The following is a 56497-nucleotide window of genomic DNA, read 5'->3' as shown; positions in this document are numbered from 1 at the left end:
ATGGGCCTGGAGGGGCTGCGGATCGGCTGTGGGCTGCTGCGGGCCAGGGACGTGGCCCCCATCGCCATCGGGGGGCTGACCCTGGGGGATGCCAGGGACTGCTTCGAGGCCGGAGCCGAGAGCCTGGCCATGGTGGGGGAGATCTGGAGTGCACCGGATCCTGCCGAGCTGCTTTGGGAGGCCCAGTGCCTCCGCTGGCGTCAGCGGCCCGCAGTCCATGCGGGTCGGGGGGTGCTCATCGTGGGGGGCAGCGGCGGTGGCAAGAGCACCCTGGCCAAGGCCCTGGCTCCCAGCCTGGGGCTTCCCCTGGTGGATCTGGACGACCTCATCGAGGAGCGCACCGGCACCAGCATCCCCGATATCTTCGCCTATGCCGGCGAAACGGGCTTCCGGGATCTGGAGACCCGCCACATGGCGGAAGCCCTGCGGACCCCTTGCGTCCTCTGCCTGGGGGCCGGGGCCTGGCAGCGGGAGGAGAACCGCGTCCAGGCGCTGGCTTCCGGGTTCGCCTGCCTCTGGCTGGCGGAGAGCCCCCACAAGGCCTGGGATCGGGTGGCCGGGGATCCCCACCGTCCCCTGGCTCAGGAGCGGGCCACCTTCATGGCCCGCTGGCGCAGCCGCATCGCGGCCTGGAGCCGCCTGCCCATGGTGCTCCCCCTGGGCAGGGGCCCGGAGGAGCTGGTGGAGGCGATGCTGGGACACACGGGCCCCCTGAACGGGGGCCTGGTGTCCATGAATCGATAGGGTCGGATCAGCCTTCCTGTAGAGGTTTGAATCCAGGCTCCTTTGCCAGGAGCGCGGAGGGTGCCTTGAGGAAGCTTGAGAAGATCAGCCCGGCGACGCACACGATGCCGATGGTCATAAGGGAAGCCTGATAGAGGCCCGTGTGGTGCAGGAGGGCCGCGCCCACGACCACGCCTACGGTGCCGCCCACCATGCCCAGGCCCATCCAGATGCCCACCACCTTGCCCACGATATGCCCCGGGAAGTTCATGGAGACGAAGGCGATGCAGTTGGGGATGATCCAGCCCTCGAAGAAGCCGATGGCGAAGAGGCAGAGGGGGAGCACCTTGAGGTTTCCGGCGATGGCAGGCGATTTCAGGCAGAGGACGCCCAGGGCCATGACCACGAAGGCCAGGGTGCAGGCGATCCGCACCTTGCCCTTGAAGAGCTTGGCCAGGAGGAAGCCGCTGAGGGTGGAACCCACCATCATGGAGATCTGAACCATGCCCATGAACTTCCCGGCGTTCAGGATGCCGTGGCCAGCTCCCAGGGGGGGCTGGGCGGAGAGGTAGACCGGCGTGAGATCGTTGACGGCGTTGAAGGCCCAGCTCATGCAGAAGATGGCCAGGATGCCGAAGTAGAAGACAGGCAGCCTGGCCACCTTGGCGAAGTCATGGGAGGCCGCCGCTGAGGCGCTGTGATGGGCGTCCATGGGGACCGGGGGCTTGGGGCCGAAGGGCACCATGACGAGGAGGACGAGACCCACCAGCGGGAAGATGGAAAGCCATGCGCCGATGGCTCCGATGCTATGGGTGCTCATGAAGGCCATGGGGGCGAATGCGAAACCGAGGGCGATGCCCAGGGCCACGCACATCCCCTGGATGCCGGTGATTGGGCCCCGCTGCTGGAAGGGGAACCAGACTGCCGCGATGGAGCCCACGGAGATCGTCACCGGGCCCGCCCCCAGTCCAGCGATGCACCGGGTCAGCAGCATGCCGTTGAGGGTCTGTCCCAGGACCGGCGTGAGGAGCATGCCCCCGGCCACCAGGATGGAGCTGACGATGAGAGTGGGAGTGACGCCGAACCTGTCGCAGCAGATGCCGCCGACGATGGCGCCGATGGACACGAAGATGGAGAAGGAGACCATGACGGCCCCTGTCGTGACCCCCAGGGGCGCATGGAGGCTTCTGGCGACCTGCTCCATCAGGGGGGCTGGCCAGATGAGGCTGACCCCCTGGCCGATGGTGGCCACAATGAGGGCGAAGAACACGAACCATCTGAATTTCGGGTAGACGATCTCTGACATCCATTCCTCCTGGAAGGGTGTGGGGTGAAGTTGAAAAGAGTCAACGCAGAGGGCGCGGAGGGTTAAAAAGAAAGGGCGCAGAGAAAAACAGGAAGACTTCAGACCTGTATCTGTTTTGTAGCCGTTCAGGTATTTCGCACTTGATATGAATGGCTAGGTTGTACTTTTCGTTCAGGGCTGCAAGGCTTGAGAGATGGACGAACTGCAGCGGCAAGTTGACGAGCTGAAGGCCCTGTTGGCGGCCTCTCTGCAACGCATCCAGGAGCTGGAATCCAAGCTCACCCAGAACTCCGGCAACAGCTCGAAGCCTCCCAGTTCGGACATGGGTAGGAAGCGCAAGCCACCGGTAGATCCGAGTGGACGGAAGCGGGGCGGTCAGCCGGGTCACGCCGGAAAGACCCGGGAGCAGGTTCCGCCCGAGGAGGTGGATGAGGTGAAGGACGCCGATCCCGAGTCCTGCGAGAGATGCGGGGAATCCCTGGAGCAGGCTCCCCGCCGGGATGCCATCATCCGGCAGTTCTGCGAGTCGCCGGCGTTCCGGGCCTTCATCACGGAGCTGAGGCAGTGGTCCAAAGCCTGCCCCCGGTGCGGGCATGTCACCCGGGCGGCTGCGCCGGTGGGAACCCCGAAGGGTGCTTTCGGCCCCCGCCTCCAGGCGCTCACCGGGATGCTCTCGGGGCGATTCCGATTGACCAAGCGGGAGATCATGGTGATGCACCGATCCGTCTTTGGCGTGCGGATGTCGCTGGGCTCCGTGGCGGCCTGCTGCAAGTCGGTGAGCGAGGCTGTGGCCCCGACTGCCAGAGCGATCCACGAAGAGGTGAAGGCCTCCCCAGTGGTGCACGCCGATGAAACGGGGTTCGGTCGCTGCGGAGAGGATCGGATGTGGCTCTGGGTCGCCGCAACGGCGGAGGCCGAAGCCTTCCGACTTCTGCCAGGACGGGGCCAAGCGCAGGCCAAGGACATCCTCGGCGAGGACTACCCGGGCATCATCCAGCGCGACCGATGGAAGCCCTACGAGAAGTTCCTCAAGGCCAAGCACCAGCTCTGCCACAGCCACATTCGACGTGACGTGCAGGGGATGTTGGAGAGCAAGGGTGAGACGGGAACCCAGGGCTGCATGCTGAAGCTGGCCAGCGACAAGGCTTTCCATCTGTGGCACCAGTGTGAGCAAGAGGAAATCAGTCGGGAGGAACTGGCCAAGGGGACACAGTCGATCCAGGCGGAGATGCGGGAGCGGTTCGAGATCCTGGCGAAGCACCCCGATACCACCAAGAAAGCACGGGGGACAGCCAACGATCTGCTCCGGCAATGGGATCGACTCTGGACCTACCTGACCCATGAAGGGGTGGTGCCGACCAACAATGAAGCCGAGAGGGCGATCCGCAAGGCGGTGCTGTGGCGGAAGGTGAGCCTGGGGGTGGAGAGCGAGCATGGCGCCCGCTTTGTGGAGCGCATGCTGACCCTGGCAGGCACGGCCCGGAAGCGCGGCGTGGACCTGCTGGAGTGGCTGACTCAGGCCATGAAGGCCAGCCTCGTCGGAATCGCCGCACCGGATTTCACAGCCTGATGCGGTCCCCGTGGAATCAGAAACCCCCTCCATGCGGAGGGGGCTGAACGGCTACTCTGTTTTGAGCTAGTTGATGAATTTGTTAATTATTAAACGTGAAGTCCTTGGAGATTGGGACAGGGCAACCCTCTGCCAGCAGGCTCTCCGCGCCCTCTCTCTTTTTCTCTGCGCCCTCTGCGTTGAATCATTTTTTTTAGGGCCGCTACTTCCCGGTGGCCGCGGCCACCATGGCCTTGACGTTCTCGACCTTGGCGTTGGGGGGCACCTGGCAACCCGCGCCGAGGATGAAGCCGTTGCCCATGTCCTGGATCAGCTTGGTGCTGTATGCGTGGACTTCATCGGGTGTGCCCAGGGCCAGCAGGGAGGCCGGGACATCACCGAAGAGGCACATGTGGTCGCCCAGCACCTCCTTGAGCTTGCGCATGTCGGTGGAGTGGTCGCTGGCGAAGATGCACTGGCCCTTGGGGAGTTCCTTGAAGAATTCCAGATCCCGGTCCCAGCAGGAGTCGAAGTGGAGGAAGACCTTGGCACCGGCCTCCACGATGGTTTCCACGGTGCTGCGGACGTAGGGCCAGACGAAGCGCTGCCAGGCCTTGGGGGAGAGGAACTCACTGGCACCCCGGGCCACGGCGAAGTAGACCGCGAAGGGCTTCACGGCGGCGATCTGGGCCTTGAGGCTCTGGAGGTTCTCGGCATGGGCCACCTCCATGGCCGCATGGACCTTGTCGGGGGTGCGGAACATGTCCTTGGAGAAGTTGGCCAGACCCCGCCCCGAGCAGAAGGTCTCGTAGGGGATGAAGGAGGGGATGGGGCAGAGGGGCAGGATGCCCCGGCCCACGAAGTTCATGGCGGCCTTGTGAAAGTCCGTGGCCAGGTAGACCTGGGCGTCGGCGCCGGTCTGGGGCAGACGGCGGCCCAGGTAGTCGCCCAGGAAGGGGCCCATGCCCTGCTCGACGATGAGGTCATAGTCCTCGGCGCTCATGAGGCTGACTTCTTCGACCTGCCAAGGCTCGTCGGGACCCAGTTCCCGGCCCGGCAGCTTGTTCTTGGAGAGCCAGGCGGCCCCCAGGATCTGGGCCGTGGGCACCAGGGACTCGGCGGCGTCCACCTCCCCCAGGGAGGCGAAGCACTCGGCCATGATTTCGCTGCCCCGGTTGGGATCGGCGATGAAGTCCGAGAGTTGTACGCCCATGGCCTTCCCGCAGAAGGCTTCGGCACAGATCATGACCGGGGTGCGGTCGGGTTTCCCCAGGGCGATGGCTGTCGAGAGCCTAGCGACACTTTTCCCCAGCTTTTCTTGCGGATTGAACACGAACGACCTCCGGTTATTGAGCTTTTGACCGATGGTAGGTGTCCATTATGGGTGAGGGAAACGAAACGTTTTTTGTTCTGCTATAAGTCAGATTTATGTCCAGAATCCATCGTGGGTCTGTATATCCTGGCTTCTGATTCCCGGGTGTGTTCAATGGATCTGGAGCGGCTGAAATACTTTCTGGCTGTGGCGGAGTGTCTGAGCTTCACCAAGGCCGGGGTCCGCCTGCACCTGACCCAGGCGGCGGTGAGCTACCAGGTATCCGCCCTGGAGCAGAACCTCGGGTTCAAGCTCTTCAAGCGGGATACGCACCGGGTGAGCCTGACCCGGGCCGGGAGCTTTCTCCTCAAGGAGATGCAGGAGGTCATGGCCAAGTGCGAATTCGCCATCCAGCAGGCCCGGAAGCTGGAATCCGGGCTTATCGGGGAGATCACCCTGGGCTACCTGGGGGGCATCGAAAAGAAGTTCATCCCCACCTTCTTCAAGCGTTTCACCCACGATCATCCCGAGGTGACCGTTCATTTCCAGGGCTATAACATTCCCAGCCTCATGCAGGCCATGGAGACGGGAACCGTGGACGTGGCCTTCACGGTGACGGTGGGAATCGATGACCTCAAGGGCTTTGAGTCCATCAAGCTCTTCTCCGATATCCCGGCGGTGCTCATGTTGCCGGATCACCCCCTGGCGGGCAGGAGTGCGCTGAGGGTGGAGGACCTGGCAGGCCTGCCCCTCGTGGCCATGGCCCCTGAAGTCAGCTCCGCCACCTCGGACTGGCTGGGGGATCTCTTCGCGCGTCACAAGCTTCGACCGAACGTGGTCCGGACTGCCAGGGATCCCGGAACCCTCATGATGCTGGTGGAATCAGGCCTGGGGCTCACCATCCTCACGCGCCACGTGGCGAAGCTCTACCCCAATCCCCACCTCCACTTCGTGGATCTGGTCAGCGAGGATGCCAGGGTTGACTCCCTGGTGCTCTGGAAGCGGGACAACGACAACCCCTGTGTGCCCACCTTCCTGAAGAGCCTGGGGATCAGGCCCTGAAAAGATCCACCTCCAAGCAGCCCCGCGCGGCGGGGCTGCTTGGAGGTGGATCTTTTCCCTTACACCCGCTCGAAGATCGCCGCGATCCCCTGTCCACCGCCGATGCACATGGTGGCGAGGGCGTAGCGGCCCTGGATGCGCTCCAGCTCGTAGAGGGCCTTGGTGGCGATGAAGGCGCCGCTGCAGCCGATGGGGTGGCCCAGGGCGATGGCGCCACCGTTGGGATTGGTCTTCATGGGGTCCAGGCCCAGGGCGCGGGAGACAGCGATGGCCTGTGCGGCGAAGGCCTCGTTGGACTCGATGACATCCATCTGGTCCAGGCTGAGCCCGGCCCGCTGGAGAGCGAGCTTCGTGGCGGGGATGGGGCCCTCGCCCATGATTTCGTGGGAGACCCCGGCCACAGCGGAGGAAACGAGGCGGGCTACGGGCTTGAGGCCTTCCCTCTGGGCGGTGGCGGCGTCCGCCAGAACGAAGAATGCGGCGCCATCATTGAGGCCCGAGGCGTTGCCGGCCGTGACGGTGCCATCCTTCTTGAAGGCGGGCTTCATCTTGGCCAGGGCCTCAAGGCTGGTGGCCTTGGGGTGCTCGTCGGTGTCGAAGAGGATCTCGCCCTTGCGGGTCTGGAAGGTGAGGGGCAGGATCTGGGACTTGAATCGCCCCTCGGCGATGGCCCTGGCGGCCCGGTTCTGGGATTCCAGGGCCACGGCGTCCTGTTCCTCACGGGTGATGCCCCATTTGGCAGCCACGTTTTCTGCGGTCATGCCCATGTGACCGGCTCCGAAGGGGTCGGTCAGGGTCGCCACCATCATGTCGGCTATGGCGACATTCCCCATGCGGGCGCCCCAGCGGCAATCTGAACTGAGGTAGCCACCTCGGGACATGACCTCCACGCCGCCGCCCACGCCGAAATCCACCTCGCCGCAACGGATGGCCATGGCCGTGGAGACGATGGCCTGGAGGCCCGAGGCGCAGAGCCGGTTCACGCTCATGGCCGTGGAGTCCATGGACATTCCGCCCTTGATGGTGGCGGTCCGGGCCACGTAGGGAAAGCGGGCGTCGGTGGGGATCACGTTGCCGACGATGGCGTAGGGGACTGCCGCGGGATCCACCCCGGCCCGTTTGATGGCCTCCCGGATCACCAGGCCTCCCAACTCTCCGGGTTCCATGTCTTTGAGGGCGCCACCGAAGGTGCCTATGGCAGAGCGGACGGCGCTCAGGATAACGATTTCGCGGTTCATGGGTCTCCTCGGGAAGCAGTAAGCCAATGGTCAGCGGTGCTCCAGGAGCGCCGCTGAGGATTTATTCGATTCTGCCAGAGCCTGGGGCGATTGCAGACTTGGTGGTGGGACCAGGGCCCATCTGCCAGAATCGAGTTTCCACCAAACAGGACGGAGTCCCCATGTGTGAATCAAACATTGCCCAGGTTCAATGGCTGATGGACCGGGCCCAGATCAGCGATCTGCTCTACAGCTTCGCCTCCTGCATCGATGCCAAGGACTACCTAGGCTACGCGGACAATTTTGTGGATGGCGGATACGTGGAACTTCCCGAGCCCACCTCCAAGACCGGCGAGACCTTCAGGATGTTCAAGGAAAAGATGCCGGAGCTGATGCCCCACGGGCTTGGCAAGTACAAGGGCACCCACCACATCAGCACCAACCACCAGATTACGATCCAGGGGGATACCGCGACTTCCCGGTCCTACCTCCAGGCTGTGCACATCGGCGAGACCCCCTTCGACCACTGGGATGGGGGGGGGTGGTATGACAGCACTTACCGTCGGACGCCCCAGGGATGGAAGTTTGTCAGCGTGAAGCTGAACGTCGTCTGGCTGAGTGGCAGCCCCGTCCAGATGAAGGCGGATATCTGATGTCGGCTTCCAGATTTGAATGGTCGCAGCTGGGGGACATCCAGGGTGGTCGCCCCAATCTGGGGGGCGATACGAGGGTCGCTGTGTACCGTTTGATGCAGTTCACCCTCCGCTCGGTCCTCGAGAAGGAATTCGGCGAGGACCGGATGCGGAGCCTGCTCATCCAGGCTGGCTACCTGGCTGGCTCGGAGTTCTGCCGAAATGTTCTGGACACCGGCCTCGCCTTGGGCCCCTTCATCGCCCAGCTTCACGCCAAGCTCCTGGAGCTGTCGATCGGGGTCCTGAAGGTGGAGAAGGCGGATGCCGAGAGAATGAGCTTCGTGGTGACGGTATCCGAGGATCTGGATTGCTCCGGGCTTCCCCTTGCTGGAACTACGGTGTGCGACTATGACGAAGGCTTCCTCCAGGGCATCTTCGAAGCCTATACGGGCCAGGCCTTCATGGTGAAGGAAGTGGACTGCTGGTCCACCGGCGAACGAACCTGTCGCTTCGCCATCCACCCGTTGCCATGAGCTCCCAGGAGGAGGCTCTCCTGGGGCGTCTTCGGACGATTGTCCAGGCGATGAACCTGGGGGCCATCCCCGTTCTGGAGCCTCTTCCCGAGGTCGAGGATCCTTCCCTCGGGGCGCTGGCGGCGGATATCTTCCAGATGGGGAAGCAGTACGCTGACAGCTATACCTTCCTTCTGGATCTGGCCAAAGGGAATCTGGATGCCGAAGCGCCTTCTCGCAGCTACTGGGCTGCTCCTTATAAACAGCTCCAGGCGGAACTCCGGCATCTGACCTGGCAGATCCAGGAGATCTCCAGGGGGAGTCTGGATCACCAGGTCTCCTTCTCCGGGGACTTCGCCCAGGCCATCAATGCCATGATTGAGGCCCTGCGGGAGAAGGAGCAGCTCGACGAGCAGAACCGGGCCAACGCCCAGCTCTTCAAGACGATCTTCGAAACCTCGGCCGATGGCATGCTGATCGCGAATCTCCAGGGGTGGGTGCTGTACCCCTCCAGGTCTGGAACGGAGATGCTCCTCCTGGACGAGAGCGACTATGCGCAGGGGGTCAACCTCTTCGATTACATCCACCCCGGGGATCGGGAGAAGGCCCGCCATTCCATCATGAGGCTTCTGCGGGGGGAAACGACCGGATTCTCGGAATACCGGGTGCTTCGCAAGGACGGCACTCAGTTATGGAACGAAAGCCACGCTGCTGTGCTGACGAACGCACAGGGAGAGCCGGACCGGCTTTTCGTCGTCTTCCGGGATATCACCCAGCGGAAGGCCGATGAGGAGAAGCTGCGGGCCTACTCGGAGGAACTGGAGAGGCTCAATGCCAAGCTGTCGGAATTGGCCACCACCGACGCTCTGACGGGTGTTTTCAATCGCCGCAGTTTCGATTCCCGCCTCCAGCAGGAGGTTCAGCGTGCCATCCGCTTCAGCGGGTGCTTCTGTCTGGTGATGTTTGATATCGACCACTTCAAGCGCTTCAACGACCACTATGGGCACGGGGCTGGGGATCTGGTGCTGGTCTCGGTCTGCGGGGCGGTGGGGCTGCACATCCGGCAGGTTGATGGCCTGTATCGTTACGGAGGCGAAGAGTTCATGGTAGTCCTCAGCGAGACCAGCCTGGAACAGGGACTCCTGGTGGCGGAGAACCTGAGGGCTCTGGTGGGGGGACTGGAACTTTCGCACAACGACACCCCCTTGCCATCGGTCACCGCATCCTTCGGGGTCTGCTGCTCCTCAGAGATGGAGGGACTGGAGGCTGCGCGCCTGGTAGAGGCCGTGGACGCTGCCCTCTACCAGGCCAAGGCCTCCGGGAGGAACTGTGTGCGGATGGCAAGGGCGAAATAAACATGATTTTATTCATGTTATATGAATATTTATTTGATTAAATATAATGCGCATCTCAAACTATGGTATTTGGCTTATCAAAGCCTATAATCTGGAATCTTTTCATCCTGGCCATCCTGTATATCCTGTTTAAAGAAGAACAAGAACAGGATATACAGGATGGCCAGGATGAAAGCAGAATTTAGCTATCCTTTGTCGTGTTGAATGCGATGATGCGCTCCGAAAATATACGTTTTAACTTGTGTGAATTGGTGCCCCTTGAGTCTTTGCGTTGGGATTGATTTTCTTGGCTTACTTTCCAGATGATGGGGTTGTTTTCTCCCGAAACACCGCATCCAGCTCCACGCACCACCGCATCTTGTCCGCCTCGGGGGCGAAGCTGCCCTGGAGGCTGTTCTGGGCCAGCAGCCATGCTTCGCGGGCTCCCAGCTCGGGCAGGGCGTCAAAGGTCTCCTGGAAGTTCTGGAGCAGGTAGCCTCCGAAGTAGGCGGGGTCGTCCGAATTGATGGTCGCCGCCAGGCCAGCCTTCAGGAGGGTGGGTAGGTTGTGGCTGGGGAGCCCTGGAAAGACCCTCAGCTTGACGTTGGAGAAGGGACAGACCGTGAGGGGGATGCACTCCCGGGCCAAGCGTGCCACCAGAGCCGGGTCCTCGAGGCAGCGAACGCCGTGATCGATGCGCTCGACCTTGAGGATGTCCAGGGCCGAGTGAATGTAGGCCGCAGGGCCCTCTTCTCCGGCGTGGGCCACGACGTGCAGCTCCAGTTCCCGGCAGCGGGCGAAGACCCGGGCGAACTTCTCCGGGGGATGGCCCAGTTCGCTGCTGTCCAGCCCGACACCGATGACGTGTTCCCTGAAGGGCAGGGCCTCTTCCAGGGTGGCGAAGGCATCCTCTTCGCTGAGGTGGCGGAGGAAGCAGAGGATCAGATCGGCGCTGAGGCCAAGCTCCCGTCGGCCCTTGGCCAGGGCTTCTGAAAGGCCCCGGATGACGGTACCCATGGCTACGCCCCGAGCTGTGTGGGTCTGGGGATCAAAGAAGATCTCGGCGCGCACCACGCCGTCCCCGGCCGCCCGCTGCAGGTAGGCCCAGGCCATGTCGAAGAAGTCCTGTTCCAGGATCAGGACGCTGGCCCCGGCGTAGTAGATGTCCAGGAAGCTCTGGAGGTCCTGAAAGGCGTATGCGGCTCGCAGGGCCTCTATGCTGGGATAGGGCAGGGACACCCCGTTGCGGCGGGCCAACTCGAAGATCAGCTCCGGCTCGAGGGAGCCCTCGATGTGGATGTGGAGTTCCGCCTTGGGCATGCGCCGGAGGAGCTGCGGGAGGGCCGAGGGAGGGATGGCGTCGAAGTCGATGGGAGGCACGGGCTGACTCATGGCCATAGCTTACAGCACATGGAGTTCCAGGCCCGAGTGTCCCGGTGAACTGTGGCATCTTCTTCTATCCCCTGAATCCCCTTCATCCTGGCTAATTTTGTTTTTAAAAGATCTTAAGCCAGGATGAAGGGGATGAATAGGATGGCAAACCGGAGGCGTTTGTCAGCCCATGAGCAGCTGGGGGGGCCGCACCTCCCAATTTCATTTGATGGAAGGTTCCTGGTCAATGACATGAAAACGGCGGCGCAAATGGGTCAGCCCATCTGCGCCGCTGTTCAGTGCTTGAGCCCGGTTCTACTTTCCGCCGGGAACCTTGGCGTCCACGCCCTTGACGAAGAACTTGATGCCGCCGAGCCATTCGTCGTCAGCCACCTTGCCCTTGGCCAGGACTTCCTTGCCGGTGTTGTCCTGGATGGGGCCCTGCCAGATGACATGGCTGCCATCCTTCAGGCCGGCCTTGACCTTCTCGACCTTGGCCTTGAGGTCCGCGGGGACCTTGTCGGAGATTGAGACGAGATCGATGGCGCCTTCCTTCACGCCCCACCAGGCCTTGCCGGTGGTCCACTTGCCTTCCATGGCGTCCTTGGTGGCCTTGATGTAGTAGGGCGCCCAGTTGGCGACAGCGGAAGCCAGGTGGGCCTTGGGGCCATAGGCGTGCATGTCGGAATCCCAGCCGATGCCATACTTCCCGGCCTTCTCGGCGGCCTGGAGCACGGCGCTGGAATCGGTGTTCTGCATCAGCACATCCACGCCCTGGTTGAGCAGGGACTGGGCGGCTTCGGTTTCCTTCGGGGGATCGAACCAGGCGTTGACCCAGACCACCTTGGTCTTGATCCTGGGATTCACGCTCTGGGCGCCCAGGGTGAAGGAGTTGATGTTGCGGATCACCTCGGGGATGGGGATGGAGCCCACCACGCCCAGGGTATTGGTCTTGGTCATGCCGCCAGCCAGGACACCGGCCATGTAGGCGCCTTCATAGGTGCGGCTGTCGTAGGTGCGGAGGTTCTCGGCGGTCTTGTAGCCCGTGGCGTGCTCGAACTTGACGTTCTTGAGGTCGGCGGCGGCCTTGAGCATGGGCTCCATGTAGCCGAAGGTGGTGCCGAAGATCAGGGTGTTGCCCTGGCTGGCCAGATCGCGGAAGACACGCTCGGCATCGGCGCCCTCGGGGACCTTCTCCACGAAGGTCGTCTGGATCTTGTCGCCCAACTCCTTCTCCAGCGCCTTGCGGGCGTTGTCATGGGCGAAGGTCCAGCCGCCGTCGCCTACGGGGCCGACGTAGGCGAAGGCGACCTTGAAGGCCTGGGGCTTGGCAGGTTCGGCGGGGGCTTCCTTCTTCTTGTCGCAGCCGATGAAGGCAGTGGCTGCCACGGCAGTGCAAGCGACCAGCTTGCAAAGCAGGCTCGTTCGGGATGGGCGCATGGTTGGGCTCCGGGATGGGTTGAGTTGTGAGGATCAACCCAGGATTATGAACCCGGGCGGCTCCAGTGTCACGCCTTCACCTCGACCCGATCAGCCCTCCGGGAAGAAGGCCTTGCCCAGGGAGGCGGGCATGTTGGCACGGATCCAGGCCGGGTTCCTGGAGATGAGCACCAGCACCGCGATGGTGGCCAGGTAGGGCAGCATGGTCAGGAACTGGCTGGGGATCTGGACCCCCTGCCCCTGGAGGTGGAACTGGAGCATGGTGACGCCCCCGAAGAGGTAGGCGCCCAGCAGGATCCGACCGGGCCGCCAGGTGGCGAAGGTCGTGAGGGCCAGGGCGATCCAGCCCTTGCCGGAGACCATGCCCTCGACCCAGAGGGGGGTGTAGATCACCGAGAGGTAGGCCCCGGCCAGGCCGCAGAGGGCACCGCCCGTGACGACAGCAGCCAGGCGGATCCTGCGCACAGGATAGCCCAGGGCGTGGGCCGATTCCGGGTTTTCCCCGATGGCGCGAAGCACCAGCCCCGAACGGGACCGATAGAGGAACCAGGCGATGACCACGGCCAGGGCGATGGCCAGGTAGACCATGGGGTGCTGCTTGAAGAGTGCTGTCCCCAGGAAGGGAATCTTGGACAGACCGGGGATCTCGAAGTGGGGCCGGGGACCAAGCTTCTCCTGGGTGTACTTGATGCCTGCGAAAGCCGAGAAGCCGGAACCGAACAGGGAAAGGGCCAAGCCCGTGGCGTACTGGTTGGCATTGAGCCAGATCACCAGGTAGCCGAGGGTCGCGGCGAGCACGGCGCCCATGGCACCCCCCGCCAGGAAGCCCATGAGATCGCTGCCGGTGTGGACCCCCGTGGCGAAGCCCGCGAAGGCCGCCATGAGCATGATGCCCTCGGCGCCGAGGTTGACGATGCCCGCCCGCTCATTGATGAGGAGACCCAGCCCGGCCAGGGCCAGGACCGTCCCGGCGTTCAGGGTGGCGGCGGCCTGAAGAGCCCAGGATTCCATCACGCCTCCTCGCTATGCTTGGGCTTGCCGACCCCGATCCAGCGCAGACGGTTGAGGATCAGGGTATCGCAGCCCAGTAGGGTGAACAGGAGCAGGCCCTGGAAGACGCTGGTCATGGCCTTGGGAAGCCCGAGACGGGACTGGGCCAGCTCCCCCCCGATATAGAACAGGCTCATCAGGAGGCTTGAGAAGACGATGCCCACGGGATGCAGGCGTCCGACGAAGGCCACGATGATGGCGGCGAATCCGTAGCCCACGGAGAGGTAGGGGGTGAGCTGGCCCATGGGACCGGCCACCTCAAGGGCGCCCGCCAGACCGGCCATGCCCCCGGAGATCAGGAGTCCGATCCAGAGGGCCGAACGGGAAGAAAAGCCTGCGTAGCGGGCGGCGGCGGGAGCCATGCCCCCCACCTGGAGTTGGAAACCCCGGTAGGTTCGGAAGAGGAAGACCCAAAGGGCGGCCACTGCCACGATGGCGATGATGACGCCGATGTTGGCCCGGTAGCCCACCATCAGGCGGGGGATCTTGGTCACGGACAGGAAGGTGATGGTCTGGGGGAAGTTGTAGCCGTCGGGATCCTTCCAGGGGCCGTAGACCAGGAAATCCAGGAGCTGCTGGCCCACATAGACCAGCATGAGGCTCACCAGGATCTCGTTGGCGTTGAAGCGGTCCTTGAGGAAGGCTACGATGCCGGACCAGATGGCGCCTCCGATGACGCCGGCCAGCAGGATCGCCACAACGATCCAGCGTCCCGTGCCTGGACCTGCCTGCATGGCCACCCAGCTTGCTGCGACGGCACCCAGGAGATACTGTCCCTCGGCCCCGATGTTCCAGACATTGGCGCGGACGCAGACCGCGAGGCCCAGGGCGATGAGCAGCAGGGGCACGGCTTTCACTGCCAGTTCGGAGATGGCCTGGGCATTCTTCAGGGGTTCGACGAAGAAGATCTCAAGGCCCTTGACGGGATCCTTGCCAAGCCAGATGAACAGGCAGACCCCGATGAGCACCGTGATGGCCAGTGCGATCAGCGGCGAGGCGCAGGACATGAGGCGGGAGGGCTGGGGGCGGGCCTCAAGCTTGAACATGGGCTGCCTCTCTGGGCCAGAGGCCGCTCATCCATTCACCGATCTGTTCCACGGTGGTCTCGTGGGCCGGGATGCTGGGTGACATCTGTCCCTGGGCGATCACCACGAGGCGATCGCTGATCTCGAAAAGCTCGTCCAGTTCCTCGCTCACCACCAGGAGGGCGCATCCGGCGTCCCGGAGTTCCAGGAGCTCGGCCCGGATGGTGGCGGCGGCGCCCACATCCACCCCCCAGGTGGGCTGGGAGAGGATGAGGACCCGGGGAGCGGCGTCCACCTCCCGCCCCACGATGAATTTCTGGAGATTGCCTCCGGAAAGGCTCTTGGCGGGGGCGTGGGGGCCGGGGGCCGCCACGTTGAACCGTTGGATCAGGCTTTCTGCGAGCTTGAGAACCTCGCTCTTGTGGATCCAGCCGGTGCGGGAAACGCTCTCGTGGCGGGTCAGCAGGGTGTTCTGGGCCAGGCTGAGCATGGGAACAGCCCCCCGTCCCAGGCGTTCTTCAGGCACGAAGTGCAGGCCCCGTTTGCGCCTCGGGTCAGGGCCATCGTGGGAGATGTCCTGACCGAAGAGCTCGATGCTGCCCTCGGGGGAGCGGCGATCCTCGCCGGAAAGGGCCGCCATCAGCTCGTTCTGGCCGTTGCCGGAGACACCGGCGATGCCCAGGATCTCCCCTGCGCGTACCTCCAGCGATATCCCGGAAAGGCTGGTCCCATAGGGATCCTGCTTGGGAAGCTTCAGTCCCTTCACCGCCAGGGCCACCTCGCCCAGGTGGGCCTCCCGGTGCTTCAGTTCCGGGGGCTCGGCCCCGATCATCAGGCGGGACAGGCTGGCATTGGTTTCCTGGGTGGGATCCACCTCGCCGGTGACCTTCCCGCCCCGCAGGACCGTGCAGTGGTGGCAGAGGGTGCGGATTTCGTTCAGCTTGTGGCTGATGTAGAGAATGGAGCAGCCCTGCTGGGAGAGTTGGTTCAGGGTGATAAACAGCTTTTCGACGGCCTGGGGGGTGAGCACGGAGGTGGGCTCGTCCAGGATCAGGAGCTGAGGCTTGGCCAGGAGGGCCCGCACGATTTCGACGCGCTGACGTTCGCCCACGGACAGGGTGTGCACGGGCCGGAGGGGATCCACATCCAGGCCGAACTCCTCAGCGACCTCACGGATCCGCTGGATGACCCGGGCAAGGGGAATGCTCCGGTCCAGGCCCAGCCAGACGTTCTCCGCCGCCGTGAGGGTGTCGAAAAGGGAGAAGTGCTGGAAGACCATGGAGATCCCCAGGGCCCGAGCCTCGTGGGGGTTCCGGATCTTCACAGGCTTGCCGTTCCAGCGGATCTCGCCCTCGTCCGGGCGCACGGCCCCGTAGATGATCTTCATCAGGGTCGATTTCCCGGCCCCGTTCTCCCCGAGCACGGCGTGGATCTGCCCGGGTGTGACACGAAGATTCACGCCGTCGTTGGCTTTGACGGCAGGGTACTGCTTGCTGATTCCATTCAGCTCAAGGCGCAATTCAGTCATGGTCGTTCGGTGCGTTCCGGGGTTGGGATGACGGGAACAAACCCTTATTCTTAGCGGTACGGCAGGGATTTAGCAATCCAGGCTTTCCATGGGCCGCTCAGGAAGTGGAACCATCTTCGGCGCTTGCCAAGGGTCCGTTGGTCAATCGAAAGTCCATGTTCGCTGACCAGCGCCCGGAGTTCCGCTTCGGGGTCGATGCTCATGGCCTTGTAATACCCTCCATTCGGGGTGACGGGTCTGGTGTGGGTGACGGGCACCGAATCCAGGATGGCGATGCGGCCCCAGCCTTTGTCCAGCACCTGCTGGCACCACCAGTAGTCGAGGCCCCAGCCCGAACGGTTGGTGCCGAAGGTGGGCAGCAGCGCCAGGAGCACGTCGCGGCGGAAGATCGGCACCATCACTTCGACAAAGTTGGTGTACCGCAAGAGATACCGAGGCTTCTGCCGCGTGATCCCATGGCTGATGTGGCTCTCCGGGCTCAACGCGGGCTGCGCCAGGGCCAGGCACTCCCGGTGGAACAGCTGGAACATCCTGGCGATGGTGGCGGCGTCGGTCCGGATATCGTCGTCGGGCAGCCAGATGGCGTCGTACTGGCTGAGCAGATCCACATGCTCAGTAAGCACATGGCGCAGGAGTTCGAACTTGCTGCCCTTGCGGGAGAGGTAGTGCTCGCAGCGATCACGGAAGCGATCCGGGACATTCCCGTAGTAGATCAGCACCAGATCGAATGCCCGGCGAAGGCGGCTGGGTTCAAACCAGCCCTCGTGGAGAGAGTCATCGCCGACACAGACGATGACCAGGTTCTTCCTCGGTTTCATGCTCTGGTCTCCTTGAGGGGGTACGGCGGCGGGCACTCCAGCTCCAGGCCAAGGAGGGGCAGGTTCAGGGTCATGGCGTGCAGGAGGTAGCCCCCGTCCCCTGGGACGGCGCCGGGCAGGAATACGCCACCGGGGCCGTACAGGGGGTCGCCCACCAGGGGGTGCCCGCAGACGGCCATGTGGATGCGGATCTGGTGGGGGCGGCCCGTTTCGATGTGGACTTCCACCAGGCTCGCGTCCTCGCGCCGCTCCAGGACCCGGACATGGCTCACGGCGGGCTTGCCTGCGGGGCTCGGGCCGTGGAGGGTGCCCAGGAGGGGGTGGGGCAGAGGGCCGATGGGGGCGTCCACCGTGAATGCGTCCAGCTCGGGCCAACCCGTCACGAGAGCCCGGTAGACCTTGACCAGCTTGTGTTCCCGCAGGGCCTGGCTGAGGGATTTGCGGGCCCCGGGGCTGCGGGCGAAGACCACGATGCCGGAGGTCGTACGTCCGAGGCGGTGGATCGGATCGGCTCCGGGAAAGCGCAGGCGCACCTGGTGGAGCAGGGTGTGCTCCAGGAAGCCCGCCCCGGGCAGGGTGGGGAGGCCCGAGGGCTTGGCCACGGCCACCAGGTCGGCATCTTCGTAGATCACACCGTAGTCCAGGGGAACCTCAGGCTCCTCCCATGGGGGGCGGGACCAGGTGAGGATCTGGCCCTGCTTCAGGGGGGTTCCCGGATCCATGCTCCGACCATCGATCCGGACCAGTCCCGCCTGGATGCGCTCCCGCCATTCCCCCTCAGGGGTGTGGAGGTAGCGCCCGCTCAGGTAGTCCAGGAGCGCGCAGCCATCGGAGCGGAGGAGGATCTGTTCCGTGTAGGTGCAGCCCTGGTTAGACAATCTCGTAGTCGTTGGCGTCGGACGGATAGTTGTTGCTCTCGGCCTTCAACTCGCCTTTGATCTTGCAGGCCGGGCACTTGCCAAGCTGATCGATGTCGGTGTCATCCAGGGCCTGCCTGAACTTCTTCCCGCAGGTGGTGCACTGATAGAACATCCAGTAGGGTCCCCAGGTCATGGGCTTCTCCTTCGTCGGTTTCCATGGAAAAACAAGCGACAGCTCCGCACCTTGGCGGTGTCTGGGCGGTCACCCCTCTTTCACAAGCCTAGCAGCGCCCTCGCCTCGGCTTCCATGCGGTCGAGCATGGCGGTGTCCGTGCAGCTCTGGAGGTAGACCTTGAGCTTGGGCTCGGTGCCGCTGGGGCGGAAGGCGGCAAAGGCGCCGGATGCCAGGCGGAACTTGAGGACGTTGCTCTTCTCCATCTCCAGGGCCACGTCCGGGCGCTCTGGGCGGTCCTGGATGGGGGCCACGCTGCCATCGGCCCTGTGCCACTCGCAGGTCTGGAAGTCCTCCCAGCTCACGACCTTCTCCCCGGCGAAGACGGTGAGCCCGGCCTCGCGGATGCGGGCCATGGCCGCGGCAAAGCGCTGGGCGCCGCCGGGCTTGGGGTCCTCCAGGTTCACGAGGCGGTTGCAGAAGGTTCCAATCTTGGCCTGAAGGGCCGCCACGGCCTGAACCAGGTTCTGGCCCTGGGCCTTGTAGTGGCCGATGAGTTCCGCCACGAGAAGGGCGGCGGAAACGCCGTCTTTGTCCCGCAGGTCGGAGGACAGGCACATGCCGATGCTCTCCTCGGCGCCGAAGGCGTAGGTCTCGCCCACTTCCTCCAGCCGGTTCATGCAGACGGCGATGTTCTTGAATCCCGTTAGGGTCCAGACCGTGGGGATGCCGTGGAGGGCTCCCACCTTGGCCAGGAAGTCGGAGGTCACGACGGTGGTGACCACGGCGCCCTTCACGCCCTTTTCCCGGGCCAGGTAGTCGAGGGTCAGACCCGCCATATCGTTGCCGGTCATCTGGATCCACTGGCCTTCGTGCTTGAGGACCACCCCGAGGCGGTCGGCGTCGGGGTCGTTGGCCAGGATGGCGTCCACGCCCAGCTTTTCCGCCTCCTCGATGGTCACCTTGAAGGCCGCCATCTCTTCGGGGTTGGGCCGGGGGGCGGTGGGGAAGCTGCCGTCCTGGACGGCCTGGGGCCCGCAGATCTCCAGGGGCAGTCCGGCCCGTTTGAAGATCTCCGGCACGAAGGCGATGCCGGTGCCGTGGAAGGGGGTGAACAGGACCCTGGCAGGCGTGAAGACCTTGGGGTGGGCCAGGGAGTCCACCGCCATCTGGATGAAGGCCTCCTCGACTTCCCTGGGGAAGGGCAGGATGCGGGCATCGCCCTCGGGACTGGGGGGTGGGGGCACCAGGGGCAGGGCGGACATGGCAGCCTCCACCTCCGTATCCCAGGGGGTCACCACCTGGCCGCCCTTGTCGTCATAGGCCTTGTAGCCGTTGTAGATCTTGGGGTTGTGGGAGGCCGTGACGATGACGCCGCAGGCGCTCTTCAGCTGGCGCATGGCGAAGCAGAGGAAGGGGGTGGGCAGGGGGCGGTCCCCCAGGTAGACGGTATAGCCCGCCTCCGCCAGCACCCGGGCGGCTTCCCGGCCGTAGACATCGGACTGGAGCCGGGTGTCGAAGCCCACGATGGCGATCTTTCCCTCGGGGGCGCGGCGTTTGGTGACTTCCGCCAGGGCCAGGGTGGCCCGGCGCACGTTGGGCTGGTTCATGCGCCGCAGGCCGGCGCCCATGATGCCCCGCAGGCCTCCGGTGCCAAAGGCCAGGGGTTCGAAGAAACGGTCCACCAGTTCCGCCGAGGCGGCCGCATCGCCCCCCTCCGCCGACTTCACCAGGGTTTCCAGCTCTGTACGGAGTTCCGGTTCCAGGTGGGGGAAGGACAGATAATCGCGGGCAGCGGCGATGGACATGAACACCTCTTCTATCCACAGGCAGTGGGCTGAACTTCCAAGGATAGCGTCCGGGAGCCGTTCCGACACCTGGAACTGAGCACCCTAGCCCCAGGTTGCGGCCTTGCCTGGGAAGACCCAGCCATCGAGGGGGTTCCGGGAATGGTCCTGCAAGCGTCGGAGCAGACTCTGACGGCAATCCTTCAGGGCTTCGCAGACCTGCGCCTCGACATCCTTGTAGCGGCGGGTGGGGATGGGGACGCTAAGCGCTGCCAGGACCGCTCCCTGCATGGGAAGCGAGGCCGCGATGGAGCAGATTCCAAGGGTGTGCTCCTGGTGGTCGAAGGCCAATCCCCGCTCCCTCACGGTTTCCAACTCTGGCAGGAGTATGGGCCATTCAACAATGGTCCTGTGGGTCAAGGGTGCCAGGGCGAGCCTGGTCTGGTAGGGCTCCAGATCCTGGGGAGGCATGGCTGCCAGGAGGGCCTTGCCGCAGGCTGAGCCGTGGAGCGGAAGCGAGCTGCCAACGCTGGCGGTCGCCATCAGCGGGTGCTTGCCCCGAGCCTGGTCCACCACGATGGCCTTGCCATGGGAGAGGATGGCGAGACTGGCGGTCTCACCTGTGCTGCTGGCCAACTGCAGGAGGGTGGGGTGGACCATGTTCACAATATCGAAGGGCCGCACGGAGCGGGCCAGACGGGTCAGGGTCGGGCCCAGGCGGTACCCCTTGGGAGAGCCCAGCACCAGATTGGCCTCTTCTAGGCTCCTGAGGATCCGCTGGGTCGTGGAAGGGGCCAGTTTCGCGAGGCTGGCCAGCCTGCGGATGGGAAGGCCGTTGGGGTGATCGTGAAGCAGATGCAGGACGTCCACGGCCCGGTTCAGGGCCTGAATGCTGGTGGAGGGCTTCTCTTCTGGATCGGTCATGGCCTGTTTCTGCAGTGGGGGCCGCCAAGTTGGGTGGCGAAATATATTTTGCTATATAACGACCCCCTTGGGAAGCACGCATAGAACACAGCGCGCCTCCCAAGGGGAGACGCGCTGTGTCTGCACTCCCCTGCTAAACCTGGAACTGGGCCACTGAAAGGTTGAGACCCTCGGAAATCCTCGCCAGTTCGGCGGAAGTCCGCGAAATCTCATGGACGGTGGCAGAGAGCTGGCGAGTCGCTACGGCGTTCTGGCGGACCTCGGAAGCGGCCCCTTCCACCTGTCGGGCCACCTGGTTGGCGGTGCTGGTCTGCTCCCCGGTGGCGGTGCCGATCTCCTTCACCATGGAGGCCATGGTCTCGATGGAGGACTGGAGGTGCTCCATCTGTTCCAGGCTGGTCCTGACCGAAGTGTGTCCTTCGGTGACAGCGGCGTGGGTTTCGCTCAGGAGCGTCTCGATTTCCTGGGCGGAGGCCCGGCTGCGTTCCGCCAGCTTGCGGACTTCCTCGGCCACCACGGCGAAACCCTTGCCCTGGGCTCCTGCCTTGGCGGCTTCGATGGCCGCATTGAGGGAAAGGAGATTGGTCTGGCGGGCGATCTCCTGGATCACCGAGATGGCCCTGGCGATGCGGGCGGTGACTCCCTGGATGCGGGCCATGTCTTCGGCGGCGGCTTGGCTGCCCTGGGTGCCCTCTTCCACGGCCTGGACGGCCTGGTGGGAGTGATCCACGGAAGTCTGGACGTTGCCGGCCACCTGCTCGACGTTGGCGGAGAGTTCGAGCATGGCGGAGGCGACGCTTTCCGTGACTTGGTGCAGGCTGTTGCCACCTTCCGCGATGACCTGGGTGGCCTGGGCCATTTCTTCGGCGGTGGCGCTGAGCTGGGTGGCACCACTGGATACGGAGGCGGCGGCTTGGGCGACTTCCCCGATGGTGCTTCGGAGTCTGGCCAGGGTGGCATTCATGGAGGCAGCCAGGACGCCGATCTCATCCCGGCTGTCCACCTCAGCCTCGATCCTCAGATCCCCGCTCTCGACGGTCTTGAGGACATCCACGAAGCGCTTGACCGGCTGCACAATGCTTCGGGTGATGACGATGGAGGCACTGATGCCCAGTACCAGGGCCACCAGGGCGATGCCCATGATCAGGAACATGCCAGTCCTCTGGACCCCCTGGCTCTCCGCAAAGGCTTTGGTGCTCTGATCAGCCATGAACCTGGAGAGCTTCTGGAGGTGATTGCTTCCCACCTGGTTGGTGGCTGCCGCCTTGCCCAGCAGGGTCCGGGTGGCCTCCTTCTTCCTTCCGGCCCGGATATGGTCCATGACCTCGGTATTCGCGGCTCTGGCAGCCTGGGAACTCTCTTCGAAAGCCTGGAAGAGGGCCTTGGCCTCGGGATTTGAAAGGAGGGGTTGCAGCTGCTTGGTCGCTTCCAGGTACAGCGTCCGATCCTGGGCGATGGCTGCCAGTTCCTGCTCCACGGTCTGGGGGGAGTCCGCAAGGATCACACTCCTCAATCCCCGGTGAATCCGAGTGATGCTTACGTCCATGACGGCTACCTGGCGTTCTGCTTCACTGTACACCTTGACGATGCGCTCCATATGCTGACCCAGCTGCGCCATCCGGTTCAAAGATCGTTCGGCGACGGCGGCCAGCAGGATCAATACCAGGGCGAAGGCGGCGCCCAGTCGTTTGCCGATACTCAGGGATTTCAGCATGAGGTCCTCGGGGTTGGGGGGTCTCTGTTGTTGATGGATATGTGACATTGCTTCATTTCTGAATGTGCCAACAATAGCAATTCTGGCCCTGTTTTCGAGCAAAAAATCACTATACGATGTTTATTGATTGGATAATTATTGGTTTAATATGCATAATGGCGTCAGTTGTTCTAAAACAATGCCATATTGGTCATATCCATCTTGTTTCAGAATGTATCATTATTATTTATATACAATTATAATTTTATAATTAATTCAATGTATCGATCTGGGTGCACGGGAGATCCCCCTCGCCGTCGGGAATGGGTGCTCGTGCGTCTTCTTGCAGCCTCTGAACCCCCCTGGATATGCGAGACTGGGCTTTTCTCGGGGTATTGCATGACGCTTCTTCACGCCATCCTGTTGGGCCTGGTCCAGGGGCTCACGGAGTTCCTGCCGGTCTCTTCAACGGCGCACCTGACCCTGGTGGAGAACCTCCTGCTCAAGCAGAGCATGCCTCTGGCCTATGATGTCCTGCTCCATGTGGGGACCCTGGCGGCCCTGGCGGTCTACTTTCGGAAGGATCTGGCAAAGATGGTCCGGGGGATCTTCGGGGGGGATCCAGAGGGCCAGCGGATGGTCCTCCTGCTGATCATCGCCATGGTGCCCACCGGGGTCTTCGCCCTGTTGACCCGGCACTGGAAGGAGCTCGCCAAGGGCCATCTGTGGCTTTACGGCGTCTTCCTCCTGGTCACGGCGGGGATGCTTTTCGTGGCCAATACCACTGCCAAGCGCCGCAATGGGCGTGATCTCAGTCAGATCAATGGGTGGGATGCCCTGGCGGTGGGGGCCATCCAGGGGCTGGGGGGCGGGTTCGGGCTTTCCCGAAGCGGCTCCACCATCTGTGTGGGCGTATTCCGGGGCTTGCAGCTCCCGGCCTCCGCCCGCTTCAGTTTCCTGCTGGGCATGCCCACCATCGCCCTGGCTGCGCTATACGAAGGCAAGAAGGTGGTGATGCCCCTCCTGCGTCACCAGCCCCTGCCTCCCGAGTTGGCCTTTCCTGCCGGTTCCATCTCTCCGACCCTGGCATGTGCCGTCGGTGTGGTCGTGGCGGGGCTTTCAGGATACGCCGCCATCGGGCTCCTGGATCGCTTCACCCGCCAGCCCAGACTCCATGGCTTCGCTGCCTATTGTGTTCTTGCGGGGCTTGCCGTCCTTGTCTTGGGGCTGCGGGGATGATCGAACTGGTGGATGTCCACAAGGGCTTCACGGTCCGGGACCGCAAGACCCGCCGGAAAAAGCGCATCGAGGCCGTTCGCGGCGTCACCTTTTCGGTGTGTCCGGGCGAAATCTATGGGCTGCTCGGACCCAACGGGGCAGGGAAATCCACCACCCTGCGCCTCATCGCGGGGCTCATGCAGGCTGAAAGGGGCCGACTCCGGGTCTGCGGATTCGATGCGGAACGGGAACCCGAACAGGCCCGGGCCTGCATCGGGTATCTCTCAGGGGATCTCAATGTATATGGGCGATTCACGCCCCGGGAGTTCCTGAAGCTCTTCGGCCAGTTCCAGGACATGGAGGCCCACGTCGCCGAGGGCCGGGCTCAGGCCCTCATGGAGCGTCTGGGGCTGCTGGATTTCATGGATGTGCGCATGGAGGGCTTCTCCACGGGCCAGAAGCAGAAGGTCAGTGTGGCCCGGGCTCTGCTCCACGACCCCGGGGTGGTGGTTTTCGACGAGCCCACCACGGGCCTGGATGTCCTCACCGCGAAAACCGTCCTGGACCTCCTGCGGGAGCTTCGCGCCGAAGGCCGGACTGTCATCGTCTCCACTCATGTCATGCCCATGGTGGAGGACATCTGTGACCGGGTGGGGATCCTTTTCGATGGGATTCTGCACGGGGATGCCCCCCTGGAGCAGCTCCTCTCGGACCGGGGGGCCCGGAACCTGGACGAGGTGTTCTTCCAGTTGGCCGCGGGGGAGGCCTGACATGCGGGGCGCTCTGCTGGTTTGCAAGAAGGAGTTCCTGGAGCTCTCCAAGGACAGGAGGACGGTCTTCTTCACCTTCCTCCTGCCGATCATCCTCTACCCGCTTCTCATCGCCATGGTGGCCGGCCTGAGCCGCACGGACGAGGTAAAGCGCCAGGGACGGGCCAGCCGGGTGCTGCTGGTGGACCCTGGGGGGCTGTTGGAGCCGCTCCTGCGGGCCGAGCCCGAGTCCTTCGAGCTGGTATCGCCTCCTGCGGGGGATCTGCGCCGGGCCATCCGGGATCAGCGTTTGGAAATGCGCATCCAGGTGGAGCCTGAGGCGCCCTTGAAGCTCAAGCGCCAACAGACCTTCACCATCACGGCTGCCTGCGATCCCAGCGAGGATGCCTCAGGTCTGGCCTTGTCGCGATTGAAACGGGTTCTGGAAAAGCAGAATCACCGTTGGGTCCAGGAAAGGCTCCGGCAGGCCGGGGCTTCCCTGGAACTGGACGCGCCCTCGCGCCTGGAGACTCTCGAAATGGGGGATCTGGGCCTGAAGGTGGGGCGCACTCTGGGCGCCTTCCTTCCCTACCTCCTGATGCTCATGATGTTCGCGGGCTCCATGCAGCACGGTATCTACGCCACAGCGGGCGAGAAGGAGCGGGGCACGCTCCTGAGTCTGCTCTCCACCCGCCTCCCCCGGCACCAGATCATCTGGGGCAAGCTCCTCTACGTTTTCTCCGTGGGGCTCATGAGCGCCATCATCAACCTGCTCAGCATGGGGCTATCCATCGGCGGCGCGTTCAAGGGTGGGGTGGCGGTTTCCGGGGGAAGCCTGGCGGACTTGGCCAGCCCGGCCGTCCTGGGGCTCACCTTCCTCCTGATGGTCCCCCTCGGCCTGCTCTTCGCCAACTTCATCGTGATGATGGGGATCCGGGCCAGGAATTCCATGGAGGCCGGCACGTCCATCATGCCTGGGATGGTGGTGGTCATGGTGATGGCCGTCTTTTCCATGGCTCCAGGCATTGAGAAGATGCCCTTCCTGCCCTATGTGCCGATCCTCAATGTGAGTCTGGCTGTCCGCAAGCTCTTCAGTCAGCAGGGGAACGCTTTCGAATACGGAATCGCCCTGGCCATGACCTTGGGGCTGGCAGCGGCCTTGACTTGGCTTTCTACCCGGCTGCTCAACCGCGAGACAGCGGTTTTTACGTTATAGTGGGGATTCTTGACATTTCCGAGGGTGAGCATGGCTAACAATTCGAAGATCGCCGGAACCGCTTCCACATCCGAACGGGGGCTGGAAGCTAAGTTGTCGGAGGCCCTCGAGAAACTGTATTCCGGTCAGGGCGCCAAGGCTCAGGAGCTCCTTCAGGCTCTCGGTCGGGAGGCTTCCGAGGCTGGAGATCTCGTGGTGGCCCGTCGGGTCCGCACATCCCTGATGGCTCTGGCCCGCAAGGGCACCCAGGCCTCCCTGGTGCTTCCTGCCTCCAGCGAGATGACCATCCAGGTCCACCTCAACCGCGGGGAGGGCAAGGAAGCCCTGGCCATGGCTGAGGAGGCCCTCAAGGCCGCTCAGGACCGGGGCGGTCTCCACTACCTCAAGGCCCTGGCCCTGGCCCAGTTGGGCGAGGGTGAGCGCTCCGCCGAGGCCCTGCAGCAGGCTCTGACCCTGGAGCCCGGCCTCCACCATCAGTTCCTTCTTGAAAAGGATTTCGATAGCGTCCGGGCCACCGCCGCCTTCGGGGAATTCGAGCGCTTCTAGTGCATCCCGATCAGCCCCTCAAGGTGGTCGCCATTGGCGGCGGCACGGGGCTGGCGGCCCTTCTCCGGGCGCTCAAGATCGAGGCTGGAAGGCCCAGGGATCCCTGGAAGCTCACCGGTATCGTTACGGTTTCCGACAATGGGGGATCTTCCGGTCGGCTGCGGACGGAGCTGGGGGGCATCCCGCCCGGGGATCTCCGCAACTGCCTGACCGCGCTGATCCGGGAGGATTCCTCTCTTTCGGACCTGATGAACTACCGCTTCCAAGGCAGCGGGTCCCTGGCGGGACACGCCCTCGGCAACCTGATGCTCCTCGCCCTGGCGGAGATCACAGGCAGTTGGGTGAAGGCCCTGCGGGATCTCTCTGGCAGCCTCGTGACCCTGGGGCGGCTCTTTCCGTCCACCCTGGTTCCTGTGACCCTGGTGGCGGAGGACATGGCCGGGCAACGCTACGATGGCGAGACGGCGGTCAACGATTCCAAGCCCCCCCTGGCTCGCCTCTGGCTGGAGCCCCAGGCCCCTGATCCCCTCCCTGAATCCATGCTGGCGGTGCTCCAGGCGGATCTGATCCTGCTCGCCCCGGGGAGTCTCTACACCTCCACCATCCCCAACCTGCTCATCGATGAACTCAGGGATGCCATCGTGCGTTCTGAGGCCCCGGTCGTATACATCGCCAACCTCATGACTGAGCCTGGGGAAACGGCAGGCCTGACCCTGGAAGATCATCTCGCGGCCATCCAGGCCTTCGGTGGGCTGGGGGTCCGGGCGGTCATCGCCAACGAGGCGCCCCTCCCCGCATCGGTGCTGGACCGCTATCGTCAGGAGGGGGGGGCACCCATTCTGATCAGTGCTTCAAAGATTTGTGGCGTGCCTGTTTATTCCAGGGATCTGGTAGATCCTTCTATGGATACCGTGCGTCACCACCCTGAACGGCTGATCCGGGCGATCCGGGACTGCCTCGAAACCTTATAGCCTTTCTTCGGGTGGTCGATGAAAATGAGCTAGGACTGCAGGTTGTGCTGATGGAGCTAATTGATGGGACTCAAGGGGGATCTGGTTACCATGGGCCTGGAAGACATCTTCCAGTGGCTGGCCGTGGGCAAGAAGACCGGCATCCTTGAACTCAAGGGCCTCCTTCATACCAAGCGAGTGGCCTTTCATGAAGGGCGGGTCACCAGTGTCTGGTCCTCCGACCCACGGGAGTACCTGGGGCAGTACCTGCTGGCCTACAATCGCATCTCCGAAGAGCAGCTTCGGGAGGCCCTGACCGCCCAGGAGGACGAGAACCAGCTCCTGGGCCGCATCCTTGTCAGTCGTCAGCTCATCACCGAGGCCGAGATCCGGCGCATCGTCCAGCTCAAGGTCGAGGAGTCCATCTTTGACACCTTCCTGTGGGAGGTCGGCAATTTCGAGTTCTTCGATGGGCAGGGAGCTCAGCAGCGGTCCATGTTGTTGAGTCTTGATGTCACGGGGATTGTCCTGGAGGGGGCCCGCCGCAAGGACGAGTGGCAGCGGATCCGCAAGGTGGTCAAGGGCGGGGATGCCGTTGTCCAGGCCATTTCTGAGGCCATTGCCGAAATGCTGCCCCTGGCCCCGGAGGACGCGGACCTGCTGTCCCGTCTGGATGGCCAGAAGACCATTGATCAGCTTGTGATCGAGATGCGCGCCCCTGAGTTCAAGGTCAACAAGCTGGTTTTCGACCTTCACGAAAAGGGGATGCTCCGCATCGTCCACCCCGGTGGCAAGCTGGGGGAGCATTCCAGTCTCCACTTGCAGCGGGCCCGCCAGCTGGTGGAAAAGCAGAAGCTTCAGGAGGCGCAGTCGGAGCTCAAGCAGATCCTCACAGAGCAGCCCAAATCCCAGGAAGCCACCCGAATGTTGGAGGTGGTGGAGCACCTGATGGAGGAGTCCACCATCGACGAGACCCTGGTGCCCGAGTTGGCGGTTAGCATTGAGGAGCTCATGCAGGCTCAGCTCGGCCCCAACGAGGCCTTCCTGGCCACCCGAGTCAATTCGGTGTGGAGCATCAAGGACATCATCTCCATCTCGCCCTTTCCCCATGACGAATGCCATGCCATCTTTGCGAAGCTGCTCAAGCGTGGGATTCTCAAGCTACAGCAAATGCCATCAGGGGGGATCCAGCCGGGGAACTACCGCTGAATCCTCCTGTTCCGGAGGTTTCTCATGCGTATTCCCCTTTCCATCGCTCTGATACTTGCCCTGGGCCTTCCCGCCCAGGCGGCTTCCAAGCCCAAGCCCGCTCCGGCTTCCGTCAAGCAACTTCAGAATCAGGTCAAGCAGCTCAGCCAGGAACGGGATGAACTCAAGGATCGTCTGGCCGCTCTTGACAGTCTCCAGCAGGAGGCCGCTGGTGCCCGGAAGAGCCGGGATCTGGCCCGGGAGGAGTCCTCCACCCTCCGCAGGGAATTGGACCAGCTCAAGGCCTCCATGGCTGAGAATCAGCATGGCCTCGACAACATCCTGGGGGATCTCAAAAAGGCTAAGGCGGAAACCGCCACCGTCCAGGATGAGAACGCGGACCTGAGGAAGCGTCTGGCCGAGGCCGAGGTCCGCCTCCAGGGGCGGACGGGGGACGGGGCACCCGTGGTGCTGTCCTCGGGAATCACCCCCGCCAGGGTGATGAACCTTGGCCGCCAGACTCCCAGCGTCCGCAGGGCCCGTGGGGTAGTCGTGGTGAATGTCCTGGTGAGTGAGGCCGGGGACGCCATGGAGGTGCGGCTTCTCCAGGGGCTCTCCGGGGAAGGGGAATGGATCCAGAAGGCCAACGAGGCCTGCCTGGACGCCGCCAAGCGCCTGGTTTTCGATCCCGCCCGGGCTGCGGACGGCAAGACCCCCGTCAAGGTCTGGCAGGGCGTCGGCTTCTACCTGGAGTAGCATGATGTCCCAGCCTGTATCCGATACCTGCACCGTCCTTCTGGATGCCGCCCTGGAATGCTTTTCCCACTACGGATTCGAGGGCACGAGCATCCGGATGATCGCCGACAGGGCTGGGCGTCCCCTGTCCCTCATCTCCCACCACTTTGGGGGCAAGGAGGGGCTTTACGTGGAGGTGTTCCGGCACATGATGACGGAATTCCGGGAGCGATTCCTGGCAAACACCGCCCTTCAGAGGGGGGTGCCCACGACCCGCGAGGCGGCCATTGAATCGCTCCGGGATCTGGTCCGCTTCCTTTATGCCGATCTGGCCATCAAGCAGCAGAACCAGAATCGGGCCCACGAGTGCGGCTCTGTCCTCTGGCTTCGAGAGTTCCGCTCCCCGAGACCGGCGCTGAAAGAGCTTATCCACTCTTCCCTTGGTCCCATCGCAGATCGGCTAAAAGCCTGCACCACGATCCTCTGTCCCGCTCTGGATGCAGCGAAGGTCCGATTCCTGTGCATCTCGGTCCTCGGAATGATCCAGGGGCATTCCATGATGTTCGGATTGAACGAGGTGATCTGGGGAGGGGCGGAGACTGCTGATGATCCCGAGGAGAGCACTGAACGCATCCTGGCCCTCTGCATGCGGGGACTGGAGGGCTTCACCAGCGGTAACCCAGCCCAGCAAGCATGACATCCGTATCCCGGTGGTAGTGCGTGAGGGTCCGATTCCAGCTCAGGCGGCCCACCCCCTGCTCCCAGAGTTGGCAGTGAAGGCTCATGGTCAGTCGCAGGTCGGTTTCGAACTCGACGGTCTTCTCCCCGGATTTCCGGGAGAAGACCCGGCTGAAGTAGGGGCCCGCCCCGAAACCGATGCCCCACCTCTGGCCCAGGTCCGCTGCACCCCACAGTTGAAGAGCCAGACCATCCCGGTCCAGCTGGGCGGTGTCACCCTCGTCGCTGTAAGTGAGGGTGAATTCCAGGGGGGTGGCGAGCTTTCGCCTGTATTCGATGGCATAGGCTGTGGCGGATTGGCTCTCGAAGCTGTTGAGAATGGTGCGACCCACAAAGAAGGTCAGTTCGTTTTCTGATTCGTCCCGTGGCGATGGTGACGAATCCACCGAAGCTGGAGCCTCGGTGCGGTGGCTGAATCCGAGGAGGATGCTCTGGGTCTGGGGATCCCCTTCGCCCACTGTCCGGTTCGCCTGAATGAATCCGTCCCAATTCCCGGCGAGAGGGTACTGGGATTTTATGCTGATTAATTGTTTGTATCCATGTTGATTGCGGTACCCGGAAGCTGCGTTTTCACCGGTGGTATCGAAATCGCGATAGGTGCCGAGGCCCAGTCCCAGGCGGAGCCGATGGTAATCCATGTTGTGGAATCGCCAGAACTGGAGGGCGAGGCCATCCCGATGGTGATCCTCAAGGTGCCCCTCGTTCAGCCAGGTGAGGCTGATGCCCCACTTGGCCGAGATCGGTTGTAGATACTGGATCTGCCATGCATAGGTCTGGGTTACCCCATTCAGCGGACGCAACTGACCCAGGCCGAAGGATATTTCCTGGGCCCCCAGAGGGAGGACGGCCAGAAGCATCGCACTCCAGAGTTGCCTCACAACAGAGGGGAAGCCAGCGCATGGCTGTGACAGGAAGCGCATGGGGGGCAGTATAGCTCGGGCATGCGAACGGGGCTGTAGAATGCTTCCATGCCCCAGCCCGCAACCCTATTCGAACCCATACAGGCCTTCCACCTGGAACAGCAGGCCAGGGGGGTGTCTCCCCACACGGCCCGGGCCCAGAGGGGGGATCTGGAAAAGTTCCTGGCCCACGCCGTTGCCGCCAAGTGGGAGGGCTGGGATGTGAAGCCCAGAACTCTGCGCGGCTTCTCTCTGGAACTGGGGGAGCGGGGGCTGGATCCTGCCAGTCAGGCCCGTATCCTGAGCACGGTGCGGGGCTTCTACCGCTGGCTCTGGGAGACCAGGCGCATCCAGTCCAACCCGGCGGCGGTGCTGCGTAACCCCAAGCAGGCCCAGCGTCTTCCTGCCTTTCTTACGGAGGAGGAGAGCCGGGGGCTCCTGGAATTGCCTCCGGCCCTGGACTTCATCTCGGCGCGGCTCCGATGCCTGCTGGAGCTCCTGTATGCTTCCGGGCTGCGGGTCTCCGAACTGACGGGGCTCGACCTCCACGACCTTCTCCTGGAGCAACGTACCCTGCGGGTCTGGGGCAAGGGCAGCAAGGAACGGCTGGTGCCCTTCCATCAGGAGGCCGAAGAGATCCTGAGGACCTACCTGGGCTTCCGGGGGGCCTTCCTGGCGGAGAAGGGCCTGCCCCCAAGCCAGGCCCTCTTCCTGAACCAGCGGGGGGGGCGCCTGACCCCCACCAGTGTCCGTACCTTCCTGGCCCAGGTCCTGGAGCATGCGGCCCTTCGGGCCAAGATCAGCCCCCATGCCCTGCGGCACAGCTTCGCCACCCATCTCCTCAACCGAGGCATGGATCTCCGGGCCATCCAGGAGCTCCTGGGACACGCCTCTCTCAGCACCACCCAGCGCTACACCCACCTTGATCTGGAGCAGCTGGCGAAGACCTACGAAAAGGCCCATCCCAGGGCGAGGAAATAGCCATGCCTAGAAACACCCGAGGCACTGGGCGATCTTGGAACTCAGGTCCTCCTGGTTGAAGGGCTTGGTGACGTAGTTTGCGGCTCCGGCCTGGATGGCCTGGACGATACGGGTGCGGTCGGATTCGGTGGTCACCATCATGACCGGGATGTTCTTATAGCGGGCATCGGCCTTGATCCGGGTGAGGGTTTCAAATCCGTCCATTTCGGGCATGTTCACGTCCAGGATGATGAGATCCAGGTCCGGGGCGTGTTGGGGGAGCAGATCCAGGGCCTGGAGGCCGTTTTCGGCCTCCAGGAATTCATAGCCCATGACCGCTACAGCGCGGCCAATGATGCGGCGCATGGTGGCGGAATCGTCTACCGAAAGGATCTTGGTCATGGTGCCCCCTTTGGGCGGGAATAGCGGTAATAGGTCCCGTTGGCGTGGGAAAGAGCTTCGAAATCGTCGACGAGGCCCCGGAGCGATTCCACGGCACTGATGATGAGGTGCCCGCTGGGGGACAGGATCCGGGCGATGCCCGAGTAGATCTGGCGCTTGAAGCTCTCCGAGAAATAGATGGCCACGTAGCGGCAGAAGACCACGTCCATCTTGCCCAGGGAGTCCAGGGGATCCTGCAGATTGAAACGCCTGTAGGTGATCATCTGCTTGAGGGAGTCCTTAACGGTCCAGACCGGGCCGGCAGGCTCGAAGTAGGTGTTGCGATGGTAATCCGGCAGGCCCCTTGCTATGGCGGCGGCATCGTAACGCCCGGCCTTGGCGAGGAAGAGGGCGGAAGGGCTGATGTCCGTGGCGAGGATCTCGAAGTGCTCTGGCCGGATGCCGGGGTTCGCCTTGCAGAACTCCTGGATCGTCATGGCGATGGAGTAGGGTTCCTGGCCTGTGGAACTGGCAGCGGACCAGATGCGGATCCGGAATCGGCTTCCGGAGCGGACCTCCTCGGCCAAGGGGGGAAGGAGCTTGGTCTTGAGGATTTCGAAGGGGTGCTGGTCCCGGAACCAGAGGGTTTCGTTGGTTGTCATCGCGTCCACGATCCTGTCCCGGAGGGTGGGGGAGCCGTTGGCAGCGGCCAGCCGGTAGAATGAACCGAAATCCTGGCACCCCGTTTCAACCAGGAGGCTGGCGAGGCGGGTCTCCACGAGATAGGCCTTCTCCTCTCCCAGGGCGATGCCACAGTGCTGCTCGATGTAGTCCCGTAGCAGTTTGAATTCGTTCGGGCTGATGGTCTCCTGGATCACGGAATCCCCCCTTCCCGGACGAGTCTGACGAGGCGCTGGGCCAGTAGGGGCAGGGGGATCTGCTCGTCCGAGAGGCCCGCTTCGTCCACTGCCATGGGCATGCCGTAGACGACGCAGGTTTCAGCGCTTTGGGTAAGGCAGTGGCATCCACGCCGCTTGAGGGTACGCACACCCTCGCAACCGTCATTTCCCATGCCGGTCATGATGACGGCGGCGATGCCCTTGTCGTACTGGGCGGCCATGGAGCGGAAGAGCACATCCACCGATGGGCGGCAGGAGTTTTCCGGCGGGTTTTCGTTGATGCCGATGATGCGTTGGCAGCCATTGCCGCCCCCCATCTCGTGGCGGCGCACTACCATATGCTTGCCGCCGGGGGCGATGTAGACGCTTCCTGTCTGGATCGGCTCCCCCTCCTGGGCTTCGCAGACCCGCAGGTGGCTTCGGCGGTCAAGGTGCTCCGCCAGGGAGGCGGTGAAGGTTGGCGGCATGTGCTGCACCACCAGGATCGGCACCGGGAAGTCTGCGGGAAGGAGGGGGATCAGCTCTGCCAGCGCGTTGGGGCCACCGGTACTGACCCCGATTCCCACGACCTCGATGCGACCGAGTGGGGGCTTGGCGAGGACAGGGGGTGGCGGGGGTGGCAGAGGAGCTGGCCTTGGGGCGGCGGGTGCCCGCATGTTGCGACGGGTGCCAATGTGGCGGATGAGGGGTCGCAGCTTGTCCCGGAGCTCCTGGCGGCTGGCTTCGGGGTCGGCGCCCTCGGGTTTGCGGATGAAATCCAGAGCCCCTTGCTCCAGGGCCTGCACGGTGATCTCGGCGGAACTCATGTTCGTGCCGCTGATCATGACGACATCCGTATCAGGCCAGCGTCTCCGGAGATGCCCCAGGGTTTCGAGCCCATCCATCTCGGGCATCTCCACATCCAGCAGCACCAGGTCAGCGGGGGTCTGCTCCATTCTGGCCAGGGCCAGCCGCCCCTGGCTGGCGGTTCCGATCAACTGGACGCCCTCAAGGGATTCCAGGACTTCGCTAAGGATCTTTCGGTAGACGATGGTGTCATCCACTACCAGGACGTTCAGGTCGGGAGAGGGCATGGATTCCTTGTCGGCAAAGACTGGCGGGCCCTGAGAACCGTTCAGGGCCCGCCCAATACACTAGACCCGGAACCGGGAGACGGACATCTGGAGTTTTTCCGCCAGCCGGGCCAGTTCCTGGGCGGCACCTTTGGTGTCCGTGGCGCCCCGGGTGGTTTCCTTGGCGGCGCCGCTGACCGCCACCACGTTGCGGGCGACATCGTTCATGCCGTGGGCTGCCTCGGCGGCGTTGCGGGCCACATCGTTGGAACCTTGAGCCAGCTGGTTGACGCTCCGGGTGATGTCATTGACCCCCTTGACGGCCTCCTGGACATTGCGGGCCACTTCGTTGGCGCCGGTGGCGGCCTGCTGGACGTTGAGGCTGACCTCGTTGGCGCTACGGGCGGATTCGCCCACGCTGCGGGAGATCTCGTTGGTGGTGGCGGTCTGCTCCTCCACGCTGGCGGCGATGTTTCCGGAGATGAGGTTGATCTCGTTGATGATCTTCACGATCTCATCGATGGCCTTTACTGCGTCCTGGGTGTTGGACTGCATGTCCTCAACCTGGGAGCGGATATCCTCGGTGGCGGAGGCGGTCTGCTTGGCCAGTTCCTTCACCTCGTTGGCCACCACCGCGAAGCCCTTGCCCGCCTCTCCGGCACTGGCGGCCTCGATGGTGGCGTTGAGGGCCAGGAGGTTGGTCTGGGCGGCAATGCCCTTGATCATGTCCACAACCTTGCCGATCTCCTGGGCGCTCTGACCCAGCTTGTCTACGGTCACAGCGGTGCTGTTGGCGGAGCTTGCGGCCTTACCGGCCACCGTGGCCGCCTGTCCCGAGTTCTTGGAAACCTCCAGGAGGCTGACGCTCATCTCCTCAATGGCTGCGGCGACGGTGTTCACGGCCGAGGTCATGCGCTCGGCGTTGTTGGAAATGGTCTTCATGTTGGAGGACATCTGCTCCACGGCTGCACCCACGGTGCCGAGGTTGGCCGAGACTTGTTCTGCGGCGGAAGCCACGGTGGTGGAATTGGAACTGATCTCCTCGATGCCCGCTGCCATGTTCTTCACATTCACAGAGGCCTGCTCGGTTGCGGCGGCTGCCGTGTTGGCCTGGTTGGTCATGTTGTCGGCGCTGCCCGTCATGGTGGTGGCGGTGGCCGAGAGTTCCTCGGAGCTGCTGGCCAGGGTGTTCGAAGCTGCAGAGATCTCGCGAATCGTGGTGGCCAGCTTGGCGACGCTGTTGTTGACCGCATTGCGCAGTTCCTGGAGCTTGCCCTGGTAGCTCTGGGGGATCTGGGCTGTGAGGTCGCCCTGTTCAATGGCGGCCATGACCCGCATGACCTCATTCACAGGGCCGATGACAGCGTCCAGGGTGTCATTCATGCCCTTGAGGATGACGCCCCAGCCGCCCTTGTATTTGCTCACATCCGCGCGTGCGTCGAGGTGCCCTGCCACGCCGGCCTGGGCCAGACTGCTCGTCTCTCCGATGAGTCCGTAGAGGCTGTCCACGCATGCGTTGATGTTCTCCTTGAGGGTGTTGAAATCGCCTTTGTACTCTCGGGTGATCTTCTCCAGATCTGCTCCGATGGCGACCTTGGCGATGAAACCAGAGGCCAGGGCGATGGGAGCCTCAAGCTGATCCACAAGGTCGTTGATGGCGCACACAAAGGTCTTCCACTCGCCCTTGAAGAGATCGGCGTTCCCCCGGTCATCCAGCCTGCCATTCTGGACGTTTGAAGAGATCCGCCCGACCCCTTTGATGATGGTCTGGAGATTGTCGGAGAGTTGCTTGAGGGCCGGGCGGATTTCGTCTCCGGCGTCCTTGGGGGTCAGATCGCTGCTGAGGTCCCCCTCCGCCACCTTTTTGAGGGTCCCCACGAGGTTCTGCTGGAGGTCGTCGGCGAAGTGGTCCATTTCCTGTGCCAGGATTCCGATCTCGTCCTTGCGCTCCATCCGTAGGCGGTTGCCCAGGTGACCCTTGGCCAGTTCCTGCATCATGGCCACGCCCTTGGCGAGAGGTTCGTTGATGCTCTGGGTGAGGAGGAAGCCCACGCCCACGGCAAGGATGATGCCGACGATGCCGAGGATGATGCTGGTCCGGATGGCACTGCTGAAAGTCGCCTGGGCTTCCTTGCTCAGAGCCTCGGCCTCCCGGGTATTGATGTCTGTCAGCTTACCCGCTGCTGTGGCGATGTTCAGGCGGGCCAGGACCACTTTGCTCCCGGCCCCCATGTTCTTGAGGGCCAATTCCGTGTTGTTCCTTCTCATATCTTCGATGAGGGTTCCGACCTCCTGTTTGTAGATGGGCCATGACTCCTCGAATCTCGCGAGTTCTTCCTTCTCCTCTGGCTTCAATGCGAGGGTGCGATATTTGCGGATCTCCTCATCCACAATGCTGGAGCACTTCTGGATGTTCTGGGCCAGCTCATTGCGGCTTTCCGGTGTGAAGACCATCCGGTAGATGTCCCCCCGGATCTCCCAGAGCGCAGAGTTGAGGCGTCCCACCATGGCCGTCGGAATGGTGCGCTCCTTGTACATGGTCTCTGTTCCCCGGTTGAGGGTGTTCATGCCGAAGTAAGTCCCTATGGCCATGACCACCAGGAAGAGGGCCACAAGGATGAAGCCTCCCAGCAGCTTGGTCTTGATCTTGAGGTTGTTCAGGGAATTCATGGGGCCTCCAGGCTCAGGATTCGTTCAGGATGTCTTCGAGTTTCAAGAGGACGATGAGACCGGTCCTGCCGTTGATAACGCCGGCCAGGAATCGGTTTCCTGAATCGGTGACATTGGCGGGCGGGGGCTCGGCAGAGGCGGCATCCTCCTCCACCACATCGGCGATGGAATCCACCAGGAGTCCCAGGATGTCGTTGCTGGTGGCGGTGGTCTTGAGGATGATGATGTTGCTCTGGGAAGTGATCTCCTTGGGTGGAGAGCCGAGACGGACCCCCAGGTCCATGATCGTCACAACCTGTCCCCGCAGATTGATGAGGCCACGGATGTGCTTGGTCGCCCGGGGTACCGGAGTGATCTCGAAGGCCTTGATGATCTCTCGCACGAGCTGGATCTCGATGCCGAAGATCCGGTCGTTCAGGGTGAACGTGGCGTACTGGGTCATCATGAGGCGTCTCCACTGGCGGCCACTAGTTGCAGGGGATCAAGGAAGATGGTCAACCGGTCATGCACCATGGCGGAGCCCAGGAGTCCTGGTCCCTGGATATCCACCGGCCTCAGATCCACATCCACATCCAGGGCGTCGAGGATGTCCGAGATGATGATGCCGGCCTGGGCGCCGCCTTCGGCCGAGGCCTTGGGGATGATCAGGTAGAGCTCGTTGCGACCCTGGGGGATGGGGCTCACTTCCATGAGCCGATCCAGTCTGAGAAGGGGAAGGGGCTCGCCGAGGTACTTCCAGTATTCCCGGTCACCCACCCGTTCGATGGCTCCCGGGTGGATGCGCTCCAGGCGCTTGACGTGCTCCTGCGGCACGGCGAAGCGCTCTTCCTCGGAGACCTTGAAGAGGATGATGGAACGGGTCCGTGAGGCTCGAAGAGCTGCCTCCTGGCGCTCCATCTCCTTGCGGCGCTTCTCCTCCTCCTGGATGTCCGAAAAGTGGAGATTGGCCAGGCTGGCGATGCCGCCTGGATCCAGGATCATGATGGCCCGGCCATCCCCGAGGATGGTGGCGCCGCTGAAACACTTGCAGTCCGAGATGAAGCTGGAAAGGGGCTTCACCACGATCTCCTCGATATCGAAGAGTTCGTCCACGATGACGCCGAACTGGTGGGGCCCCAGGCGAAGCACTACGACGCTGTAGTCGTTGCGCCCATCCAGGCGACGTTCCGAGCGTTCCTCCCGGGTCGGGGAACGTCGGTCAGCGATGGATGCCCTGCGATCCGGTCGCGACTCCTGGGTGTCGGGATCCTCGAATGTGCGGGGGATGTCCAGGGCATCCGCCAGCCTGATCAGGGGCAGGAGCTTGTCCCTGAGTCGCAGGACCTGGGCCCCATGGATTCGCTCGATGCGGGTCATGACTTCTGCGGAGCGGATCCATACGAACTCCACGATGTTCACCTGGGGGATGGCGAAGCGCTGCCGGGACACCCCCACGATCATGGAGGGAATGATGGCCAGGGTGAGGGGCAGGCGCAACAGGACGGTGGTGCCCATGCCCAGCTCGGATTCCACTTCAACTCGGCCCCCCAGTTTCTCTGTATTGGTGCGGACCACATCCATGCCCACACCGCGTCCGGAGATCTCCGAAACGGTCTCGGCGGTGCTGAAGCCCGGGGCGAAGATGAGATTGACGATCTCCCGATCCGTCAGATCCTGAGCCTTGCTTTCGGTGACCAGTCCCTTGGCGATGGCCTTCTGGAGCACCCTCTTCGGGTCGATGCCTCGGCCGTCATCCGAGATGGCGATATTGACCTGGCCCCCCTGGTGATAGGCATGGAGGACGATCTGCCCGGCTGGGGGCTTGCCCTTCTTGAGCCGCTCTTCGGGATCCTCAATGGCGTGGTCTGCGGAATTCCGAATGATATGGGTCAGTGGGTCTGTCAACAACTCCACAATGGACTTGTCCAACTCAACCCCGGCACCCATGATCTGGATTTCGATCTGCTTTCCCAGGGCCCGGGACATGTCCCGGATGATGCGCGGAAAGCGGTTGAAGACCGTTCCGATGGGTTGCATCCGGGTCTGCATGATCCGTTCCTGCAGCTCGGAGGTGACTTGATTTATGTTCTGGAGGATGGCCGAAAGGCCTGGGATATCCCGGGTGTGTCCGGACAGGGCTCGGAGGAGCTGGTTCCGGCCTAGAACCAGTTCTCCCACCTGGTTCATGAGTCCTGTGAGGAGATCGACCCGGACCCGCAAGGTCTCCTGGCCGGTGCTCTCCTTGGGGGCGTTCTTCCCACTCTCCTGTGGAGGGATCTCCTCCACCGGCTGAGGAGGGGGGGGCGGTGGCGCTTCCGGCGCGGGCACAACGGCAGGCGCAGCTTTGACAAGCCCCAGCTTCTCTTTCATGGCGCCCATGTCCAGGGGCACCACCTGTTCTTCTGGGAGCTTGAGAGCGATGACCGCAAGGTCCCGCTCCAGGACGGTGGCGAAGAGAAGGGCCACTGCGAGGTCCTGCTCAAGGCAGTGGTCCAGTTCCGCCACCGCTGCGATATCGATGAAGGCGTCCAGGCAGTTGCCCACACCCATGGCATTGTTCAGGAAACCAAGGGGGCTCATGCCCTTGTCCTTGATATCCCGGTGGAGATAGGCTGTGGCGTGATAGAGGTGCATGCCCCGGGTAACGGCGGATTTCAGAGCCTCTTCATCCATATCGAAACAGCGGCTCAGGGGATCCTCGGGTCGGGTCTGGACCGAAACCTTGCCCCCTACGGCGTGGCCCCGCTCTTCAAGAACCACTCTCAACTGCTCCATTTCCTTTTCGCAGGGCACTTGGTCGCTGTCGTGGATATCGTCCAGCATGGCCCTAAGGCGATCGAGGCTAGCCAGAAGGGCGTCCATGACTCCGGGATCGGCTTCCAGCTTGCCGTCCCGGATCAGCATCAGGACATTCTCCATGGTGTGGCTGAGATGTTTCAGTCGCTCGAAGGCCAGAAAGCCGGCTCCGCCCTTGATGCTGTGGATGGCCCGGAAAACCCGGTTCAGAACCTCCTGTCCCGCCTTGGAACCGCTCTGTTCCATGGCCAGCAGATCGGGTTCGATGGTGTTCAGGTGCTCGCGGCTCTCGGCGACGAAATCCGAGATGATGCTTTCGTCCACCAGGCTACTCATGGGGGGAGGTCTCCAAAACCGGGAAGAGCTTGGGGATGCTGAACAGCTTGAAGACCCGCACCAGATCCGGGACGGCCTCCTCCACTGAGAAGGGTATGCCTTGCTTCTGGCAACTCTTGTAGATCCCCAGGATCAAGGTGATTCCGAGGCTGTCGATCTGGTTTACGCCCGTCAGATCGAGCACGACCCTCTTCGGGGGGGGGGTCATGGCTTTCATGCACGATTCACGTTCTGCCTCGACGGTGCTGGCCACCAGATCACGACCGGGTTTCAACCTGAGAAGCTCGGCGGGCTTGCTGGAGTGAGGACGGGCTTTAGGAGTCGGCATCTCGTGGATCCTCCATCTCAAATTCCATAGTCAACTCCCCACCGAGCATGGTCAGCCGTGAACAGTAGTGGCGCATGATGGGAATCCCGCGGCCCCGTTCGGAGTTCGGGTCCATGGCCGCTTCGTGGTGCTCCAGATCGAATCCAGGACCTTCATCCAGGACCCTCAGGTGGAAATAGCTGCCATCGGATGCCAGCCACGCGTGGATGCAGATGCGCTGTTCCTTCCGGTTTCCATTGCCGTGGAGCATGGCGTTGGTGAGGGCTTCCCTGGCCGCCAGTATGATCTCAAACCGTTTGTTTGGAGAGAATACCGACACTTGGCATGCCGCCATGTAGTCCTTGAGCCTGAGGCAGATGTTGTCAATGTACCGCGGGGCCGAAGGGATGACGGCCAGGAGCTCATCCTCCTGGGGGACCAGGAGGGCCTGCTCGAAACCCACGACCAGAAGATCGTCGGAAAGGGCCCCTTTGCCGTGACTGCGAACCGCCTCGCAGATGAGGTTCAGGGCTTCCTGGATGGGATTGCAGCCGAGGCTGCTCCATATTTCGGGTGCCAGGGTATGGAAGTAGCTGCCCTCCGGGGAACAGGTCTCGAAAAAACCATCCGAGGCGACGAGGACCCTGTCACCCGGTTGGAGATGCAGCACCCGCTCTTCCATCAGGGGTTCGGGGAGGATCCCCAGAGGGGTGCCGTTGATCTGGATGGTCTGTGTCCTATCGTGTTCACACTGGAATACCAGACTGTGTGGGAGTCCGGCGTTGAGGAGATGGAGGCGCCCGGTCCGGGGGGTCCAGTGCCCCATGAGGGCACATGCGGGAATGTCCGGGAAGGGGCCGTTCTGGATGGCCTGGTTAAGGCCGTAGGCCAGGGGTCTCAGTCCTTCAAACTGGGTCACAAAGGTGGAGAGGATCCCGAGGAGGGAGGCCACAGCGTAGGAACTCACCACGGAGTGTCCGGCAATATCCGCCAGGACGAAGAGGATCTCTCCTTCCGGGAGCCTGAAGCATCGGAAGATGTCTCCCCCGGCGTCAGAAAGGGGCTCGTAGATGGAATAGATCGGAAGATCCTTCTCCTGGGTTGCCAGCAATGTGCTGTGGGCCAGGCGCACCTCCCGGGCCGTATTCTCAGCTTTCCGGGTATCGTCCAGAGAGTGGAGCATGCCGCTCACGCATTCCAGGAGGTTTTCCGGACTGAAGGGCTTGTTGATGAAGTCGTTCACGCCAAGTTGGAGAGCCGTCTTAGCGGTCTGCTGGTCCTCCATGGAGGTGATGACCGCGATGGGGATCCTGTGATCCAGGCGGCGGACTTGGCGAATCAGTTCCAACCCATCCATCCTGGGCATGATGATGTCGGTGATCAGCAGATCCACGGGGTGGGTCAAAGAGGCCTGGATGAAGGTTTCCAGGGCCGCGGCACCGTCCTGGGCCTCGATCACCATGTAACCGGCTTGCTGGAGGTTGCTGCGCAGGAAATTCCGGAAGACTCGGCTATCTTCCACCACCAGGACTGTCCGGGGCATGATTCCCGGTTCAGCTGGGGCAATGGGTTCGGAGCAGGGGGAATCCAGTTCCCGAGGGGCGGGGTGGCTCCCCAGGATGCGGCGGACGCTCCGGGCCAGATCTGAAACGGAAAAGGGTTTTGGCAGGCAGGGATGAACGGTGCCATGGGCCAGGGTTCCCTGCCCCCCGATGATCAGCAGCGGACGGTTGGACAGGGCCGCCAGTTCTTCCAGCCAAGTCAGGTCCGGTGCATCAGGAAGATCGCGTTCCGTGATCCAGAGATCGTGCTCCCCCGTGGGGCTCCAGAGGGCATCCAGGGCCCCCTGGGCCTTGTGGAAGACGCTCACCTCGTACCCCAGCGCCTCCATCCCATCCTTGAGGGCATTCGCCAGCAGGGTGTCGGGTTCCACCAGACCGATCCGTTCCTTGCCTGTCAACTGGAGGCTGGCTCCCTCCTTGAGGGGCGGGTGGTAGGGCACAGAGGCGCACGGGAAGCGGACAGCATAGGTGAACCCATCGGATTCGGTCGTCCATGCGAGACTTCCCCCGTGGGCTTCCACGATGGCATGAACCATGGAATGGCCGGGCATGGGGCCGGTGACGCTTTTCGACTTGGAAAGGCTCTGGAGGGTGATGAGCGCCATGCGCTCAGTCCCATCGATGATTTCCGAAAGTGTGACCTTGAGCAGGCCGCCGCTGGCGTCCAGAAACTGGGCAGCATTGTGGGCCAGGCTGGAAATCGTGGAGTGGATCACGCCGGGGCTTGCGGTGATCCATACGCCGGAGGTGAGGGCACTCTGGATACGGATGGAGATGGGCAGGGATGCGGCCACCAGGTCCAGTGAGGTCCTGATGCAGGCCGTGAGATCGATGGGGCGGGTGGCGGGGTCGGTTCCCGGGGCGATATGGGAGGCCTGCCGATTGAGTTCCACGCCTCTCCGGCAGGCCTGGAGGAGGTTCTCAACGCAGGGGGCCAAGGGGTCGTCCGAGGCGATGCGCCACTGGAGCAGTTCCGCCGCAGCCATGCCCAGGGTAAGGATATTCACCACTTCCCGGTCGATGCCCCGGATATAGGCGCCTACGGCGTCCAGGCGAAGGGTCTCCCGTTCAATGACCCCCCCGGGGACTTCCTTGCTTGTATCCCGGAGAATGAAGAGTATCGATTTGCCATCGGCGATGGGTGATGCCCAGCACTCCAGGAAGCGGGGCGGGCCTGCCTTGGTCTGGATGGATACGGGACCTTCCCATGTGCTGCCTTGCAAGGCACGCTGGCAGACCTCATGGAATTCCTCCGGATCGGCGAAGGGGGTGAATGGAGTGCCCAGGATCTCCTGGGCCGTGTACCCGGTGAGGGTCTCCGCCCTGGGGTTGAAGGAAACCAGATCGCCTTTGGGCCCGTATACGACCACACCCACCCGCAATGCATCAACCACGGAACCCCAGGACGTCTGCATCAGGGGGGCGGAGGCTGAAGCCTCGCTGTCTGCCGAACTCAGAGTGCGCAAGGGGTGTCCATGGTGAAATGGGTTCCAGGGGGACGATGCGGACAAGGTCGTGCGGGAATTGCCCACTGTCAAGAGCCCGTGTTGGCTAGGGTGGTGGTAATAAAATGTGATAATTCCAGCATTGGGTGGCGACAAAATACCAGCTGCCCGGGTGCCAGAAGAAAGGCACTCCTGGCCAGGTACCTGCCGACTCTCGTCTCCTCGATGATGAATGCAGCCGATGCAACGGCGAAGGTCTTCAGCGCGGGAGGGTACAGACGTGATGGTCGGGCTTTGCCCGGCCACCACGTGGGGGTCAAAGGGGGGACATCGCGAGCGCAGCGAGCAGGCGGTCCCCCCTTTCATAGAGAAAGGGCGGCCCTGGGGCCGCCCTCATCAAATCAAGTGGGAGTGGTGTCTACTTGTCCTCTTCAGCTTCCAGCTTGGCGGAGATCTCGTCGAGGTGCTCCATCAGGCGCTGGGCCAGGGCCTCGTCCTCCAGGACGGAGAAGTCGTCGCCGCTCACTTCGAAGATCTCGATGGAAAGCGGGGGATCCTCGTCCTCGGAAGCGCCTTCCGAATACGCCTGAACCTCGGCCAGGGGGGCCAGGATGCAGAAGTGGCGACCCTCGAAGTCGACTTCATCGAGGATGGCGAACTCCTCCTTCTCGCCGTTCTCGTCCTCCAGTTCCACGATCTCGATCTCGTGATCGTCATGGTCGTGATCGCAGTTCGGTCCGTGGACGTGCTCTTCGTGGGCCATACGGCGCTCCTTGGTCTAGCCTCTAGAGTACGGTGGCTTGCCCGACTCTTCCAGCATGATTTTATGGCCGCCCCCCCAGCCACTCTGCCCGGGTTTCTCCGGGGGCTATCACTACGGCGTGGATCATCTTCCTGGAACTGGGCAATTCCAGCCTGACCCGTTCCCCTTTGGGGCCGCTGCTTCGGGCGATGGCATCGGAGGTGATGGATATGGGACCCCAGTTCAGTTCCACCCGGACGTGATCACCAGCGCTTACCAGGGGGATGGGTTCGAAATCCGACCGGGTCAGGGTGCGGCCCACACCGATGGGGAAGCGTGTACGGAATCCATCCGGCAGGGTGGTGAGGGCCCCGGGGGGCGGGGTGCCTTCGAAGGGGACCTCCTCGATCTGAGATGCATCCGGCACGGCCTTGCGGGGCAGGGCAGTGGTGGTACGCAGCAGCCTTCCGGTCCATTTCCCTTCCAGATCCACACGGCATATCCCGGCAGGGGCCCCATCCACCAGGATGCGGAAGGCAACGAAGAAGCGCCCCATCAGGTCGTTCTTGCTGAGATGGCTGGGCTGGAAGGTGACAGCCCCCTTGCGCAGAGTCGGCAAGGCAGGGGGTTGTACGACCCGGAAGGTATGGCTGCCCCCGGTGGTGTCTGCCTGGGTCTGGGCGTACGTGATGGCCTGGTCCTTGAGCCCTTCGATGAGCATATCGGGCTCCGCCGCCCCCAAGAGGGCGCCCAGGAAGAGGAGCAGGAGGGTTCGCAAGGGATTACCGCTTCAGGGAGTTGACCAGGGAGAGCATGCTATCGGCAGTCTGGATGGTCTTGGAATTGGCTTCGTAGGCTCGCTGGCCAACGATCATGTTCACCATCTCCTCAGCCAGATCCACATTGGAGGCCTCCAGGAATCCCTGGCGGATGGTGCCCAGGCCGCTGAGTCCCGGTGTGCCTTCAATGGGATCGCCGCTGGCCAGAGTCGGCTGAACGAGGTTCCCGCCCAGGAGGTTGAGGCCAGCCGGGTTGATGAAGTTGACCAGGGTGAGCTGTCCGATCACTTCTGGCTGGGTCTGGGCCGAGCGGGTCACGGAGATGGTGCCATCCTGGGCGATGGTGACGCTCAGGGCGTCCTGTGGGACGGTGATCTGGGGCACCAAGCTGTTTCCGTTGGCGTTCACCAGGGTGCCATTCTGATCCACAGCAAAGGCGCCGTCACGCGTATAGGCGTTGGAGCCGTCGGCCTGGAGCACCTGGAAGAACCCATCCCCCTGGATGGCCATATCAAAGCGTCCCCCGGTGGTCTTGAAGTTGCCAGTGGTGTACTGGCGGGTCACAGACTGCACCTTGGCGCCATGTCCCAACTGGAGGCCCGTGGGAAGGCTGGTGTTGTTTGAACTGGAGGTGCCCGCCAGATTGATCGTCTGGTAGAGCAGGTCCTGGAACTCCGCCGAGGCTTTCTTGAAGCCTGTGGTGTTCACGTTGGCGATGTTATTGGCGATGACGTCCATGTTCATCCCCTGGACGGCCATTCCGGCGGCTGCGCTCCACATTGATCGCATCATGGCTTGGGTCTCCCTGTCTTTTCTGAGTTATCGCGAGGTTGCCACGTCGCTGAGGGCCTTGGCATCGAGGTCGTTGCTGATGGTGGAAGCCACCTTGAGGCTCATCTCAAAGAGGCGGTTGAGATTGATCATGTCCACCATGGCTGAAGCAAGGTCCACGCCGCTTTGTTCCAGGTAGCCCTGGCTCACCTTGGCATTCACGCCCGTCTCCTGGACGCCGTCTACAACGTAGCGGTTACTGCCAGCCCGTTCCATGAGTGTCGGGTTGGCGTAGGCTTTCAGGTCGAGCTGGCCCAGGGTGTCCTTGCCCTGCTGGATGGTGCCGTCCGGCTGAACAGAAATGTCCCCCTCAGAGGGGTTGATCTTAATTGTCTGGCCATTTTTGCCTAGCAGGGGGGACCCATCGGAGGCCTGGACTTCGCCACCCTCACCGATCTTGAATCGTCCGTCCCGGGTGGCCCGGATTCCCTGGGGGGTTTGAATCGTGAAGAAGGCGTTGCCCTCAATGGCCAGGTCCATCTTGCGCTGAGTTGGCTTCAGGGCCCCCTGGGAGAAATCTGTTCCCCGCTGGGCCAGCACGGTCCCGTCGTTGACATCCTTGCTGAGGGGCAATCCTCGCCCTTCCGCAGCAGCCTTATTGAATATGGAGAAGAAGGTGCGTTCCGTCTTGTAGCCGACGGTGGAGGCGTTGGCGATGTTATTCGAAACGGTGTCCAGCTGATAGGCCCTGGCCTTCAGACTCCCGGCTGCGACGTAATAGGCTGGATCCATCTAGGCACCTCTCACCTAGGTAGAGCCAAGTCCGTGCCAAAAAGCTGCTGGGCGAATGATCGGGGTTCCCCCCTCTCATTCGCCCAGCGGATTGCTTAGGTATTGCCGAGCTTCAGTCTGCGACGTAGCCAGTGAAATCGCGGTACCACTTGATCTTGCGGAGCATGCCCACAATCCCCTGAGGGGAGGCCAGCATGATGACCACCAGGATGATGCCCTGGATCAGGAGGCTGTAGCCGCTGTAGCGGGCCAGCACGAAGTAGAGGAACACCGCCACGATGGAGCCGAGGAAGGGGCCCTCCTCCGTGCGCACGCCGCCGATGACCGTGGCCAGGATCAGCGTCATGGTCCACTTCACGTTGAAGGTGTTGGAGGGTTCGATGTAGCCGTTGTTGAGGTAGTAGATGGCACCCGCCAGGCCCGTGACGGCACCGGCGATCATGAAGGTGTAGACCTTCAGCTTGAAGACGTTGACACCCGCGGTGGCGGCGGACTTGTCGTTGTCTCGGACCGCGGCCAGGCCCAGGCCCAGATCGGAGCGGAGCACGACGCGCATGATGACCATGGAAACCACGGCCAGCGCCAGTGCCAGCCAGTAGAAGTGGTCAGGCCGCAGGGATTCGATGCCCTTGACCATGTACCCGGCACCGGCACCCACCATGGGGCCACCAACGGGGCGCCAGAGGTAGAAGACCATCCGGAGGGCCTCAGGCACCACCATGGTGCCGATGGAGAAGTAGACCCCCGTCAGTCGGAACACTGCATTGGAGAGGAGCAGGGAGAAGAGCGCCGCCACGATGGCCCCGAGGAAGATCCCGCAGTACCAGGGGATCCCGATCCAGGTGCCGATGACCATGGTGTACCCGGCCAGGCCCAGGAAGGCGGGCTGGCAGAGGGACACCAGACCGGAGTAGCCCGCCAGCAGGTTCCACATGTTGGCCATGGTCAGATAGATGGCGAAGAGGAAGATATAGAGCAGCCAGCTTCGGGGGGCCCCCAGGACCGGCAGGAGCGCCAGCACCAGGGCCGGCACGAGGTAGCCGAGCAGAACAGTTGGTTTGGTATGCATCTTGGTTCCCATCATGCACCTAGCGTCCAAAGAGTCCCTGGGGCCGGAAGGCCAGGAGGATCAGAATGATCACGTAAAGCACCAGCATCTGAGCGTTGGCGCCCAGGAAGTGCGCGCTCAGGGTCTGGACCACCCCCAGGATGATGCCCCCCAGGAAGGTGCCCATCATGCTGCCCAGGCCGCCGATGATCACCGCGCCGAAGGCGATGGTGAGGAAGGTCGTGCCCGAGGTCGGCGTGAAGGGGAAGGTCATGCCCAGGAAGGTGCCGGCGATGGCCGCGGAGACCATGGCAATGCCGAAGGCGTAGTAGTAGATCCGCTTGGTGTTGATGCCCATGAGCTTGGAGGCCCGGGTATCCTGCGCGGCGGCGGAAATGGCCCGTCCCATGTAGGTCCGCTTGAGGAACTCCTGCATGACCAGCATGACCACCACGCCCACGATGAAGTCGAGGAGGTAGATCATGGGGAGCTGCCGACCGAAGATGTGGAAGCTCGCCTGGGAGTAGGCGGTGTTGATGCCCCGGGACTGGGGGGAGAACATGATCTGATTGGCGTTCTGGATGATGAGGGAGAGGCCGAAGGCGATGATCAGGGGCGCCTCGGCGCCGATGGTGACGGCCTTGCTCATCAGGTACTTCTGGATCAGGATGCCGATGCAGAACATGAGGGGGACGGTGATGACGAGACCCAGGATGGGATCGATGCCCAGCATGGTCAGGACCGCGTAGGATCCGTAAGCGCCCAGCACGACGAGATCGCCGTGGGCGAGGTTGATGAGTCGCATGACCCCGAAGACCATGGACAGACCGAGGGCGGTCAGGGCGTAAAGGCCGCCCAGCATGACCCCCATGAGGATGGGTGTGAGAATATCGCCAGACATGTTTATTTCCTCGCGGAGCTAGACGCCGAAATAGGCTTTGCGGACATCTTCGTTATCCCTAAGTTCCAAGGCCGTTCCGCTCAAGGTGATCTTGCCGGTCTCGATGATGTAGGCCCGGTCGGCTTCCTTGAGGGTCTTGACGACGTTCTGCTCCACGAAGAGAACAGTGATTCCCTGGGCCTTGATCTTGTGCAGGGTCTTGAAGATCTCATCCACGATGATGGGGGCGAGCCCCAGGGAGAGCTCGTCGATCATGATGAGCTTGGGGTTCGGCCATGAGGCCGCGCCCGATGGCCACCATCTGCTGCTCACCGCCGCTCATGGTCTTGGCGAGCTGCTTCTGGCGGTCCTTGAGCTTGGGGAAGAGATCGAAGACGCGCTGGAGGTTCTTGTCCTTGTGCTTGCGCGCGTTGGGGGTGTAGGAGCCCATGATGAGGTTGTCCATCACCGTCATCTCAGGGAAGAGGCGACGGCCTTCGGGCACCTGGGTAATGCCCAGATCCACAATCTCGAAAGGCTCGAGCTTGCTGATGTCCTGCCCCATGAAGGTAATGCTGCCGCTCTTGGGGTGGTTCACGCCGTTGATGGTGTCCAGGAGGGTGGATTTACCGGCGGTGTTGGCGCCGATGAGGGCGCAGGCCTCGCCCTCCCGGACTTCCATGGAGAGGTTCCAGATGGCCTGGAATCCGCCATGGAACACGTCTATGTTCTGGATCTTGAGAATCGGTTCGGATTGCATATCGCTTGGGGCCTCACGATGTACGGTTTTTGAGGGTGATCAGCGCGGCTAGGCCCCGAAGTAGGCCTTGACCACTTCGGGGTGGCACATGATCTCGTCGGGCTTGCCCTCGGCGATCCAGGTGCCCTTGTCGATCACCACGATCCGGTCCACCACGTTGCACAGGATCTTCAGGACGTGCTCAATGATGACGATGGTGATGCCCATCTTGCGGAAGAGGGCGACGGTCTCCAGGATCTGGGGAACCTCGGCCTCGGTGGTGCCAGCGAAGACCTCGTCCAGCAGGATCACCTTGGGCTTGCGGGCCAAGGCGCGGGCGATCTCCAGCTTCTTGAGGGTCAGGGTCGGCAGCTTGCCTGCGCGGGTGTCCTTCTTGTCGCCCAGGCCCACCATGTCGAGGATCTCGTCGTTTTCGGCCAGGCCCTGCTCACGGCTGATGCCCCGACCAAAGACGCTGGAGACAGCGGCATTCTCCCGGACGGTCAGATGGGAGAAGGGGTGGGGGATCTGGAAGGTCCGGGCGATGCCGAGGTGGCAGATCTTGTGGGCGGGCATGCCGGTGATGTCCTTGCCCTCGAAGAAAATCTGGCCCGAGGTAGGGGCCTGGGCGCCAGCGATGAGGCTAAGGAGGGTGGTCTTGCCCGCGCCGTTGGGGCCCATGAGGCCGAGCACCTCTCCCTCGTAGACGTCAAAGCTCACGTTGTTGTTGGCCACCAGACCGCCGAAGCGCTTGGTGACTCCCTTGATGGAAAGAATGGGTTCACTCATATCAGTTGTCACACACCTTGAACAGGGCTGTTGAAATCCTCACCGGAGAGCGGGCTGGCCTGCCAACCCGCTCCCCAGGTCAGGCCTACTTGGTGGGCAGAGGGAAGACCGGCTCGCCAGTCTTGGTGGCGAAATCATGCTTGGAGAGCACCACCTTGAGTTCCCACTTCTCGGGACCGTCCTTCTTGAACCACTGGCCGAAGAGCACGGGGCCACGGCTGAAGTGGTTCTCGTCGAACTTCACACGGTGACCGATGGTCAGGAGATCCGTGTCCTTGAGGGCAGCCTGGACCTTGTCGGCCTCGATGGACTTGGCGCGCTGGATGGCGTCGACCAGCACCTGCACGGCACGGTAGCCGGGGCCGATGGCGGGGTTGATGGGCTGGTTCTTGGCGGCCTTCCAGCGGCTGGCCAGGGACATGGGGGTGGTGTCACCGATGCCCGGGCAGTTCTTGAAGGAGGGATCCCACCAGATCTCGGAGCCGATGCCATTGGCAAGATCGCCGCCCCAGGAATTGGCGTCATTATAGTAGAGGGCACCACGGCTGATCATGACCAGCTTGGGGTTGAAGCCCAGGGACTTGCACTGCTTCCAGACGGCACCGAAGAAGGGGCCGGGGGAGTTGCCCCAGAGGATCTGGACATCCGCATCCTTCCACGCCTTGATGACGGAGGAGAAGTCGGTGGTTTCCATGGGCATCAGGCCCAGGTTCTTGTCGACGCCGACGGCGGTGTAGCCCAGCTTCGCGAGGGAGGGGCCGAAGACGGTGTACCAGCCGCGACCATCGGGGTCGTCGGAAGCCAGCACGCCCACCTTCTTGTTGGTCTGGCCACCGAACTGGGTCAGCATGTCGGTCCAGGTGTCGAGCACGGTGTATCCGGGCTTGCCCGCGCGGAAATCGTCACCCGTGGCCGGGGTGGCAATGGCCATCAGGCCAGTGGCCCAGGTGTACTGCCACTTGGTGGGGGTCTCGTTCCTCATGCCCATCCAGGGCTCCAGGGGACCCACGGCGGTGATGTAGGGCACCTTGTAGCGGTCGCAGGCCTGGGAGACACCGGCGTGCATCGGGGGGGGCTCATCACCGCTCACGATGAAGCTGACGTTGTCCTGGTTGATGAGGCTCTCGGCCAGGGAACCGGCCTTGTTGGGATCGCTCTCGTTGTCGACAATCACGAGCTTGATGGGCATCTTCTGGTCGCCGACCTGGACACCGCCCTGCTTGTTGATGTCCTCCACGGCGGCCTGGATGCCGTACACGCCACCCTGACCGAAGGACGCGAACATGCCGGACTGGGCATGAACCACACCCACGCGGATCTCTTTCCCGCCCTTCTTGTCGCACCCTGTCACGAGGAGTGCGGTGACAGCGGCCAGGCCTGCTGCGATTGATGCGAGTTTCTTCACGGGTTTTCCTCCATCGTGGTAGTGGGAGTTGGCCGAGCGACTAAATTCGCTGGCAGAGCGATACCAGAAGCTGTAATTGAAAATCCAACTTCTGGTGCGATCGTTTCCTAACTGTTGTATAGCTGCTTCCAGCCGACCAAATAGCCATGGCCTCAACATGTAAGATCTGGAATTTCTGTTGTTTGGACTACTGAAGGGTACCCGTCCACTGTGCTCCTCGTCACATGTGTATGTCAAGTCAAAAGTGTTCTTAAAAAAATCAATCACGGTTTGTGACTAAATTGCTTAGGGTTGTCTGCCGTACCTGGATGCTTATGGTTTGGGTTCGCGGACCGAAATATTGTCTATCGAAGATGGCTGGGGGTTGACACTCATTCTAGCAGCCGAGCCGGGAGATGGTCGCTGGGGTGGCTATCAAAAATGTATTTCAGTCCGATCGAGGAGGTGGGTCCATATTCTCTGATCAGGAGTTTGGGCATGGGTAGTCTTTGATCGCCGAATCCCGAGCGAGTCTTTAATTCTGGTATTTTTAATTCATTTAGGTCTTTGCGGTCGGCCTGTTTGAATCAACATTCGGCGGGCGATGCGGTGGTTTCGAATATCCCGGGTCGGGACTGTCACCTGGGATAGTACGGTGTATTCCCATGAGTGGAATGAGTCGTAAGCGAAAGATCCTGTTGTCCGTGGGTGCCATCTTCCTGCTGATGGTCCTTCTGGCTTTGAAATCCATCTGCTTCAGCAAAGACAAGGTGCCCATCATCTCGGCCCCTGCGGCTCGCATGGACATCGAGGAGAGTGTCCTGGCCAGTGGGACGATCAACGCCCTCAAGACTGTGGAGGTGGGTGCCCAGGTGTCCGGTCAGCTCAAGAACCTCCATGTGGCCGTGGGCGATCGGGTCCACAAGGGGCAACTTCTTGCGGAGATCGATCCGGTCATCAAGCAGAATTCCCTCAGGGATGCCCAGGCCTCCCTGGAGAGCGCCACAGCCTCGCGTCGGGCCAAGCAGGCCCTCCTGCATCAGTACGAGTTGGCTTTCAAGCGGCAGCAGATTCTGACGGCCCAGGAGGCAGGATCAAAGGCGGACCTGGAAGTGGCTCAGGCCACCCTTGAAAGCACCCGTGCGGATATCCTGGCCCTGGAAGCCTCCATCAATAAAGCAAAGATCGCTGTGGAGACTGCCAAGGCGGATCTGGAATACACCCGTATCTCGGCCCCCATGGACGGGGTGGTGCTCAGCATCAGTACAGAAGAGGGGCAGACCGTGGTTTCGACCCAATCCGCCACCACGATCCTGACCTTGGCCAACCTGGACATCATCACGATCAAGGCCCAGATCTCCGAGGCTGATGTGGCGAGGGTCAGGCCTGGCCTGAAGGTCTACTTCACGACCCTGGGGGATTCGGATACGCGTCACTACAGCAAGCTGAGGGCCATCGAGCCTGGCTCTACGAGTTCCAGCAGTTCCACCACCTCCTCCAGTTCTTCCAGTTCCTCGTCCAGCAGCACGTCTGCTGTCTACTACAACGGGCTCTTCGAGATTCCCAATCCCGAATCGGCGTTGCGATCCTCCATGACTGCCCAGGTTTCCATTGTGCTGAACGAGGCTCGGCAGGCTCTCTGCATCCCTGTGGCGGCGCTTGGGGACAAGGACAAGACTGGTTGGTGCATGATCAAGGTTCTCCATGGAGATCGGCCCGAGCCTCGCAAGGTGCGCATCGGCATCAACAACCGGGTCCACGCCCAGGTGCTGGAGGGCCTGAGCGAGGGCGAACCGGTCGTGATCGGCGACACTGCTGTTGCTGTCAGCACCAACAATTCCATGCCCCCGCCACCCCCCAGGAGGTAGTGGCATGACCCCGCCTCTCCTCGAACTCACGGCCCTGGGTCGGCGCTACCCCTCCGGCGACCAGGATGTCATCGCCCTCCAGGAGGTGAACCTCACCATCCAGGCCGGAGAGATGGTCGCCATTGTCGGACCTTCCGGCTCAGGGAAATCGACCCTGATGAATATTCTGGGCTGCCTGGACCGCCCCACAGAGGGCAGCTATCGGGTCCATGGCCAGGAAACGGGCAGCCTGGACAGCGACGCATTGGCGCGTCTGCGCCGGGAGCACTTCGGCTTCATCTTCCAGCGGTACCACCTGCTGCCCCATCTGGATGCGATACAGAACACGGAGATTCCCGCCATCTACGCAGGGGCTGACAAGGGGCAGCGCCGGGAGCGGGCAAAGGAACTCCTGGCCCGCCTTGGTCTCACAGACCGCGCCAGTCATCGTCCGGGCCAGCTTTCGGGCGGTCAGCAGCAGCGTGTCTCTATTGCCCGGGCTCTGATGAACGGCGGCGACGTCATCTTGGCGGATGAGCCTACGGGCGCTCTGGACAGCCGCAGTGGCCAGGAAATGATGGCCATCCTTCATGAACTCCACGGCCGGGGCCACACCATCATCCTGGTGACCCATGATATGCAGGTGGCCCACCACGCCCAGCGGATCATCGAGCTCAGTGATGGACTCATCGTCCGGGATCAGCCCAATCCAGGGGCTCCTCCTGATACTGGGGTAAAGCAGCAACTGCAGCCTCTCCAGGATGGGGGGGGACACCCGTTGCGGGCGGCCTGGGGTCGCTTCGGTGAAGCCTTCCGGATGGCCCTCATCGCCATGGCCACCCACCGCATGCGCACCCTCCTCACCATGCTGGGCATCATCATCGGCATCACTTCGGTGGTTTCGGTGGTGGCATTGGGGCAGGGAGCTCGTCAGAAAGTGGTGAATGACATCAGTTCCATGGGAACCAATGTCATCGATGTCTATCCTGGTGGCGATTGGGGGGATGACAAGGCGGGTTCAACCTACACGCTGGTTCCCCAGGATCTGGAGGCCCTCAAGTCCCAGGTCTATGTGGATAGCGCGACCCCTGGCACCAGTGGAAGTCTGGTCCTGCGCTACCGGAACATCAAGGCCAACGCCTCGGTGAGCGGTGTCGGAGAACAGTATTTCCGGGTGAGGGGACTGGAGATTGCCCAGGGCAATGCCTTTGATGAGCAGGATGTGTCCCACCAGGCCCAGGTTGTGGTCATTGATCAGAACACCAGGAAGAAGTTTTTCCCCAGTGAAGACCCCATCGGAAAGGTGCTCTTTCTGGGCAGTCTCCCGGCTCGGGTAATCGGGGTGACCAAGGCGAAGGAAAGCCCATTCGGCAACAACTCGAACCTGGATGTCTGGGTGCCCTACACCACGTCCATGGGACGGATCCTGGGGCAGCACTACTTCAGTTCCATCACGGTGCGGGTAAGGGATGGGGTCTCCAACCAGGTGGCTGAGCAGAGCCTCATCAATCTGCTCAAGCGGCGCCACGGCACCAAGGACTTCTACACCAGCAGCTCGGACAGCATCCTGAAAACCGTTCAGAAGACCACTGCCACCCTGACCCTCCTCATCTCCGCCATTGCGGTGATTTCCCTGGTGGTGGGCGGCATCGGTGTCATGAACATCATGCTGGTCTCCGTCAACGAGCGCACCCATGAGATCGGTATCCGGATGGCCGTAGGGGCCCGGCAGGATGACATTCTCCAGCAGTTCCTCATCGAGGCCGTGCTGGTCTGCCTCCTGGGGGGGGCCATCGGGATTCTCATGTCTTTTGGGGTGGCGCTGGTCTTCCCCCTGTTTGTCCAGGCCATTGCCATGAAGTTCTCGGTGCTTTCCATCGTGGCTGCGGTGGTTTGCTCCTCCGCAATCGGGGTGCTCTTCGGTTTCCTGCCGGCCAGGAATGCCGCACGGCTGGATCCCATCGAGGCCCTGGCAAGGGAATAGCTATGGGCTCCGGAAAGATGATCACAATGCAGTTGCATAGCGCTCTTCAGGCGTCAGGAAGGAAGAGGATGGGCAGGAAGGGGGTGCTGTTCGGGTGCCTGACGTCTTTACTGGTCGGGACGGGGTGTCTCAAGGTCCACCGTGAAGCCCCAAAGGTTCATCTGCCGCAGGCATGGCAGGGAAGGGCACTCACCGGGGCGGCCATCGCCGACAGGGAACACTGGTGGAAGGCCTTCAATGATCCCGTGCTGGATGGGCTCATCGATCGGGCATTGCGCACCAACAACAATCTGGCCGCTGCCACCCTCAAGGTCCGGAAGGCACGCCTGGAGGCCGGTCTTGTGAATACGAATCTCACGCCGGAGCTGAGCGCTGGTCTGAGCGGAGAGACGAGTCGGGATCTGAAGGCCCATGTGAGCACCCGCAGCTATTCCGCTGCCCTCACCCTCAGTTATGAGGTGGACCTCTGGGGCAAGTTGGCCAGCACCCGGGAGGCAAGCAAGTGGGAGGCCATGGCTACGGAGGGGGATCGCCAGAGCACAGCCCTTGCCCTGGTGGGGACCACCGCTTCGGCGTACTGGCAGGTCGCATACCTGAACCAGCGCATCGCCGCGGCCGAAGCCAGCATCGCCTACGCAGGGAGGAGTCTGGAGCTGGTACAGGTCAAGTTCGACGCTGGAGCCGTATCCAGGCTGGATCTGGTCCAGGCACAACAGGCTTTGGCCAGTCAGCGGGCTACGCTATCCGATCTTCAGCGCCAGCGCACTGCGGCTCGCAACGCGTTGGCCATCCTTTTCGATCAGGCTCCAGAGAACAGCGTGCCCGAATCGGCCAAACTGCCCGAGGCTCCCCTTCCGGCGGTGGAACCCGGACTCCCTGCCAGTCTTCTGGCCCAGCGCCCCGATCTGAGGGCAGCAGAATTGAGGCTCAGGGAGGCCTGGGCCAATGTGGATGCCACCAAGGCCAGCTTCTACCCATCCTTTACGCTTACGGGTTCCCTGGGGAGCAGCAGCGATGCCCTGAAGAAGGTTCTCAGGAATCCCATCGGGACCCTGGGAGCGGAGCTTGCGCTGCCCTTCCTTCAATGGAACACCGCCAGGAAGAGTGTGCAGATCTCCCAGACATCCTACGAGATTGCCGTGGTCAACTTCCGCCAAACGCTGTACGCGGCACTGGGGGATGTGGAGAACACCCTCGCGGCCCACGGGGATTACCGGACTCAGGGGGAACACCTGGAGGCATCATTGAGCCTCGCGAGGGAGGCCGAACGCCTGACCGAAGCGCGTTACCGGGCTGGGGCCACGACCTTCCAGGCTTGGCTGGATGCCCAGGAGTCCCGGCGCACTGCCGAGAACACCCTGGCGGAGAATCGTTTGAACCGACTTGAGAACCTGATGGCCATCTTCCAGGCCTTGGGTGGCGGCATGCAGCCCACCGACAAGTAGAGCGGGAAAGGATCAAGGCCCGAGGCCCGCCGGATGAGGCGGGCCTTTTCGCAATCGGACTCAATAACAAAAACTTTGCCTAGAAAAAAAAGGAGTAATCACCAGCAGCCCAGGGCTTCCGCAAGAATTAATACTTGCCAAAGCCTGTCAGGGTGCTATTCTAGTATTTCGCTGCGGTTGAGGCTGCAACGGGACAGAAGGCGGGGCGGTCGGGAAACGACGGTCAAGCCGGGATGGAACGGGAGCCTTCGGGTTCTGGTGTCATCCTGACGGTTCAGGCGTCTTTGAAAGCCGGATAGAGAGAATGGAAGCCTTTGAGAAGCTACCGTCGCAAGACGGTAAGCGATCAAACATAT

Annotated in this window: 49 protein-coding genes and 1 pseudogene (1 of these 50 only partly in view); 18 read left to right on the top strand and 32 right to left on the bottom strand. The window is 62.6% G+C overall.

Features of this window, described 5'->3' with window-relative positions; all coding sequences use genetic code 11:
- Window positions 1–744: the 3' portion of a shikimate kinase gene (locus HOLFODRAFT_RS22470; RefSeq protein WP_005031820.1), read on the top strand. 444 nt of this gene lie to the left of the window's left edge; the window shows 744 of its 1188 coding nt (coding positions 445–1188); the start codon falls outside the window, past its left edge; the stop codon is at window positions 742–744.
- 7 nt (window positions 745–751) lie between these two features.
- On the opposite strand, the gene HOLFODRAFT_RS0202660 is transcribed toward HOLFODRAFT_RS22470, so the two are convergent.
- Complete coding sequence (locus HOLFODRAFT_RS0202660) at window positions 752–2029, bottom strand: MFS transporter (RefSeq protein ID WP_005031819.1); 1278 nt, start codon at window positions 2027–2029, stop codon at window positions 752–754.
- Between the two features lie 193 nt (window positions 2030–2222).
- On the opposite strand from HOLFODRAFT_RS0202660, the gene tnpC reads away from it, so the two are divergent.
- Complete coding sequence (gene tnpC / locus HOLFODRAFT_RS0202655; protein ID WP_005031817.1) at window positions 2223–3599, top strand: IS66 family transposase; 1377 nt, start codon at window positions 2223–2225, stop codon at window positions 3597–3599.
- A gap of 202 nt (window positions 3600–3801) precedes the next feature.
- On the opposite strand, the gene HOLFODRAFT_RS0202650 is transcribed toward tnpC, so the two are convergent.
- Window positions 3802–4911 (bottom strand): uroporphyrinogen decarboxylase family protein, encoded by a 1110-nt coding sequence (locus tag HOLFODRAFT_RS0202650; RefSeq protein WP_005031814.1) that lies wholly within the window; start codon window positions 4909–4911, stop codon window positions 3802–3804.
- 153 nt (window positions 4912–5064) lie between these two features.
- On the opposite strand from HOLFODRAFT_RS0202650, the gene HOLFODRAFT_RS22465 reads away from it, so the two are divergent.
- Window positions 5065–5952, top strand: a complete 888-nt coding sequence (locus HOLFODRAFT_RS22465) for a LysR family transcriptional regulator (protein ID WP_005031812.1) — start codon at window positions 5065–5067, stop codon at window positions 5950–5952.
- 59 nt (window positions 5953–6011) lie between these two features.
- On the opposite strand, the gene HOLFODRAFT_RS0202640 is transcribed toward HOLFODRAFT_RS22465, so the two are convergent.
- Window positions 6012–7190 carry an acetyl-CoA C-acyltransferase family protein gene (locus HOLFODRAFT_RS0202640; RefSeq protein ID WP_005031810.1) on the bottom strand — a complete coding sequence of 393 codons (1179 nt, stop codon included), beginning with the start codon at window positions 7188–7190 and terminating at the stop codon, window positions 6012–6014.
- Between the two features lie 161 nt (window positions 7191–7351).
- On the opposite strand from HOLFODRAFT_RS0202640, the gene HOLFODRAFT_RS18945 reads away from it, so the two are divergent.
- From HOLFODRAFT_RS18945 to HOLFODRAFT_RS22460, 3 genes are read left to right on the top strand one after another with little or no spacing between them, the layout of a single operon-like run.
- Complete coding sequence (locus HOLFODRAFT_RS18945; protein ID WP_005031808.1) at window positions 7352–7822, top strand: nuclear transport factor 2 family protein; 471 nt, start codon at window positions 7352–7354, stop codon at window positions 7820–7822.
- Window positions 7822–8334: a V4R domain-containing protein gene (locus HOLFODRAFT_RS0202630; RefSeq protein ID WP_005031806.1), complete on the top strand. Its 513-nt coding sequence runs from the start codon at window positions 7822–7824 to the stop codon at window positions 8332–8334. The genes HOLFODRAFT_RS18945 and HOLFODRAFT_RS0202630 overlap by 1 nt, the downstream gene beginning before the upstream one ends.
- Window positions 8331–9668 (top strand): GGDEF domain-containing protein, encoded by a 1338-nt coding sequence (locus tag HOLFODRAFT_RS22460; RefSeq protein WP_005031803.1) that lies wholly within the window; start codon window positions 8331–8333, stop codon window positions 9666–9668. Before HOLFODRAFT_RS0202630 ends, HOLFODRAFT_RS22460 begins: the two co-directional genes overlap by 4 nt.
- 291 nt (window positions 9669–9959) lie before the next feature.
- Here HOLFODRAFT_RS22460 and HOLFODRAFT_RS0202615 read toward each other — a convergent pair whose 3' ends face one another.
- The 11 genes from HOLFODRAFT_RS0202615 to HOLFODRAFT_RS0202565 form a co-directional block, all read right to left on the bottom strand.
- Window positions 9960–11045 (bottom strand): adenosine deaminase, encoded by a 1086-nt coding sequence (locus tag HOLFODRAFT_RS0202615; RefSeq protein WP_005031800.1) that lies wholly within the window; start codon window positions 11043–11045, stop codon window positions 9960–9962.
- 288 nt (window positions 11046–11333) lie between these two features.
- Window positions 11334–12458 carry a BMP family ABC transporter substrate-binding protein gene (locus HOLFODRAFT_RS0202610; RefSeq protein ID WP_005031799.1) on the bottom strand — a complete coding sequence of 375 codons (1125 nt, stop codon included), beginning with the start codon at window positions 12456–12458 and terminating at the stop codon, window positions 11334–11336.
- Between the two features lie 90 nt (window positions 12459–12548).
- The gene (locus HOLFODRAFT_RS0202605; RefSeq protein WP_005031797.1) at window positions 12549–13469 is read right to left on the bottom strand and encodes an ABC transporter permease; all 921 of its coding nucleotides are present in this window, start codon (window positions 13467–13469) and stop codon (window positions 12549–12551) included.
- Complete coding sequence (locus HOLFODRAFT_RS0202600; RefSeq protein ID WP_005031795.1) at window positions 13469–14554, bottom strand: ABC transporter permease; 1086 nt, start codon at window positions 14552–14554, stop codon at window positions 13469–13471. Before HOLFODRAFT_RS0202600 ends, HOLFODRAFT_RS0202605 begins: the two co-directional genes overlap by 1 nt.
- The gene (locus HOLFODRAFT_RS0202595; RefSeq protein WP_005031793.1) at window positions 14541–16061 is read right to left on the bottom strand and encodes an ABC transporter ATP-binding protein; all 1521 of its coding nucleotides are present in this window, start codon (window positions 16059–16061) and stop codon (window positions 14541–14543) included. Before HOLFODRAFT_RS0202595 ends, HOLFODRAFT_RS0202600 begins: the two co-directional genes overlap by 14 nt.
- A gap of 50 nt (window positions 16062–16111) precedes the next feature.
- Window positions 16112–16879: a DUF707 domain-containing protein gene (locus HOLFODRAFT_RS0202590; RefSeq protein ID WP_005031789.1), complete on the bottom strand. Its 768-nt coding sequence runs from the start codon at window positions 16877–16879 to the stop codon at window positions 16112–16114.
- On the bottom strand, window positions 16876–17757 hold the full coding sequence (locus tag HOLFODRAFT_RS0202585) for an RluA family pseudouridine synthase (RefSeq protein ID WP_005031786.1): 882 nt from the start codon (window positions 17755–17757) through the stop codon (window positions 16876–16878). Before HOLFODRAFT_RS0202585 ends, HOLFODRAFT_RS0202590 begins: the two co-directional genes overlap by 4 nt.
- Window positions 17750–17932, bottom strand: coding sequence for an FmdB family zinc ribbon protein (locus tag HOLFODRAFT_RS0202580; protein WP_005031785.1), 183 nt, complete (start codon window positions 17930–17932; stop codon window positions 17750–17752). Before HOLFODRAFT_RS0202580 ends, HOLFODRAFT_RS0202585 begins: the two co-directional genes overlap by 8 nt.
- Before the next feature lie 80 nt (window positions 17933–18012).
- A complete protein-coding gene (locus HOLFODRAFT_RS0202575; RefSeq protein ID WP_005031783.1) occupies window positions 18013–19719 on the bottom strand; it encodes a phospho-sugar mutase in 1707 nt (568 codons plus the stop codon).
- A gap of 84 nt (window positions 19720–19803) precedes the next feature.
- Entirely contained in the window at window positions 19804–20622 is an 819-nt protein-coding gene (locus HOLFODRAFT_RS18935) for an IclR family transcriptional regulator (RefSeq protein ID WP_005031781.1), read from the bottom strand.
- Between the two features lie 133 nt (window positions 20623–20755).
- Window positions 20756–22336 (bottom strand): methyl-accepting chemotaxis protein, encoded by a 1581-nt coding sequence (locus HOLFODRAFT_RS0202565; protein WP_005031779.1) that lies wholly within the window; start codon window positions 22334–22336, stop codon window positions 20756–20758.
- A gap of 378 nt (window positions 22337–22714) precedes the next feature.
- On the opposite strand from HOLFODRAFT_RS0202565, the gene HOLFODRAFT_RS0202560 reads away from it, so the two are divergent.
- The 8 genes from HOLFODRAFT_RS0202560 (at window position 22715) to HOLFODRAFT_RS22455 (ending at window position 29614) form a co-directional block, all read left to right on the top strand.
- Window positions 22715–23554 (top strand): undecaprenyl-diphosphate phosphatase, encoded by an 840-nt coding sequence (locus HOLFODRAFT_RS0202560; protein ID WP_005031777.1) that lies wholly within the window; start codon window positions 22715–22717, stop codon window positions 23552–23554.
- Complete coding sequence (locus HOLFODRAFT_RS0202555) at window positions 23551–24303, top strand: ABC transporter ATP-binding protein (protein ID WP_005031775.1); 753 nt, start codon at window positions 23551–23553, stop codon at window positions 24301–24303. Before HOLFODRAFT_RS0202560 ends, HOLFODRAFT_RS0202555 begins: the two co-directional genes overlap by 4 nt.
- A 1-nt stretch (window position 24304) precedes the next feature.
- On the top strand, window positions 24305–25498 hold the full coding sequence (locus tag HOLFODRAFT_RS0202550) for an ABC transporter permease (protein ID WP_005031773.1): 1194 nt from the start codon (window positions 24305–24307) through the stop codon (window positions 25496–25498).
- Window positions 25499–25528: 30 nt separating this feature from the next.
- On the top strand, window positions 25529–26044 hold the full coding sequence (locus HOLFODRAFT_RS0202545) for a TPR end-of-group domain-containing protein (RefSeq protein ID WP_005031771.1): 516 nt from the start codon (window positions 25529–25531) through the stop codon (window positions 26042–26044).
- A complete protein-coding gene (locus tag HOLFODRAFT_RS18930) occupies window positions 26044–27015 on the top strand; it encodes a gluconeogenesis factor YvcK family protein (RefSeq protein WP_005031769.1) in 972 nt (323 codons plus the stop codon). The genes HOLFODRAFT_RS0202545 and HOLFODRAFT_RS18930 overlap by 1 nt, the downstream gene beginning before the upstream one ends.
- A 63-nt stretch (window positions 27016–27078) precedes the next feature.
- Complete coding sequence (locus HOLFODRAFT_RS0202535; RefSeq protein WP_005031767.1) at window positions 27079–28203, top strand: DUF4388 domain-containing protein; 1125 nt, start codon at window positions 27079–27081, stop codon at window positions 28201–28203.
- Window positions 28204–28227: 24 nt separating this feature from the next.
- On the top strand, window positions 28228–28938 hold the full coding sequence (locus HOLFODRAFT_RS0202530; protein WP_005031765.1) for a hypothetical protein: 711 nt from the start codon (window positions 28228–28230) through the stop codon (window positions 28936–28938).
- A 4-nt stretch (window positions 28939–28942) separates the two neighbouring features.
- Window positions 28943–29614 carry a TetR/AcrR family transcriptional regulator gene (locus HOLFODRAFT_RS22455; protein ID WP_005031763.1) on the top strand — a complete coding sequence of 224 codons (672 nt, stop codon included), beginning with the start codon at window positions 28943–28945 and terminating at the stop codon, window positions 29612–29614.
- Here the strand turns inward: HOLFODRAFT_RS22455 and HOLFODRAFT_RS0202520 are convergent.
- The gene (locus HOLFODRAFT_RS0202520) at window positions 29583–30512 is read right to left on the bottom strand and encodes a hypothetical protein (protein ID WP_005031761.1); all 930 of its coding nucleotides are present in this window, start codon (window positions 30510–30512) and stop codon (window positions 29583–29585) included. The two genes, HOLFODRAFT_RS22455 and HOLFODRAFT_RS0202520, sit on opposite strands and share 32 nt — an antisense overlap.
- 111 nt (window positions 30513–30623) lie before the next feature.
- On the opposite strand from HOLFODRAFT_RS0202520, the gene HOLFODRAFT_RS0202515 reads away from it, so the two are divergent.
- Complete coding sequence (locus tag HOLFODRAFT_RS0202515) at window positions 30624–31535, top strand: tyrosine recombinase XerC (protein WP_005031759.1); 912 nt, start codon at window positions 30624–30626, stop codon at window positions 31533–31535.
- Between the two features lie 6 nt (window positions 31536–31541).
- On the opposite strand, the gene HOLFODRAFT_RS0202510 is transcribed toward HOLFODRAFT_RS0202515, so the two are convergent.
- From HOLFODRAFT_RS0202510 to HOLFODRAFT_RS0202430, 17 genes and pseudogenes are all read right to left on the bottom strand, one after another.
- Window positions 31542–31916, bottom strand: a complete 375-nt coding sequence (locus HOLFODRAFT_RS0202510; RefSeq protein ID WP_005031757.1) for a response regulator — start codon at window positions 31914–31916, stop codon at window positions 31542–31544.
- Window positions 31913–32773, bottom strand: coding sequence for a CheR family methyltransferase (locus tag HOLFODRAFT_RS0202505; RefSeq protein WP_005031754.1), 861 nt, complete (start codon window positions 32771–32773; stop codon window positions 31913–31915). Before HOLFODRAFT_RS0202505 ends, HOLFODRAFT_RS0202510 begins: the two co-directional genes overlap by 4 nt.
- Window positions 32770–33867: a protein-glutamate methylesterase/protein-glutamine glutaminase gene (locus tag HOLFODRAFT_RS0202500; RefSeq protein ID WP_005031751.1), complete on the bottom strand. Its 1098-nt coding sequence runs from the start codon at window positions 33865–33867 to the stop codon at window positions 32770–32772. The genes HOLFODRAFT_RS0202505 and HOLFODRAFT_RS0202500 overlap by 4 nt, the downstream gene beginning before the upstream one ends.
- 60 nt (window positions 33868–33927) lie before the next feature.
- Window positions 33928–36516 carry an MCP four helix bundle domain-containing protein gene (locus HOLFODRAFT_RS0202495; RefSeq protein WP_005031748.1) on the bottom strand — a complete coding sequence of 863 codons (2589 nt, stop codon included), beginning with the start codon at window positions 36514–36516 and terminating at the stop codon, window positions 33928–33930.
- 13 nt (window positions 36517–36529) lie between these two features.
- The gene (locus HOLFODRAFT_RS0202490) at window positions 36530–36961 is read right to left on the bottom strand and encodes a chemotaxis protein CheW (RefSeq protein ID WP_005031745.1); all 432 of its coding nucleotides are present in this window, start codon (window positions 36959–36961) and stop codon (window positions 36530–36532) included.
- A complete protein-coding gene (locus HOLFODRAFT_RS18920; protein WP_005031742.1) occupies window positions 36958–39627 on the bottom strand; it encodes a chemotaxis protein CheA in 2670 nt (889 codons plus the stop codon). Before HOLFODRAFT_RS18920 ends, HOLFODRAFT_RS0202490 begins: the two co-directional genes overlap by 4 nt.
- On the bottom strand, window positions 39620–39955 hold the full coding sequence (locus HOLFODRAFT_RS0202480) for an STAS domain-containing protein (RefSeq protein WP_005031740.1): 336 nt from the start codon (window positions 39953–39955) through the stop codon (window positions 39620–39622). Before HOLFODRAFT_RS0202480 ends, HOLFODRAFT_RS18920 begins: the two co-directional genes overlap by 8 nt.
- The gene (locus HOLFODRAFT_RS0202475; protein WP_005031739.1) at window positions 39942–42962 is read right to left on the bottom strand and encodes a response regulator; all 3021 of its coding nucleotides are present in this window, start codon (window positions 42960–42962) and stop codon (window positions 39942–39944) included. Before HOLFODRAFT_RS0202475 ends, HOLFODRAFT_RS0202480 begins: the two co-directional genes overlap by 14 nt.
- Before the next feature lie 397 nt (window positions 42963–43359).
- Window positions 43360–43704 (bottom strand): DUF1292 domain-containing protein, encoded by a 345-nt coding sequence (locus HOLFODRAFT_RS18915; protein ID WP_005031734.1) that lies wholly within the window; start codon window positions 43702–43704, stop codon window positions 43360–43362.
- A 61-nt stretch (window positions 43705–43765) separates the two neighbouring features.
- A complete protein-coding gene (locus HOLFODRAFT_RS0202465) occupies window positions 43766–44461 on the bottom strand; it encodes a flagella basal body P-ring formation protein FlgA (RefSeq protein ID WP_005031731.1) in 696 nt (231 codons plus the stop codon).
- Window positions 44462–44465: 4 nt separating this feature from the next.
- Entirely contained in the window at window positions 44466–45254 is a 789-nt protein-coding gene (gene flgG / locus HOLFODRAFT_RS0202460) for a flagellar basal-body rod protein FlgG (RefSeq protein WP_005031729.1), read from the bottom strand.
- A gap of 27 nt (window positions 45255–45281) precedes the next feature.
- Window positions 45282–46025, bottom strand: a complete 744-nt coding sequence (locus HOLFODRAFT_RS0202455; protein ID WP_005031727.1) for a flagellar hook-basal body protein — start codon at window positions 46023–46025, stop codon at window positions 45282–45284.
- A 112-nt stretch (window positions 46026–46137) separates the two neighbouring features.
- Window positions 46138–47094, bottom strand: a complete 957-nt coding sequence (locus tag HOLFODRAFT_RS0202450) for a branched-chain amino acid ABC transporter permease (protein ID WP_244432590.1) — start codon at window positions 47092–47094, stop codon at window positions 46138–46140.
- Between the two features lie 19 nt (window positions 47095–47113).
- Complete coding sequence (locus HOLFODRAFT_RS0202445; protein ID WP_005038179.1) at window positions 47114–47974, bottom strand: branched-chain amino acid ABC transporter permease; 861 nt, start codon at window positions 47972–47974, stop codon at window positions 47114–47116.
- 18 nt (window positions 47975–47992) lie between these two features.
- Window positions 47993–48713: pseudogene (locus HOLFODRAFT_RS18910) on the bottom strand (ABC transporter ATP-binding protein).
- A gap of 48 nt (window positions 48714–48761) precedes the next feature.
- Entirely contained in the window at window positions 48762–49481 is a 720-nt protein-coding gene (locus HOLFODRAFT_RS0202435; protein ID WP_005038182.1) for an ABC transporter ATP-binding protein, read from the bottom strand.
- An 85-nt stretch (window positions 49482–49566) separates the two neighbouring features.
- Entirely contained in the window at window positions 49567–50886 is a 1320-nt protein-coding gene (locus HOLFODRAFT_RS0202430) for an ABC transporter substrate-binding protein (RefSeq protein ID WP_026938968.1), read from the bottom strand.
- A gap of 644 nt (window positions 50887–51530) precedes the next feature.
- On the opposite strand from HOLFODRAFT_RS0202430, the gene HOLFODRAFT_RS0202425 reads away from it, so the two are divergent.
- From HOLFODRAFT_RS0202425 to HOLFODRAFT_RS0202415, 3 genes are all read left to right on the top strand, one after another.
- Window positions 51531–52733, top strand: coding sequence for an efflux RND transporter periplasmic adaptor subunit (locus tag HOLFODRAFT_RS0202425; RefSeq protein ID WP_005031255.1), 1203 nt, complete (start codon window positions 51531–51533; stop codon window positions 52731–52733).
- A gap of 4 nt (window positions 52734–52737) precedes the next feature.
- Window positions 52738–54696, top strand: coding sequence for a MacB family efflux pump subunit (locus HOLFODRAFT_RS0202420; RefSeq protein ID WP_005031254.1), 1959 nt, complete (start codon window positions 52738–52740; stop codon window positions 54694–54696).
- 68 nt (window positions 54697–54764) lie between these two features.
- Entirely contained in the window at window positions 54765–56141 is a 1377-nt protein-coding gene (locus tag HOLFODRAFT_RS0202415) for an efflux transporter outer membrane subunit (protein ID WP_005031253.1), read from the top strand.
- The last annotated feature ends 356 nt before the right edge of the window (window positions 56142–56497 follow it).

Source organism: Holophaga foetida DSM 6591 (genome assembly GCF_000242615.2).
Taxonomy (GTDB): domain Bacteria; phylum Acidobacteriota; class Holophagae; order Holophagales; family Holophagaceae; genus Holophaga; species Holophaga foetida.
The sequence above is the reverse complement of the archived record's forward strand: the minus strand, read 5'-3'. Positions and strand labels throughout refer to the sequence as shown.

Excerpts from the sequence above, each read along its gene's own strand:
- HOLFODRAFT_RS0202660 (WP_005031819.1), bottom strand. The coding sequence starts at position 2,029 with ATGTCAGAGATCGTCTACCCGAAATTCAGATGGTTCGTGTTCTTCGCC.
- tnpC (WP_005031817.1), top strand. The coding sequence starts at position 2,223 with ATGGACGAACTGCAGCGGCAAGTTGACGAGCTGAAGGCCCTGTTGGCG.
- HOLFODRAFT_RS22465 (WP_005031812.1), top strand. The coding sequence starts at position 5,065 with ATGGATCTGGAGCGGCTGAAATACTTTCTGGCTGTGGCGGAGTGTCTG.
- HOLFODRAFT_RS0202640 (WP_005031810.1), bottom strand. The coding sequence starts at position 7,190 with ATGAACCGCGAAATCGTTATCCTGAGCGCCGTCCGCTCTGCCATAGGC.
- HOLFODRAFT_RS18945 (WP_005031808.1), top strand. The coding sequence starts at position 7,352 with ATGTGTGAATCAAACATTGCCCAGGTTCAATGGCTGATGGACCGGGCC.
- HOLFODRAFT_RS0202630 (WP_005031806.1), top strand. The coding sequence starts at position 7,822 with ATGTCGGCTTCCAGATTTGAATGGTCGCAGCTGGGGGACATCCAGGGT.
- HOLFODRAFT_RS22460 (WP_005031803.1), top strand. The coding sequence starts at position 8,331 with ATGAGCTCCCAGGAGGAGGCTCTCCTGGGGCGTCTTCGGACGATTGTC.
- HOLFODRAFT_RS0202615 (WP_005031800.1), bottom strand. The coding sequence starts at position 11,045 with ATGGCCATGAGTCAGCCCGTGCCTCCCATCGACTTCGACGCCATCCCT.
- HOLFODRAFT_RS0202610 (WP_005031799.1), bottom strand. The coding sequence starts at position 12,458 with ATGCGCCCATCCCGAACGAGCCTGCTTTGCAAGCTGGTCGCTTGCACT.
- HOLFODRAFT_RS0202605 (WP_005031797.1), bottom strand. The coding sequence starts at position 13,469 with ATGGAATCCTGGGCTCTTCAGGCCGCCGCCACCCTGAACGCCGGGACG.
- HOLFODRAFT_RS0202600 (WP_005031795.1), bottom strand. The coding sequence starts at position 14,554 with ATGTTCAAGCTTGAGGCCCGCCCCCAGCCCTCCCGCCTCATGTCCTGC.
- HOLFODRAFT_RS0202595 (WP_005031793.1), bottom strand. The coding sequence starts at position 16,061 with ATGACTGAATTGCGCCTTGAGCTGAATGGAATCAGCAAGCAGTACCCT.
- HOLFODRAFT_RS0202590 (WP_005031789.1), bottom strand. The coding sequence starts at position 16,879 with ATGAAACCGAGGAAGAACCTGGTCATCGTCTGTGTCGGCGATGACTCT.
- HOLFODRAFT_RS0202580 (WP_005031785.1), bottom strand. The coding sequence starts at position 17,932 with ATGACCTGGGGACCCTACTGGATGTTCTATCAGTGCACCACCTGCGGG.
- HOLFODRAFT_RS0202575 (WP_005031783.1), bottom strand. The coding sequence starts at position 19,719 with ATGTCCATCGCCGCTGCCCGCGATTATCTGTCCTTCCCCCACCTGGAA.
- HOLFODRAFT_RS18935 (WP_005031781.1), bottom strand. The coding sequence starts at position 20,622 with ATGACCGATCCAGAAGAGAAGCCCTCCACCAGCATTCAGGCCCTGAAC.
- HOLFODRAFT_RS0202565 (WP_005031779.1), bottom strand. The coding sequence starts at position 22,336 with ATGCTGAAATCCCTGAGTATCGGCAAACGACTGGGCGCCGCCTTCGCC.
- HOLFODRAFT_RS0202560 (WP_005031777.1), top strand. The coding sequence starts at position 22,715 with ATGACGCTTCTTCACGCCATCCTGTTGGGCCTGGTCCAGGGGCTCACG.
- HOLFODRAFT_RS0202555 (WP_005031775.1), top strand. The coding sequence starts at position 23,551 with ATGATCGAACTGGTGGATGTCCACAAGGGCTTCACGGTCCGGGACCGC.
- HOLFODRAFT_RS0202550 (WP_005031773.1), top strand. The coding sequence starts at position 24,305 with ATGCGGGGCGCTCTGCTGGTTTGCAAGAAGGAGTTCCTGGAGCTCTCC.
- HOLFODRAFT_RS0202545 (WP_005031771.1), top strand. The coding sequence starts at position 25,529 with ATGGCTAACAATTCGAAGATCGCCGGAACCGCTTCCACATCCGAACGG.
- HOLFODRAFT_RS0202535 (WP_005031767.1), top strand. The coding sequence starts at position 27,079 with ATGGGACTCAAGGGGGATCTGGTTACCATGGGCCTGGAAGACATCTTC.
- HOLFODRAFT_RS0202530 (WP_005031765.1), top strand. The coding sequence starts at position 28,228 with ATGCGTATTCCCCTTTCCATCGCTCTGATACTTGCCCTGGGCCTTCCC.
- HOLFODRAFT_RS22455 (WP_005031763.1), top strand. The coding sequence starts at position 28,943 with ATGTCCCAGCCTGTATCCGATACCTGCACCGTCCTTCTGGATGCCGCC.
- HOLFODRAFT_RS0202520 (WP_005031761.1), bottom strand. The coding sequence starts at position 30,512 with ATGCTTCTGGCCGTCCTCCCTCTGGGGGCCCAGGAAATATCCTTCGGC.
- HOLFODRAFT_RS0202515 (WP_005031759.1), top strand. The coding sequence starts at position 30,624 with ATGCCCCAGCCCGCAACCCTATTCGAACCCATACAGGCCTTCCACCTG.
- HOLFODRAFT_RS0202510 (WP_005031757.1), bottom strand. The coding sequence starts at position 31,916 with ATGACCAAGATCCTTTCGGTAGACGATTCCGCCACCATGCGCCGCATC.
- HOLFODRAFT_RS0202500 (WP_005031751.1), bottom strand. The coding sequence starts at position 33,867 with ATGCCCTCTCCCGACCTGAACGTCCTGGTAGTGGATGACACCATCGTC.
- HOLFODRAFT_RS0202495 (WP_005031748.1), bottom strand. The coding sequence starts at position 36,516 with ATGAATTCCCTGAACAACCTCAAGATCAAGACCAAGCTGCTGGGAGGC.
- HOLFODRAFT_RS0202490 (WP_005031745.1), bottom strand. The coding sequence starts at position 36,961 with ATGATGACCCAGTACGCCACGTTCACCCTGAACGACCGGATCTTCGGC.
- HOLFODRAFT_RS18920 (WP_005031742.1), bottom strand. The coding sequence starts at position 39,627 with ATGAGTAGCCTGGTGGACGAAAGCATCATCTCGGATTTCGTCGCCGAG.
- HOLFODRAFT_RS0202480 (WP_005031740.1), bottom strand. The coding sequence starts at position 39,955 with ATGCCGACTCCTAAAGCCCGTCCTCACTCCAGCAAGCCCGCCGAGCTT.
- HOLFODRAFT_RS18915 (WP_005031734.1), bottom strand. The coding sequence starts at position 43,704 with ATGGCCCACGAAGAGCACGTCCACGGACCGAACTGCGATCACGACCAT.
- flgG (WP_005031729.1), bottom strand. The coding sequence starts at position 45,254 with ATGATGCGATCAATGTGGAGCGCAGCCGCCGGAATGGCCGTCCAGGGG.
- HOLFODRAFT_RS0202455 (WP_005031727.1), bottom strand. The coding sequence starts at position 46,025 with ATGGATCCAGCCTATTACGTCGCAGCCGGGAGTCTGAAGGCCAGGGCC.
- HOLFODRAFT_RS0202450 (WP_244432590.1), bottom strand. The coding sequence starts at position 47,094 with ATGCATACCAAACCAACTGTTCTGCTCGGCTACCTCGTGCCGGCCCTG.
- HOLFODRAFT_RS0202445 (WP_005038179.1), bottom strand. The coding sequence starts at position 47,974 with ATGTCTGGCGATATTCTCACACCCATCCTCATGGGGGTCATGCTGGGC.
- HOLFODRAFT_RS0202435 (WP_005038182.1), bottom strand. The coding sequence starts at position 49,481 with ATGAGTGAACCCATTCTTTCCATCAAGGGAGTCACCAAGCGCTTCGGC.
- HOLFODRAFT_RS0202425 (WP_005031255.1), top strand. The coding sequence starts at position 51,531 with ATGAGTGGAATGAGTCGTAAGCGAAAGATCCTGTTGTCCGTGGGTGCC.
- HOLFODRAFT_RS0202420 (WP_005031254.1), top strand. The coding sequence starts at position 52,738 with ATGACCCCGCCTCTCCTCGAACTCACGGCCCTGGGTCGGCGCTACCCC.
- HOLFODRAFT_RS0202415 (WP_005031253.1), top strand. The coding sequence starts at position 54,765 with ATGGGCAGGAAGGGGGTGCTGTTCGGGTGCCTGACGTCTTTACTGGTC.